The sequence below is a fragment of the Pseudomonas sp. NY8896 genome (assembly GCF_039634505.1).
This window is the reverse complement of the sequence record NZ_CP132350.1, coordinates 1288868-1346538: the sequence shown is the minus strand read 5'-3', so window position 1 is coordinate 1346538 and position 57671 is coordinate 1288868. Positions and strand designations below refer to the sequence as shown.

The 57671-nt window shown below is 57.8% G+C and carries 37 protein-coding genes and 3 pseudogenes (2 of these 40 running past the window's edge); 13 read left to right on the top strand and 27 right to left on the bottom strand.

What is annotated here, in order from left to right:
• From Q9451_RS05960 to Q9451_RS05940, 5 genes are all read right to left on the bottom strand, one after another.
• A protein-coding gene (locus Q9451_RS05960; RefSeq protein ID WP_181126762.1) for a DEAD/DEAH box helicase family protein crosses the window boundary here: on the bottom strand, positions 1–1120 show its 5' portion. It extends 1649 nt beyond the left edge of the window; 1120 of the gene's 2769 nt are visible here — the first part of the coding sequence; the start codon lies at positions 1118–1120; its stop codon lies beyond the left edge, outside the window.
• A 52-nt stretch (positions 1121–1172) separates the two neighbouring features.
• Entirely contained in the window at positions 1173–2864 is a 1692-nt protein-coding gene (locus Q9451_RS05955) for a site-specific DNA-methyltransferase (protein ID WP_181126763.1), read from the bottom strand.
• Positions 2865–2876: 12 nt separating this feature from the next.
• Positions 2877–4874, bottom strand: a complete 1998-nt coding sequence (locus Q9451_RS05950; protein ID WP_181126764.1) for an ATP-binding protein — start codon at positions 4872–4874, stop codon at positions 2877–2879.
• 78 nt (positions 4875–4952) lie between these two features.
• Positions 4953–8036: a TrlF family AAA-like ATPase gene (locus tag Q9451_RS05945; RefSeq protein WP_181126765.1), complete on the bottom strand. Its 3084-nt coding sequence runs from the start codon at positions 8034–8036 to the stop codon at positions 4953–4955.
• A complete protein-coding gene (locus tag Q9451_RS05940) occupies positions 8036–10918 on the bottom strand; it encodes an SNF2-related protein (protein ID WP_181126766.1) in 2883 nt (960 codons plus the stop codon). The genes Q9451_RS05945 and Q9451_RS05940 overlap by 1 nt, the downstream gene beginning before the upstream one ends.
• Positions 10919–11170: 252 nt before the next feature.
• Between Q9451_RS05940 and Q9451_RS05935 the strand changes: the two are divergent.
• From Q9451_RS05935 to Q9451_RS05920, 4 genes and pseudogenes are all read left to right on the top strand, one after another.
• Positions 11171–11332 (top strand): annotated as a pseudogene (locus Q9451_RS05935) (WYL domain-containing protein); the annotation flags it as partial.
• A gap of 666 nt (positions 11333–11998) precedes the next feature.
• On the top strand, positions 11999–13705 hold the full coding sequence (locus Q9451_RS05930) for a dynamin family protein (RefSeq protein WP_181126767.1): 1707 nt from the start codon (positions 11999–12001) through the stop codon (positions 13703–13705).
• 13 nt (positions 13706–13718) lie between these two features.
• Positions 13719–15962, top strand: a complete 2244-nt coding sequence (locus tag Q9451_RS05925; RefSeq protein WP_034100779.1) for a dynamin family protein — start codon at positions 13719–13721, stop codon at positions 15960–15962.
• On the top strand, positions 15959–18304 hold the full coding sequence (locus tag Q9451_RS05920; RefSeq protein WP_181126768.1) for a dynamin family protein: 2346 nt from the start codon (positions 15959–15961) through the stop codon (positions 18302–18304). The genes Q9451_RS05925 and Q9451_RS05920 overlap by 4 nt, the downstream gene beginning before the upstream one ends.
• Positions 18305–18636: 332 nt before the next feature.
• Here Q9451_RS05920 and Q9451_RS05915 read toward each other — a convergent pair whose 3' ends face one another.
• On the bottom strand, positions 18637–19689 hold the full coding sequence (locus Q9451_RS05915; protein WP_181126769.1) for an ADP-ribosylglycohydrolase family protein: 1053 nt from the start codon (positions 19687–19689) through the stop codon (positions 18637–18639).
• A 9-nt stretch (positions 19690–19698) separates the two neighbouring features.
• A complete protein-coding gene (locus Q9451_RS05910) occupies positions 19699–19956 on the bottom strand; it encodes a hypothetical protein (RefSeq protein ID WP_024947250.1) in 258 nt (85 codons plus the stop codon).
• A gap of 119 nt (positions 19957–20075) precedes the next feature.
• Here Q9451_RS05910 and Q9451_RS05905 point away from each other — a divergent pair, with 119 nt between their 5' ends.
• Entirely contained in the window at positions 20076–20951 is an 876-nt protein-coding gene (locus tag Q9451_RS05905; RefSeq protein ID WP_024947249.1) for a WYL domain-containing protein, read from the top strand.
• A 195-nt stretch (positions 20952–21146) separates the two neighbouring features.
• Here Q9451_RS05905 and Q9451_RS05900 read toward each other — a convergent pair whose 3' ends face one another.
• The 3 genes from Q9451_RS05900 to Q9451_RS05890 all read right to left on the bottom strand — a co-directional run bounded on the left by Q9451_RS05900 (position 21147) and on the right by Q9451_RS05890 (position 26720).
• A complete protein-coding gene (locus Q9451_RS05900; protein WP_024947248.1) occupies positions 21147–21359 on the bottom strand; it encodes a hypothetical protein in 213 nt (70 codons plus the stop codon).
• 229 nt (positions 21360–21588) lie between these two features.
• Positions 21589–24999 carry a TM0106 family RecB-like putative nuclease gene (locus Q9451_RS05895; RefSeq protein WP_181126770.1) on the bottom strand — a complete coding sequence of 1137 codons (3411 nt, stop codon included), beginning with the start codon at positions 24997–24999 and terminating at the stop codon, positions 21589–21591.
• A 65-nt stretch (positions 25000–25064) separates the two neighbouring features.
• Positions 25065–26720, bottom strand: coding sequence for a hypothetical protein (locus tag Q9451_RS05890; protein ID WP_308811987.1), 1656 nt, complete (start codon positions 26718–26720; stop codon positions 25065–25067).
• A 45-nt stretch (positions 26721–26765) separates the two neighbouring features.
• On the opposite strand from Q9451_RS05890, the gene Q9451_RS05885 reads away from it, so the two are divergent.
• The gene (locus tag Q9451_RS05885; protein WP_033968774.1) at positions 26766–27413 is read left to right on the top strand and encodes a HEPN domain-containing protein; all 648 of its coding nucleotides are present in this window, start codon (positions 26766–26768) and stop codon (positions 27411–27413) included.
• Positions 27414–27652: 239 nt separating this feature from the next.
• On the opposite strand, the gene Q9451_RS05880 is transcribed toward Q9451_RS05885, so the two are convergent.
• Together Q9451_RS05880 and Q9451_RS05875 are read right to left on the bottom strand one after the other, a co-directional pair.
• Positions 27653–28321, bottom strand: a complete 669-nt coding sequence (locus Q9451_RS05880) for an inovirus Gp2 family protein (protein WP_024947928.1) — start codon at positions 28319–28321, stop codon at positions 27653–27655.
• A 489-nt stretch (positions 28322–28810) separates the two neighbouring features.
• Entirely contained in the window at positions 28811–28990 is a 180-nt protein-coding gene (locus tag Q9451_RS05875) for an AlpA family transcriptional regulator (RefSeq protein WP_023442851.1), read from the bottom strand.
• Positions 28991–29090: 100 nt separating this feature from the next.
• On the opposite strand from Q9451_RS05875, the gene Q9451_RS05870 reads away from it, so the two are divergent.
• On the top strand, positions 29091–30071 hold the full coding sequence (locus Q9451_RS05870; protein ID WP_024086516.1) for an IS5-like element ISPa26 family transposase: 981 nt from the start codon (positions 29091–29093) through the stop codon (positions 30069–30071).
• A 174-nt stretch (positions 30072–30245) separates the two neighbouring features.
• On the opposite strand, the gene Q9451_RS05865 is transcribed toward Q9451_RS05870, so the two are convergent.
• Positions 30246–31127 (bottom strand): hypothetical protein, encoded by an 882-nt coding sequence (locus tag Q9451_RS05865; protein ID WP_181126771.1) that lies wholly within the window; start codon positions 31125–31127, stop codon positions 30246–30248.
• 661 nt (positions 31128–31788) lie between these two features.
• Between Q9451_RS05865 and Q9451_RS05860 the strand changes: the two genes are divergently transcribed.
• On the top strand, positions 31789–32469 hold the full coding sequence (locus Q9451_RS05860; protein WP_181126772.1) for a hypothetical protein: 681 nt from the start codon (positions 31789–31791) through the stop codon (positions 32467–32469).
• A gap of 1498 nt (positions 32470–33967) precedes the next feature.
• Here Q9451_RS05860 and Q9451_RS05855 read toward each other — a convergent pair.
• Positions 33968–34368: pseudogene (locus Q9451_RS05855) on the bottom strand (transposase); the annotation flags it as partial.
• Between the two features lie 490 nt (positions 34369–34858).
• Between Q9451_RS05855 and Q9451_RS05850 the strand changes: the two are divergent.
• Complete coding sequence (locus tag Q9451_RS05850; RefSeq protein WP_012274284.1) at positions 34859–38104, top strand: DUF726 domain-containing protein; 3246 nt, start codon at positions 34859–34861, stop codon at positions 38102–38104.
• The gene (locus Q9451_RS05845) at positions 38104–39807 is read left to right on the top strand and encodes a LeoA/HP0731 family dynamin-like GTPase (RefSeq protein WP_012274285.1); all 1704 of its coding nucleotides are present in this window, start codon (positions 38104–38106) and stop codon (positions 39805–39807) included. Before Q9451_RS05850 ends, Q9451_RS05845 begins: the two co-directional genes overlap by 1 nt.
• Before the next feature lie 59 nt (positions 39808–39866).
• On the opposite strand, the gene Q9451_RS05840 is transcribed toward Q9451_RS05845, so the two are convergent.
• Positions 39867–40124, bottom strand: coding sequence for a hypothetical protein (locus tag Q9451_RS05840; protein ID WP_012274286.1), 258 nt, complete (start codon positions 40122–40124; stop codon positions 39867–39869).
• A 119-nt stretch (positions 40125–40243) separates the two neighbouring features.
• Here Q9451_RS05840 and Q9451_RS05835 point away from each other — a divergent pair, with 119 nt between their 5' ends.
• Positions 40244–41119: a WYL domain-containing protein gene (locus Q9451_RS05835; protein WP_012274287.1), complete on the top strand. Its 876-nt coding sequence runs from the start codon at positions 40244–40246 to the stop codon at positions 41117–41119.
• Positions 41120–41217: 98 nt separating this feature from the next.
• Here the strand turns inward: Q9451_RS05835 and Q9451_RS05830 are convergent, their stop codons facing one another.
• Complete coding sequence (locus Q9451_RS05830) at positions 41218–43611, bottom strand: TonB-dependent siderophore receptor (RefSeq protein ID WP_012274288.1); 2394 nt, start codon at positions 43609–43611, stop codon at positions 41218–41220.
• Positions 43612–43730: 119 nt separating this feature from the next.
• On the bottom strand, positions 43731–45275 hold the full coding sequence (locus Q9451_RS05825) for an MFS transporter (protein ID WP_012274289.1): 1545 nt from the start codon (positions 45273–45275) through the stop codon (positions 43731–43733).
• 126 nt (positions 45276–45401) lie between these two features.
• Here Q9451_RS05825 and Q9451_RS05820 point away from each other — a divergent pair, with 126 nt between their 5' ends.
• On the top strand, positions 45402–46271 hold the full coding sequence (locus Q9451_RS05820; RefSeq protein ID WP_012274290.1) for a LysR family transcriptional regulator: 870 nt from the start codon (positions 45402–45404) through the stop codon (positions 46269–46271).
• 7 nt (positions 46272–46278) lie between these two features.
• On the opposite strand, the pseudogene Q9451_RS05815 reads toward Q9451_RS05820, so the two are convergent.
• From Q9451_RS05815 to Q9451_RS05800, 4 genes and pseudogenes are all read right to left on the bottom strand, one after another.
• Positions 46279–46890 (bottom strand): annotated as a pseudogene (locus tag Q9451_RS05815) (PDDEXK nuclease domain-containing protein); the annotation flags it as partial.
• A gap of 110 nt (positions 46891–47000) precedes the next feature.
• The gene (locus Q9451_RS05810; RefSeq protein ID WP_012274292.1) at positions 47001–48392 is read right to left on the bottom strand and encodes an amino acid permease; all 1392 of its coding nucleotides are present in this window, start codon (positions 48390–48392) and stop codon (positions 47001–47003) included.
• A gap of 387 nt (positions 48393–48779) precedes the next feature.
• A complete protein-coding gene (gene gudD, locus Q9451_RS05805) occupies positions 48780–50135 on the bottom strand; it encodes a glucarate dehydratase (protein WP_012274293.1) in 1356 nt (451 codons plus the stop codon).
• 19 nt (positions 50136–50154) lie between these two features.
• Positions 50155–51507: an MFS transporter gene (locus Q9451_RS05800; RefSeq protein ID WP_012274294.1), complete on the bottom strand. Its 1353-nt coding sequence runs from the start codon at positions 51505–51507 to the stop codon at positions 50155–50157.
• Positions 51508–51767: 260 nt separating this feature from the next.
• Between Q9451_RS05800 and Q9451_RS05795 the strand changes: the two genes are divergently transcribed.
• Positions 51768–52469 (top strand): FadR/GntR family transcriptional regulator, encoded by a 702-nt coding sequence (locus Q9451_RS05795; RefSeq protein ID WP_012274295.1) that lies wholly within the window; start codon positions 51768–51770, stop codon positions 52467–52469.
• 166 nt (positions 52470–52635) lie between these two features.
• Here Q9451_RS05795 and Q9451_RS05790 read toward each other — a convergent pair whose 3' ends face one another.
• The 6 genes from Q9451_RS05790 to tesB all read right to left on the bottom strand — a co-directional run.
• On the bottom strand, positions 52636–53397 hold the full coding sequence (locus Q9451_RS05790) for an ABC transporter ATP-binding protein (RefSeq protein WP_012274296.1): 762 nt from the start codon (positions 53395–53397) through the stop codon (positions 52636–52638).
• Positions 53394–54455, bottom strand: a complete 1062-nt coding sequence (locus Q9451_RS05785; RefSeq protein ID WP_012274297.1) for an iron ABC transporter permease — start codon at positions 54453–54455, stop codon at positions 53394–53396. The genes Q9451_RS05790 and Q9451_RS05785 overlap by 4 nt, the downstream gene beginning before the upstream one ends.
• Positions 54452–55564, bottom strand: coding sequence for an ABC transporter substrate-binding protein (locus Q9451_RS05780; RefSeq protein WP_012274298.1), 1113 nt, complete (start codon positions 55562–55564; stop codon positions 54452–54454). The genes Q9451_RS05785 and Q9451_RS05780 overlap by 4 nt, the downstream gene beginning before the upstream one ends.
• A 130-nt stretch (positions 55565–55694) precedes the next feature.
• Positions 55695–56705, bottom strand: coding sequence for an NAD(P)-dependent alcohol dehydrogenase (locus tag Q9451_RS05775; protein WP_012274299.1), 1011 nt, complete (start codon positions 56703–56705; stop codon positions 55695–55697).
• Between the two features lie 102 nt (positions 56706–56807).
• Positions 56808–57401: an HAD family hydrolase gene (locus Q9451_RS05770; protein WP_012274300.1), complete on the bottom strand. Its 594-nt coding sequence runs from the start codon at positions 57399–57401 to the stop codon at positions 56808–56810.
• A protein-coding gene (tesB, locus tag Q9451_RS05765; RefSeq protein ID WP_012274301.1) for an acyl-CoA thioesterase II crosses the window boundary here: on the bottom strand, positions 57398–57671 show its end. 596 nt of this gene lie beyond the right edge of the window; only the last 274 of its 870 coding nucleotides appear in the window; its start codon lies beyond the right edge, outside the window; the stop codon is at positions 57398–57400. Before tesB ends, Q9451_RS05770 begins: the two co-directional genes overlap by 4 nt.

Here is a 57671-nt window from a genome sequence, read left to right as displayed (position 1 = left end):
TCTCCACGGCCAGCAGGCGGGTGATCATTTCCTCTTCATCCTTACCGCTCTTGCTGGAGTCGACCTGGATGGCCTTGCCGCGATAGCGCCCCTCGAAGAAGACATCCGATTCCAACAACGCCAGCAGTTGTCCGGCATGGGCGGTGTCGCGAGCGATCACCAGCATGAAGGGCTTCACCACCCTGGCGTCGTTTTCGCGGGCGTAGGTCAGCAGCTCGGCCTTGGTCGCCTCGTGCAGGCGCACGCCGTCCTCCAGCTTGACCCGCTCCACTTCTTCCGGCGTATGCTGCCTGGCGTTGAAATCGCGTTGAGTGACCACGGCCGGTTCCTTGACGAAGCCGTCTTCGATGGCACGAGCCAGCGGGTAGTCCATCACGACGTTCTTGAACGGCACCGGCCCCTTGCTCGACTCCGTGAAGGGAGTAGCGGTCACTTCCAGGCCGAACAGCGGCTTGAGCTCGTTTATCGCCCGCATCCCGGCCTGGGCGCGGTAGCGGTGCGACTCATCCATCAGCAGCACCAGATCCTCCAGGTCGGACAGATGGTTGAAGTAGCTATCACCCAGCACCTCGCGCATCCGTTTGATCCGCGGCTCCTTACCTCCGCGCACCTCAGAGCTGATCTTGGCGATGTTGAAGATATTAATGCGAACCTCGCCGAACAACTCACCACCGAGGATGTTCTGCTGGTCGTAATTGTCGCCAGTGATGACCCGCGGCACATTGATCGAGAACTCGCCGATGCCCTTGAATACGTACTTGGGCGTGTTCGGGGTGAAGTCGTTGATCAGCTTGTTGTAGATGGTCAGGTTCGGCGCGAGCACGAAGAAGTTGTTGATCTGGTGCTCAAGGTGCAGATAAGCAATGAAGGCGCCCATCAGCCGGGTCTTACCCACACCGGTGGCCAGCGAGAAGCACAGTGACGGGAAGTCGCGCTCGAAGTCCTCCAGGGTCGGGAACTGTGCCTTCAGGGTATCGAGGATCGCCCGCACGCTCTGCTGATGTTCCAGCATCTCCGGCGCAGAGCCCAACGCCTGCACCAGCTTGCTCAGCGACTCGGCCTGCGGCGGGCGCAGCGACAGGCGCCCGGAAACGTGATGTTGAATACGCGAACTGCTCATACTGTCTTCCTTTGTTCCTTGTAGCCGGCAGGCTTTGCGCGGCTTTCAGGCATCACGCCTCGTCTTCACCAAATAGCGCGGCTTGTGCCGGCTCAGCGACCTTGCTCTTTTTGCCTTCTTTCACTGGCTCGGGCGCTACAACGGGTTGCTCAGCCAGCGGCAGGTTGGCTACGTTCAGGCTGTAGTCGTCGTGGCCCCACTCACAGCGCGTCAGCACCATCTTGGGGATCTTTTTCAGCGTCAGGTTCGGCCAGCGTGCTTCGGCCTGAGCAGCGTTCACGCCGTGGAAGGCGGCACAGCAAACCAGCAGGCTCTGCTCGGCCCCCACGTCATCGGCCAGTGCCTGTAACTGTTCGGTGGACAGGTTCTGGGTGGTGACGTAGATGAAATCGCGCTCGCTGGAATGACCGTGCAGCCACCAGTGGGCTTCCGAGGGCCCATAGGTGAAGCCTTCCAGCTTAGCCAGTGCCTCGGCCAGCATGGCGGCGTTGTACTCCGGATTGATCACCGAATTGCCCCAGCGGTCATTGACGATCAGTGTGGGGGCCAGCTTGTAGTAGCGGAAGCCACCGCCGCCCTGCCAGTTGACCACCTTGCTGATACCTCCTTGGTCGGTTCCGTCGATAACCTTCTGCATACGCGGGGTAATGCAAGTATCACAGTGCTCACCCAACTCGACCATGATCCAGCGGCGCCCCATCTTGTGCGCAACTGCGCCAGTGGTACCAGAGCCAGCGAAAGAGTCGAGTACAACATCTCCTGGGTTGGTCGCAATCGTTATAATTTGTGCAAGCAAACGCTCCGGCTTGGGAGTATCAAAAGGGATCTCTCCCGGGAAAAGGGCTTGAATCTCTCGCTTAGCCTCTTGAGAGTGCCCTACATCAGTGTGTGGCCACCAAGTCCTGGGCACCAATCCCTCTTGGACTTCACTCAAAAACAACTTCACGGCCGGATTATTGTCGCCACTCTCACCAAAAACGATCCTACCCTCATCAACCATTCGCCAAAATTGGTCCTCTAGCATGCGCCAATGGCTTCCCTTCGGAGGGCGCACCTCTCTCCCTGACGGAGTTTTAATTGTGTACATAAGCCCATCATGACGTTCACCACCTGCGAATATTGGCCCCAGACGCCAAGCCCCCCGTGGATCACCATCAAGATTCTTATATTTACCGGCACTTTCCTCTCCCCGAGGAAGAAGGTTTCGGACCTTCTTCCAATCCTGACCCATCGGGGAATACAAGAGAACATAGTTATGCGCAGGAGAAATTGCCGCAGCATTACTCCGACCATAAAAATTCTCCCAGACCATTGATGTAATAAATGCCTGACGTCCAAAAATCTCGTCACACAAGACCTTTAAGTAATGCCCTTCATTATCATCAATAGCGATCCATAAAGACCCATCCTCCGACAACAATCGTTGAATGATCTCCAGTCGATCCCGCATCAAGCCTAGCCAAATCGAATGCTCCAGCCCGTCGTCGTAATGGGTGAAGGCACTGCCGGTGTTGTACGGCGGATCGATGAACACACACTTCACCTTGCCGGAAAACTCCTGCTCCAGCGCCTTCAGAGCCAGGAGATTGTCACCGAATATCAACCGGTTATCAAAGATATCGTTTTCCGTCATGCGATGACTGGAGTGATACGACTTCGCCGGATCTTCCAGCAGAATGCGCGGTTCCAGCTTGGGACGCTTGTCCTTGCCGATCCAGGTGAGTTCGAGTTTTTGCTTGCTCATTGTGGTGACACCTTAGTTCTTGTGCAGACCAAGCCTCTCGAAGAGCACGCGATTTCTCCGCGCTGCGTCCTTTATAAGCTTGTCATAGGAAATTATTTCAACGTATCCGTTGCCGCCCGTGAGCGTCTTAAAATAGCCTTCGCCGTCAATCGACTCGTGATAGTTCATGCGCATCTCTCGCTTGAGAGAAGGCGTTAAATCTGCAATCAAATAGCCAAAAAACCGAATACCGCGTGCGTTGATGGGTCTTCCATCCACGTCGTCTAGTTTGCTCTCTTGAATCTCGACAAACCTCTTGATGATCTGCTGGGCGGGATCCGTCTGATAGTCGTCACGACCGGGGCGTTTGAACTCAATTACAACAATCGCCCCCGTGGAGTCCTCTTCTTCCCGTACACCGATGGGGGTGTCGTAGAAGAAGGCGCAGATGTCGGGCTCCTTGCCGGACGTGTCTTCAAGGCCCTCGATCGATTTCAGTTTCTTATCTGAGGTGAGCAGCGTGTGATAACAAAGCCGTTCGTCAATCACCCAAAGGTTTTGCTGCTCAAAGAAAATATCCTTCGAAGTTGCACCCATGGGGAAAAGCATCTTGTGCAAAACCCGTTCAAGGGGGTATTTGTTGTCCGAGCGTCGCTTCTTGAGGCTCAGTGACACCAGGTCAAGAATCGTCCGACGATGAGTGATGTACTTCGCAAGCTCAGCCTTGCCTAGCTCGTTAGCCTGTTCGGCGAGCGTTTGGAAGCGTTCGGCGTACTGTTCAAACGACTCACTCTCAAAGTAGGTGGCCGCATGACGCAGATCCTTGCGAACACTGTCTTCAACGTCCCGTTTGACATGCAGGAGCGCTTCATCCAGCTTCTCGTCTGACAAGCCAGGTTGAATCCTCTGCTCAATGATTTCTCGGTAGCGTGGATGAGTCAGCGCCCTGTACTCGGGCGCCTGTTCGACGAATTTTTCGATCTGGACGCGCTTTTCTTCATTGGTTGACTTCAGGTCGCCAGTGAGCAAGGGTCGCAATGCGCCGGTGATGCCCTGGTTCAAGGCGCGACGAGAGACAAGCGTCTGCTCCAGCTCGGGCTCTTCATCGCTCTGGAACGCGATCCGCGTGCGCTCCTGGTTGGCGTGGTCGTCCAGATACTCCCCGGTCACCAGCACAATGAGGGTGTACGGCGACTGCTCGTCATCCAGAAACTTCTCTGGCAGCTCCGGCAGCAGATCACGCAGCTTGGTGGTGGTGACTTCGCGCCCGTTGGCGCACAGGTTCAGCTCATGACGCGAACGGCCATCACGGTGTCGATAGGCCTGCAAGGCGAACGTGTGGCCGGACACATCGAAGAACTGCTCTTCAATGTGGGCCAGCACCGTGGACTGAAACAGTGCGTGCAGGTCAATCGGCGCGTGACCAGGTAATTCCAGCGTCATCGGCGGGCAGGAGCGGGCCGCAAAACGGATCAAGAAATGCGTGATCACGCGCTCGGCAATCATCTCGGGCTGTGTGGGCCACCCAGCGCGATACTTCTCGTTCATGCCCCGCAGAGAAGTCGTCGTGCCTGGGGTCAGTTCGACCTCGGTCGTGACATCCGCGCCCTTAAGCTCATCTTCGATGCTAAAGTCGAACTCACGCAGCAAGGCTTGCCGCTCGCGCTTGAAGACGCTGCGAATGCGGACGGATGAGAACACTTTCAGAAAGGTAAAACGGCCAACACCTCGCCCACCAAGCTTCACCTTTGACAGCGTGTGGGCCTCTTTAAAAGAGGCCAGATTTTTGTCATTGAAGCCGACGCCGTCGTCAATGACATCGAAGCCGTCTACGATCAGCGTCCCGTCTCCGGCCTGGTGGGCGAGATCATGGGAAGCAACCAGACGAATACGAATCGAGTGGTTGCTAAAGCCGTCTTGATGCTCTTCGATAGCATCGACGGCGTTAGAAATGGCCTCATAGAGAGGCATCATGGCCTTGGCCTGGGAAAGCTCCAGCCGGTCTACCAGACCTTTAATGTTAGCTTGCACTACTGATTTTCTCCCTGGCGTGACGCCTCACTATCAGCACTCAGCATGAAAATATGCGCAGGCCCATATAAGAGCATGTTAGTGGTATTTCCCAGAGCGATTATTGAATGCAGGCTTGGTGCCTTCCAGTACGGTCACAACCGCACTATTCAGTAGTGGGTTTTCCAATGAGCCAGACACATAGTTGATGCTGCAGCTTGAGGCTCGGTCAAAGGATGCATGAATAATCTGCTCTGCATCACAGACCACCGCCAGGTTCGGGTTATGGGTAACCATGATGATCTGTCGTTTCTTTTTGGCCTCGGTTAGCACCGGAACCAAGAGACGGAACACGGTTTCGTTGTCAAGATTTTCTTCGGGCTGGTCCAAGATGATGGGCGTCTTGCCGTTGTCCACCAGCAAATAGAAGATCAGCAAAAGCGCGCCGCGCTGGCCAGGAGACAGCTGCTCAATCTGCGTATCTTGGAAGAGCAGTGAATACCTTGGCTCGAGAAAATCGAGCCCGAAAATCAAGTCGTAGACCGAAATGGCCGATTGGTCCTTCTTCAGTAGGCTGGCAATACCGACCCCAGCACCAGGTCCCTTGGCCGCCTCTTCAAGGGTTTCATGTAAGGCCTTCGCAAAGGCCAGGGCGCCCTCCTTGGTGTTCAAGTCGTGACTATCAAAGAGCTTCGTGACTGTTAACAGCGCCTCGTCTTGGCCACGCAGCACACCTGACGTCTGCTTGATCAAGGCGAAGAGGCGCTCCGCGATGGCCTCTGCCGAAGCGGCCAGCGTCGCCTGAAACTGAAGCCGGTAATCCTCGCGGATCAAGTCATTCGCCTTGATCAAGTCTTGCACTGGCTTGAAGAGTTCTTCTCGCGCCTTCCGCTGCGCATCCAAGGAGTCGAATATCTCGGCCGTCAGCTGAAGTCGTGCAGCTTGCAGTTCCTCACGCTTGGCAGGCAGCTTCTTGATCTGGGCCAGTCTGGTTTCCAAGCCCACCTTAGTGTCTGGATCCGTCGGCGTGCCGGCCAGGGCATCCAGCATCTTAGTCCACTCAGCGAGCTGGTGCTGGTATGTTTCGAACTGCTGCTGACGGGCGTTGAGCTTGGTAGCGTGGGCCTTCTTCTCTTCCCCGAGGGTCTCGAGGGCGCCGGCCAAAGTGCCCGCCTCGGCCTGAAGAGTCGACTGCTGTTCTGTGAGGACAGAGGACCGTTCATCGAGCAAGTTAGTCTTGATATCCAACTTCGCGACGTCGCTCCAGTTCAAGCCCGCGAGCTCGAGGTCTTGGGCAACTTGCTGCTGGGTTTGATCGAAGGAGCGCTGAAGTAGTCGCAATTGCTCTTTCGCGTTGGCGAGAGCCTTCTGTTTCTTGGCGATCGACGTGAGTTCCGCCTGAATATCCTGCGTGCGCTTGGTGGAGGCGTCGATCTTCTGAGCCGTGGCCGCAAGCGCATCAGCTGCTTGCTTCTGCTCCGGCTCCATCGTTTCAGGCGGTGCTGCAACCTCCGCGGGTTTGATCTTCTGGTGTTCCTCGATCTCCCGCATCTTGACCAGCAGCTGGTCCGTCAACTTCTTCTCCTCAATCGGCTGCAGCTGATCTTCAATCCGCGCGATGGTGGCATTGACGATCCTCAGCTCCTTGCGGTATTCACCAAGTCGATTTCTCAGCGCTTGCTCCTGCTGCTCAGTCAGCTGATCGAAATCGAGGGCGCCAAGACGCATCTCCTCACTGGTGTGAGAGAAGATGACGGCCCGCAGCTCCTGCTCAAAGGCGTCCGATTTGCCAGAGACGTGATCGTTGCAAAGCTCCTCAAAGTAGTTCTGAGGGATGTATCGAACCAGCTCTTGTTTGTCTTCTGTCGGAGGCTCGTCAAGTGGACGAGCCTCGATACTCTCATCTCGCCAGGTCAGAGTGCCCGTAAATTGACGTGCGGGATCTCCACTCTTGCCCAGAAAGCGATCACGCTTGAGAAAACTGAAGTGCTTTGCTTGCCGCGAATGTCCAAGGGTCGCGATGACATCGGCCAAAGCGCTCTTGCCGCTGCCCTTGTTGCCGATGATGGCGACAAGGTCCGGATTGATCGGCAGATCGCAACCGTGCAGCCAGTTGCCGATACCAGCCTTAGTGCCTGTCTTGGCGACTTCGATTGACTCAATGAAGTGAGTTTTGCTCGTCTCCACGGCATGGAGCTTAGGGGGCTTCTCCCCAATAAACGACCGCTTGGCCGGCTCCAGGATTGCCTGCTTGAGTCCGTGGAAAGACAGGTCTGCCTTGATCCAGGTCTTTTTACCTGATGGGAAGTCGCCGTACCCGCGGCGGTCGTTGTCACCTGCCACGCCGACGAAACAGTGCGCATCGCTGCCGGAGACGACGAGCCTCGGGATGTTCTTGAGGCCATGCTTGAAGTTGCCGATCCAAGCTTTGTTCTTCGGCGTTTCCTCGCAGAGGAACGCAGCTCTGAGGTCGGCATTCCGTGACTCAAAGATGGGAGACGACTCAAGGAGACCGAGGAAGTAGGCGTAGTGGTCCTCCCACTTCACCTCCGTCAGGCCATCACTCGTATCGAACGGCATGAAGCCAATGGCCTGTCCGTCAGGAACCTTCTTGATGGCGGCCTTGTAGCTATCGGCCTTCACTTCCGCCAGCTTGTACCCTGCCATCAGGGCTTCTTGAGCATCGCTATCAACAGCAACCTTCTTGTGGCCCTTCTTCATGAGCATGTCGTCGGCGGTGCCGCGCGCTAGGTCGATCAGAGACTCCTTGGACACGGACCTGTCCGTACGCTCAAGCTTCAGGTCAGACAAGAACTCGCGCAGATGGTGGTCGGGAATAGTCTCCGCGAAAATGACATGTGCGTTGAGGCGCTTAGTTGTCGGGGCGGAAAGTCGCAGCTCGATTCCCGGAAAGACCGTCTTCTTCAGCACAGGCGCGCCAGCTTCGGCCAGCCGGTTCTTGAGCGCGAACCATCCGTCAAACGTCCAGTAGTCCATGATTGCGAATGCGGCAGGTTCGGCAGCATTCATCGCATTGATCATTTCATCGATCAGCGCCCGATTTTCCGGTGATGACAGATCGCCCTCGAACTTCTTGCCCGTCCAGTGGAAGGAGGCCGGCGTGTGTACGTGCAGATCCCACTGGCGCCAAGCCGAACCACGAGCCATTTCCCTATTTGACATCAAAGTAACTCCCATTCCACAGTAAACAGCGTCTGCTCCACCACATGGTGCTGAAGTTGAGCCTCCAACTGATCTATCAGCGCGTTGCGTTCTTCTTCGATCTCATCTTGGCGGGCATACAGCTCACGGCGCAATTTACTGCGCCTGCCTTCCAGCTCACGTTGCTGCTTCTGGTAGCCGAGCTTCTCTTCCAGCGTCGCCGCGGTTGCCGCTGTACGACGCAATTCCTTAATCTCACTATCTATTGACTTAATTTCCTGCTCCAAGCCCAGCTTGAGATCGTCGGCCCAGGCATCGAGCTTGGCGACTTCCTGCTCAAAGTAACCCATATTGCGCTGGTTGATCTCGCCCAACAGCTGATGCTTGCGCTGCTCCAGGTCGTTGGCCAACTGTGCCGCTCCGGCTGCTGCATCACCATGTTCCAGACGTGCCGGCAGGCGCAGCAGCTTGCCCGGATCATCCTCGGGCAAGGCATGACCGTCAGCCGTGACGGCTGAAACCACCAGATGCTGCTCCAGGCTCCCCAGCGCCTCGACGGAAAACAGTTTCAAAGTCAGCCAGCCGTGCTGGCCACGCAGGGGCTCCAGGGTGCTGATCCGAGTACCATAGGCGGCGTAGTCGAGTACCAGTCTGGCCGCTGGTTGCTGATCGAGCTGACGGTTCTTGGCCTGATCGATCACCCAGACTGCCAGTGGGTGGCCGAGACGGTACAAATGCGACTCACCGCCACGGCGCGGCAGTTCATAACGCCCTAAGGAAATGCTGGAACCACTGCCGGCCGGCAGCCTGTGAAGCTCGAAGCTGTCACCTTCAAAGTGGGCGTAGTCGTCAAGTTCGGCGCGGGTCAGGTCGAGCAGCAGGCGTTCGAAACGGTTGCGAGTGGAATTGCTGTCTTCGGCACGGATGCGTAGCTTGTCCTGCACCTCTTCGTCGAAGTTTTCCAGCAGCACCTGACGGGTCTTGAGCATGGCTTCGCTGATTTCCCCGGAAAGTTGCAACTGTAACTGCTCGAAGCTGCGGCGGATTTCCTCTGGGTCTCGGCAGTTCTGATAAATGTCAGCAATGCGGCGCTCGAAGTCGACACCGGAACCGATGGAGCCAAGCACCTCGTCGCTTGCGCCGAAAACGCCCTCGAACAACTGAAACTTCTCGGCCAGCAGTTCGTAGACTCGTGCATCCGCCTCGTTGCTGCGGTCGACAAAGTTCACCACCACCACGTCATGCTTCTGGCCGTAGCGGTGGCTGCGTCCGATACGCTGCTCAATGCGCTGTGGGTTCCAGGGCAGGTCGTAGTTGATCACCAGCGAGCAAAACTGCAGGTTGATGCCTTCAGCCCCCGCCTCGGTGGCAATCATGATGGTGCCGCGCTCCTTGAAGTACTCGACAAGTGCGGCACGAGTATCGGCAGTCTTGGAGCCGGTGATTCGATCACTGCCAGCATGGCGCTGCAGCCAGTCCTTATAAATGCGCTGGGCCGTGACATCGGTATTGGTTCCATTAAACAGAACGATGCCATCGCCATAAGCTGTATCGGCCAGCAGCGACAGAAGGTAGTCCTGGGTGCGCCGCGACTCGGTGAAGATGATAGCCTTGCGAGCGGCTCCAAGCCGGTCGAGTTCCGCAAAGGCACGCTCTAGTGCGACCAGCAGCGCCTTGCCCTTGGCGTTCTCACGGATGCTGGTGGCCAGGTTCTTGAAATGCTGCAGCTCAGCGATTTCAGCCGCGATGGCGTCCCGCTCACTAGCCGAAAGGGCCACTGCCTCATGGTTATCCAGCTCTTTTTCGCTCTCGTCGGCCAACTCATCGAGGCCTTCGTAGTCTTCGTCCAGCGTTTGCGTAAGGTCGATGACTTCAGCCGCCTTATCGAGATTACCCTGCAGGCGTCTGGCCATGGTATCCAGCGCACCGGCGATCGCGTGAGTCGAAGACGCCAACAGTTTCCAGAGCACCAGAGAAATCAGTTGCCGCTGACCTTCGGGTAGGGCGTTGAGGTTCGGCCGGCGCAGGTAGTCGGCCACCAAACCAGACAGCTCGCGCTCTTCCTGACTGGGGGCGAACTCCTGAACAATCGCCCGTCTTGCTGTGTAGGGAACGTACTGCTGCACTTGACGACGTAGAGTGCGCTTGCAGATGCTGCCCAGGCGCTGACGCAAACCGCCAAAGGCCTGCGCCCTGTCGGTATTGACGAACTGGGCGCGGAAGCTGTCGACATCACCGAAAACCCGATCATCGATCATACTCACCAGCCCGTACAGTTCGAGCAACGAGTTCTGCAGTGGAGTTGCGGTCAGTAGCACCTTGGAATGCACATGGGCTAATGCGTCCTTCAGTGTCTTGCCAATGACGTTGTTGCTCTTGTAGACGTTGCGCAGACGGTGCGCTTCATCCAGCACAACCAGATCCCAGGCAATGGCCTTGACGTCCTTCGCCTTGGCTTTGGCGAACTGATAAGAGCAGAGCACCGGGCCGTTGGCGAACACGAAAGGGTTTCCGACGCCTTGCTTGCGAAGCGCGTTGTAGCTCTTGGCTTCCAGAATCAGACCTTGCAGATTGAACTTGTCCTGCAACTCTTGGTGCCACTGCTTGCGCAGATTAGCGGGAGCAATGATCAAGATGCGCCGTCTCCGTTCGGCCCAGCGCTGCGAGATCACCAGTCCGGCCTCGATGGTTTTGCCCAGGCCCACCTCGTCAGCTAGGATCACCCCGCGTGACAGGGGATTGCGACAGGCAAAAAGCGCTGCATCGACCTGATGTGGATTGAGATCCACCTGAGAGTCGACTAACGTCGAGGCAAGCGACTCAACCGAATCGCCAGCCGCTCGTCGGGTGAGAAGCCATGCGTAGTACTGACATTGGTGCTCAGTAAGGCGGACTGAAGCCATCTTATCCCTTCAAACACAACTCAAATAACGTGAATCATCGCACGAACTGTAAGCACACGGGCAAACCATCTTGCACAGCTGCGCCAGATTGCCCCTATCAACAGCAAGGCCCCTATAAAAACCGCATCCCACGCAACCATGCCCCCTCCATAAGCTCAACACCCCGAAGACAGCAAGACGATATGTAGCAAAAAAAGACACGTCTATAATGTAGGCTTATACAGGTAAAGAAATCGAGCATATGGAGAGGGCATGAAACGCAAGCAATCCATCGAACAGGTTCGCTGGGACCTAGCCCTTCGCTATCGCCTGATTGAAACCGTAGCCTGGTGGGGAGGCCGGCTGACCACGGGACACCTGATCCAGAGCTTTGGCATCAGTCGGCAGCAGGCATCGAAAGACATCAATACCTACCGGTTCGCTGGATAACCAAGCGAGGCGCATCACCAAAAAATGCGATACGCCATCACTAAAAATAAAGCCTTCGCCAAATGCTTATTGGCGAGAAAATAGCTTGGCCGGCTTTCGTTCTATCCCTACCGCTTGCAGTCACACGTGCAGCGCCTGAATACTGGTTAAGCATACAGGTAAATATTTCAATCATGCACCTCCGCGCAAGGCCCTGAAATGAGCACTGCATCTGAAGAAAACCCCGGGATATGGGCGTTTTGTTGACAGTTTACCATGCCAAATCAAAGTGCCATCATACAGACAGAACAGATAGCGCCGATCTATTGGTCACCCAACGCAATCTCATCCGGGAAGCGATATGCCATCAGTTATTGGGCATGCGCGATCAACACCCTACAGACAAGGACGTGTGCATGCCTTTGCCCTCCCCTTCCATTGCACTCAATGCTTCTGTAACAAGACCACGAGCCAAGCAGTGACGCACTGACCTCGTGAACGGCCCTGAACGCGACCCGAATGCGGCAACTGCGGTTGTAACCTTCTCGGGCCGGCCCCCTTCTCGCACGACGAGAAAAGACCAGCGATTACTTGAATATCCCAGCGCATAAGCCTCTGTGTACCCTATGCCATGCCTTCGCGCAGACCATCAACACTTAAAGGAATATCACCATGCTCGAAAGCCAGAAAGAGTTCGCCACTTACTTGAAGAAAATGCAGGTGCTGCTCAATGACCAAGCGTTTTCATTCGATCAGTCATTGCTTCCAAAAGTGATGGAGACCGAGCTTGTGGTGCCCGTAATCGGGGCCTTCAGCGCCGGTAAAAGCTCGCTGTTGAACGCGCTGATGGGCCAGGACATTTTGCCAGTTGGAATTGCGCCGGAAACTGAACTGGCGACCGAACTGCGTTATTCATCTGAGCCCTATCTGCTGGCAATCAAACCCGACGGTGTGCAGGAACGTTTGCCTGTTGAAGCGCTGAGTACCATCAATCGTCGTTCCAGCGAGTTTTCACACTTGCGCCTGTACCTCGACAGCGAGGCGTTGAAAGCCATTGCGCCCCTGGTGCTGGTCGACATGCCGGGCTTCGGCTCATCGCTGGAAAACCACAATAAGGCCATTGCTTACTACCTGCCGCGCGGTGTGCACTTCGTGGTGCTGACCAGCATCGAGGACGGCAACATTACGCAGTCGATGCTGCGCAAACTCGACGAGCTAAAAACCTACAACACCGATTTCACCTTCCTGCTGAGCAAATGCAACCTGCGCGCCGCCGACCAGGTTGAAGACGTGCAGGCCTACATTGACGACCAGCTCGGGGTGTATTTCGGCGAGCACTACCGCAGCATCACTATCGGTAACCGTGGTGGTGAGGAACTGACAAATGCACTGACCGCATTGCAGCCTGACGTGCTGTTCTCGCGCCTGTTCATCGACATCCTCAAGGACCAGAACTTCGAAGTACTGGCGCAGATCAACCTGGCGCTGAGCATGCTGAAAAAGGACAAGGCCGAGAGCGAGCAAACCGCACGCGCACTCGAGCAGGCCTTGGCAAAGCTGCTGGAGCAACGCAAAGACGTCGAGTCGGACCTGAAAGATCGCTACTCGGGAAAAATGCTCGACCGTAGCCTGCGCGGCCTGGATAACGCGCTTAATGACTCCCTCGACGAGCTGGTCACCTTGGGCAGCAGCAAGAACCCGAGTGCCCTGTCGAATGCACTCTCCGACATCATCCGCAGCAGCCTGTCCAGCACGATCAAATCTGAAGTGCAGGACATCTCCACCAACATGGTCGACCGGATTGCCAGCAACCTCAGTGCCACCAGCAGCCAGATGTCCGTACTGGACATCAGCGGCAACTGGAGCGAGGAGCTTTCCCGCAAAGTCAAGTTTTCGCTGGAGCGCACCACGGAAATGCTCAGCGACTGGTCGACACGCCTGAGCAATCGTGCCGAGGAAGACAAGAACAGCGGCGTCATGCTCTACCGCAGCCTATCTACCGTGCTCGCTGTCACCACCACCGTGGTCAATCCGCTGGTAGAGCTGGTGATCATCTTCTTGCCCGAAATTCTCAAGATGTTTAACGGTGGCGGTAACGAGCGCGAGAAGTTTCGCCAGAAACTGACCGGCGAAGTGTTCCCCAACATCAAGGCGGAACTGCGCGGAAAAATTCCTGCAGTCATCGACGAGCAGCTCAACGCCATGCTGAAGAAGATCAGCGACGGTTTCGAAGAGCAGATCACCAAGCAAAAGCATGTGATCGACTCAATTGCACAGGAAAGCCTGCAGCTTGAAGCACAGATCAGCGAGAAGACTGCTGTGCTGGAAAACCTTGCCACCGCAGTAAAAGCCGCTGCAAACGAACACCTCTACAAGTAAGGCGAACGACCTAATGGATTACCAATCACTCGTCGCTTTTAGCGAAAGCCTGCACACGCTGGCAGCAAGCAACCAGGACCTGTTTGAGCGCGAAATCGAGCAGTTCAAGCGGCTGAACGGCATCGACCAACCGCAACAGCTCGCGCAAGCGTGCCAGACGTTGCAGGACCAGAACCGGCTGATGAACATCGGTATTGTTGGTCGTGTGAAAGCCGGAAAGTCATCGCTGCTCAATGCGCTGATTTTTAATGGCGAACCGATCCTGCCCAAGGCCGCAACACCCATGACCGCTGCACTGACCACCATTACCTGGGGCGAAGTGTTCCAGGCCAAGGTTGAGTTCTACAGCGAAACGGACATCGCCGCGATCCGCTTCAAATCGGACCAGTTCGAGCAACGCCTTGCCACGCGCAAGCGCGAATGCCTGGAAGAGCTGGTGAAGCGTCGTAACGCCCAAGCCAATAGCGCGCCCCTCGATATGGCGCAGCTGACGATCATGGCCGATAAAAAAGCCTTGAGCGAACTGCAACGCGAAGAAGGCTTGTTCGCGGCATACGACCAGTTCCAGCGCATGAAGAGGTCAGGGCTCGATGCGGCCATCCTGCACTTGCACAGCGAGATTCAGGCAGGTAACCCGAAAGAGCTGGCGGCTCGTCTGCACAACTATGTCGGTGCCGACGGCACGTACATGCCGTTCACCAAGACGGTTCATGTCGCCATGCCGCTGGAGGCACTACGCGATATCTGCATCATCGATACCCCCGGCATGAACGATCCGGTCCAGTCGCGCGAAGAGCGCACGGTCGAATTGCTGAAAACCTGCGACGTGGTGTTCATCGTCAGCCCGGCCGGCCAGTTCCTCAATGAGCAAGACCTTGAGGTGATGGGGCGTATTACCCAGAAGGAAGGCATTCAGGAACTGGTACTGGTGGCCAGCCAGATCGACACACAACTGTACGGCAGCGAAAAACGCGCGCGCTTGAGCGATGCCGTGGAAGCCATCCGAGCCCAGCTGTCGGCACGGGCACAGAGCACCCTTGCAGACCTCAAGATGAGCAGCCCGGAAGTGGGCTCGGTGTTCGACAACCTGATCGGATCGGTACACCGTAACCTGCTGCATAGCTCCGGCTTGTGCCACAGCCTCAACCGCCGCTTCGAAACGCCCGAAACCTGGGACTCGAACGAGCAGGTGACCTGGGACAACCTGTCCACCGATTACCCGGATTACTTCACTCGTGACAACCAGGCACTGTCGTTGAGCAGCCTGGACAGCTTGGCAAACATTGACGCGATCAACGCCATGCTTGCCCAGGTGCGCGAGAAGAAAACGGAGATCACACGGGAAAAAATCGCCAACCTGATGGTTCGCAAACAAAAGAACCTTGAGGCATTCAAGGCGCTGATCATCACCCTGGCACGCAACCAGGTCATCCAGATCAAGAACGCCAACGTCGATCAGCTGGACGAACAACTGGCTTCGCTGGAGTCGAAGCGACTGGATCTCTCGCTGGAACTGGATGTCAGCTTCAAATACACCATGGCCGACTACCGCCAGAAGTTGCGTGACGACATGCGCAAGACAGCTGCGCAATTGCTTCGCGAGACGCAGTCCACTGTCAAAGACGCGGAAGGCTCTTTCAGTGAAACCATTGTCGTCGACAACCCTGGGGTTGGCAGCTGGTTTGCCCGCAAGCTTTGGGGCGGCGGCACTACCGAGAAAACGGTCGTCCGCGCCAAGATCATCAGTAGCCAGGTCATCTCCACCATCAACGAGTTCATGAACGACATCCAGGATGAGCTGGGCGCCAAGGTGGAGAGCTCTCATCGCGGGTTGAACGAAGAACTGGCCCGGACCCTCACGCCCAAGATCCGTGAGGTGCTTGAACAGGATGCCAATGCGCAAATGATCAAGCTCGCGATTCTTTCGATCATTCAATCGATTCCTGACGATGACTTTGATTTGGGCATTCCGTTGCCTGACTCCCTGAAAAGCAACGGCACGCTCAAGGGCTACGAGGCCGAACGTTTCAAGGATGCCGCCGATGACTTCATCGGCTCGTTGGGTAGCAAGGTCAAAAGCAAGATCAGTTCGTTCATCAACGATGTTGAACGCAATGCACCTTCCACCATCTCCAACTCCTTCGTCGATGAGATTCAACGCCGGATCAATGTGCTCAAGGATCAGGTCGACAACGCGGCTCAAACCATTGACCGGCTTGAACGTCTGGCACGCAAGGCCGAAGAGGTCACCCTGTGAGCAACCCGCCAGCCATTCATAAACAGGCACGCTCGACGCTGGAGTCGCTGTCCCGCTTCTGGCAGTTCAAACGCAAGAAGCTGGCAGCTGAACTTCAGGGCCACCTGGATGATGCCCAGTGCCAGCTCGACACGTTTTTCAGCACCAATCAGCAATTGTCCGCGCTGTGCGCGGGCCAGAACGACGAAATCGGCGAGCTAAAATCGCGCAACGGCTCGCTAGTCGATGCGTTGCAGCTTCAAACAACCAATTTGGCCTCGACCTCCGAAGCGTTAGCGCAGGAGAAGGGCAAGCTCCAGAAGGCTATGCTCGCACTGGCCCAGGCCAAGGTGTACGCCAAGGATCTGGAAGAGCGGCAGGCTCAGGCCATGACCCAGATCGCAGGGCTCGAAGAGCACCTTGCCGATCACAAGCAGGAGCTTGTCGACAAAGAGCGGTGCATTCAGGAACTCCAGCACACCCTGGCCGATACTCGACAGCAGATCGAAGCGCTGAACAACGTCAAACAGCGGTTGACCGAGCAGTGCGCCGAGCAGACTGAGCAGATCCGCACCCTGGAGTCGAGCAATGAGACGCTCAGCGACCAGTTGCAGGCAGAACAGGCCAATACGGCAGAGCTGGAAGCACGCAAGGACCAGGCGCTTGCCGAGATCGCCACCCTTCAACAGCAGCTAGCAGATCGCAAGCAGGCGCTGGTGGAAAAAGAACAGCGTATCGCTGAACTTGGACACACCCTCTCGGACGCGCAACAGCAGATCGAAGCACTGAACGACGCCAAACAGCAGTTGGCCGAACAGTGCACCGGGCAGGCTGTACAGATCGACTCGCTGGAGTCGGACAATGAAGCGCTAACAACCCAGTTGCAGGCAGAACGAGCCAACGCGGCCGAGCTGGAGGAACGCAAGGCACAGGCGCTGGCACAAATTGCCGAGCTGGAGACGTACCTGGAGGAACATAAGAACCAGTTGCTTTCCACGGAGCAGAACGTCGACCTACTGGAAAGCCTGACCGAACAACTGAAGGCCTCCCAGCAGCACCTGGAAGACAACTACGCCGACATCAACAAGCAGCACCTGTCGCTAACCGAGAAATTTTCCCTGGTGAGCAAAGTCCTGGCCCAGCAACCGCCCGGTAATGAAGAGCTGGCCAAATTCGCCGACCTGATCAACCACGACTACATGGAGTTCGCCAGCCGAGAATCGTCGTTGGCCGGTGAAGCCCAAGCAGTGCTCGACATGCAGGCGATCCTCGCCGAGATGCAGATGCTGAACAACTTCCCGAGCATTGCCGGCAAAACCATCCTGAGCATTGCGGGTGGTTTCAGCAGCGGAAAGTCGGCGTTCGTCAACAGCTTCATCCGTAACCCGAGCGTGAAGTTGGCGACCGGCATCAACCCGGTGACCGTGGTCCCCAGCTACGTGGTGTGCTCCGAAGAAACCCGGATCAAGGGTTATTCGTATAACGGTGGGGCCATCGACCTGGAGCCCAGCCTGTACGCGTCGATGTGCCACGAATATGTTCAGGCCTTCGGCTTCGACCTGCGGCGCATCCTGCCCTTCATCAGCGTCAAGGTTCCCATGGACCCGGAGCTGTTCGGCAACCTGTGCATCATCGATACGCCCGGCTACAACCCGGGTACCACGGGTGGGGCCGCGGCCTCCGACCGTAGCACTGCAGCCTCCCTGGTCAATCAGGCCTCGGCGCTGGTCTGGGTCATCGGCCTTGACCCAGCCGGGACCATCGACCAGTCTGACATCGAGTTCATCGAATCCACGCCGTTCCGCGCAGAGTCGCTGTATATCGTGTTGAACAAGGCGGATGTGAAGTCTCAGGACGATATTCTTGAGATCATGGAGCAAGTAGCCGACGACCTGAGTTTCGCGGGTATCGAGTATGCCGGCATGTGCGCCTATTCGTCCACGCGCAAGAAAGACTACCCCTCCAGCGGCCTGACGTTCGAGCAGTTCCTGCGCTCGATCAACCGTAAAGTGGATGTAGTCGGCAAGGTTAACAGCAAGCTCGATACTGTATTCGATGCCTACAAGCAGGCCATCCAGGCCGATATTGCGCAACTGGAAGGCCGCAAGGGCGAGTTCAATGCGTTCAAGCTCGATGCGCTGGAAATAGGCGGAACGGCGCTGTTTGACAGAATTGATCAAGCATTCCCCATCTCTGAGCAAATGTTCGATTCTTCCGGGCTGGAAAAACTCGTTGATGAATGCGAAGGCCTTCGTCGAACGCTCAAGCTGGCCGCTCGAAAAGCCCTGGAGGTTTGCGAACTCGTTCGCACCAGAACCTCTGTCGAGTCTGATGACTTTCTTCGCACTCGAATACGCCGCTAAACGCCGGCACACAGCGTGTTACTAACCCAGGCCTGCCTGCTGGCAGGCCGTTGCTGGCCAGGGCGCTGAGCCCTGGCCTGTGCGCTCAAAATCGCCGCCGCGCCAGCAACTCCGCCAACGCCCCTTCAAGCCACCCTGCGGTGCGCATCTTCAGTGCCTTGCTCCCGCACCTCGGGCACTGGTCAAACCACTCGCCGGGCATCAGCACATCACTTTGCGGTGCCACTGTCTTTGTCCAACCGCATCCTTCACATTCAAAGGTTAAGGGCCTGGGTTTGATGGGCATTCTAAAGCTCCTTGGTCTCTTCGCTGATGTATTGCCATCGGTGCATTCAACTGCCCGGATAAGCCAATTCGATCTGCTCGTCGAACGCACCACCAACCCCGCAGTAATCACGTGGAACACGCTCAAGATCCTCGGCTACCTGCACGATCACCTGGCGCAGTTCCAGGCGTTCGAACCAGCGGGCAGGAATGGCAGCAGCACCATACTGGGCACCCAACAAGTGCCCGGCGACAAGCCCTGTGCTGTTGCTATCGCCACTGTGATTCACCGCCGTGATCACCCCTTCTTCGAGTGATCGTGCTGTCAGCGCACACCACAGTCCAATCGCCAGCGCCTGCTCGGCAACCCACCCACCCCCAAGGTCGCCAATGCGTTGCGGGGTGGGTGTATAGCCCTCGTAGTAGAAAAACAGCACGCGCTCGATGAGGCTGCGCGTTTCTTCCATACCAGGTACTTGCCCATATTTGGCCAAGCTTTGAGTTACCGCGTGTTCCAGGCTGTCTTGTCTTTCGACAACACGCTGAAGAATGTCGGCGAATAGCCCTGCCGCCAGGTAGCCCGTCGGATGCCCGTGCGTCAGGCGTCCAGACTGCGCCGCGTAGTCAAATGCATTGGCAAAGAACGCACAGGGTGCAACACGTACCAAGGCGCCGCAGCCCTTGCTGTTGTTTTCGGCAACCGCTCCCAACCGCGCGCTGGCCTTTAGTGCATTCAGGCAAGTTGTGCCTGGGGAGCGACGAGACCAGAGTTCGACTTGCTTGATCAGCCAGCCATCTGTGACGATCGGTATCGCAGAGGGGTAATCCTGGGTCATCAGCCAGCGCAGCAACGCTTGGTGAACAATGCTCGGGACATGGCACGCCTGCCGTAAACTGCCAAGCACAAAAGCGCGCAGCAAACCTTCCGCGGTGAACAGCATCATCTGCGTTTCGTCGCTGATGGCGCCGGTGTTGCCGTAAGCCGGGGCAAAATCAATGATGCCCTGCGGACCGAACTTGGCTTCGATGGCAGGCCACTCAAGAAACTCCACGGGGGCGCCAAGCGCGTCTCCGACAGCACCACCCAGCAGGCAGCCTTTGATCCGTTCAAGTCTGTTCATGCACTTCCCTTATCGCTCTGCAGAGATCAAGTTCTGCAAAATCACCAGCTTGCTTTGCAACTGCTCGATGTGCGCTTTCTCAGCACGCAGTGCCGAACGTAGCTCCCGGTTTTCCATCTCCCAGATCCGCGCCCAACGTGCGTCCTGGCGGCAGGCAAGCGCCACGTGCCAGATTTCTCGCAACCTCAGGTACTGCATCAGGAGCACCGTCAGGATCACCCCGATCAACACCAACGCCCCTGTCGAAACCGCTTCAGACATAGTCATGTCCACATCCTTTCGTGACTTCAATTTATTTCGAAGACAGACACACGATATGTAGTGATCAACGACAGGTCTAGAATGTAGACTTATACAGGTAAAGTATTCGCGCACATGGAGAGGGTATGAAACGCAAGCAATCTGTTGAACAGGTACGCTGGGACCTGGCACTTCGCTATCGTTTGATCGAGACCGTTGCCTGGTGGGAAGGCAGGCTGACCACGGGGCACTTGATGCAGAGCTTTGGCATCAGCCGCCAGCAGGCATCCAAGGACATCAATACCTACATCACCGAGCATGCGCCCAAAAACTTGACATATGACAAGCAGCTCAAGGGGTATGTGCCGAGCAAGCAGTTCAAACCCCTGTTCATCGACGACAGTGCCAGCGCCTATTTGCACCTGCTCTATCAGAACAATGAGCGTGCCCCGCACATTGATGGATTGGCACTGGCCTATGCGCACACCAAGGTGTTGGAAGTGCCCGATCGCCCCATTCGACCGGAGATTCTGCGCCCCTTGCTCAAGGCCTGCCGCGAAGGCCTGCGCCTGGAAACCGAGTACGTGTCGTTCAATACCCCGAACGTAGAGGTTCGCCTCATCGCCCCTCACACGCTGGTGTACACCGGCATGCGCTGGCATGTGCGGGCCTACTGCGAAAAGAATGGCCAGTACCGCGACTTCGTGCTAAGCCGTCTGCGCGGGCAGCCGGACCTGCTAGACGAATCGCCGAATACACGGGAGCTGGATGAAGACTGGAATGTCGAGATTCCGGTTATCTTCGAGCCCGATGGGCGATTGAACGAGGCGCAGAAGGCAATCATCGAAACCGACTTCGGGATGACGCAAGGACAATTGGTGGTGCCCAGCCGCAGGGCCTTGGTGAAGTATGTGTTGCAGCGTTATCAGATCGACCCGCGCAACCTGGCGACGAGCCCTGAAGCCCAGCAAGTTGTAGTGAGCAACCTCAAGGAATTGAGGCCGTGGCTGATGAATGACTGACGCTCAAATCTCCGAGACGAGGGGCATGACGCCCCTCGTCGATGGCCGGCTCGTGCTCGTTCAGCCGCAGGTGTATCTGCTCAACCCTATTCGGAGAACGACTCACTAGCGGCCAGCCAAGAAGAGATCCAGCCGTCGAGGATTTCAGCCAAACCGGCTGACGACATCTGTATCAACAGTCAGGTTTGTCCCCAGTCACTGTAGTTTCCGCCCCACGCCTTGGGCCTCGATGATCATGCGGTCGAGCAGAGCGAGCATGTCATCGACATCAATTTCCTGAAAGCAGCCCTTCGCCTCCTGCTCCAGGATCATGGCGGCGAATTCCTCGCTGTATTCGACCTCATCCTCGGTTCTAACTTGCGCGGGACCTGGGTCATCCGAGTGACCATCCCCTTGGTCATTACACATCACGAACCTCGCATTGAAATGGGACCTTAGCTGAACGGTCGCGCCAACTTGGCCCAAGCAGACACCCGTTGGAAGCAGAAAAAGGACGGAGTTGTCGACGTTATCGGCGTTTGTCAGGCCGAATCGGAAGCACGTCGGTCCAGCTCCTGTTTCATCTCCATGTATTCACGGACAAACTCGTAGCCCTTCTTGGCAACGACGATAACACCGATAATTGCGAACAGATTTTTCATAGCAAAACCTCTTGGGATTGACGGGTTTCGTCGAGCGTTCCGTACCTGACCGCCATGCACAAGCCGTTGACCAAGTTCATGTCTTGCGGCGTCTGGCAACGAATGGCCGTCAGATCAGGACTGGCGACAATACAAGCTAGCGACTTCGCCCGGCTGACCGCTACATTCAAACGGTTTTTCGAGTACAGGAAGCCGATGTCCCTGGGCAGGTAGTCTTCATTCGACGTCGCCATCGAGACGATGACAATCTCTGCCTCTTGCCCCTGAAACTTATCCACAGTGCCGACGCGCGCACCCGCCGGCAGCACCTGCTTCAACAGCTGTACCTGCAAATTATAGGGCGCCACGACCAGGATGTTTTCGAGAGACACAGCGTGCTCCTCGCCGGTGTTATCCACATAGCGCTGCTGCAGAAAGTACGTGTACAGCGCTTTGATGTACGCGGCTTCTTCATCGGAACTCTGGCCGTTGCCGTCGTGCTCCACAGAGCAAAACATCAGTCCGCTGCCCGGTACATCTGGCCGCTGGCCATCCAGTCGCAACACCTGCCGCTCGGTTCCTGGTGCCGACGACAGTTGACCTTCGTACACCGCATGAGAAATGAATGAGCAAACGTGCGGATGCATCCGCCAGGTTTGCGCCAGAAACACCCCACGATCAGGCGCAATGGTGGGCGTGCCATCCAGCAGATAATCGAGGATAGAGTCACCGGAACGGCCAGGGTGCACGCCTTGCACTGGTTGCGACAATTGCATCTGGTCGCCCATCAAGACGATGTTGCGTGCCGCAATGCCCATGGTAACCAGGTTCGCCACGCTCACTTGACCGGCCTCGTCGATGAAGAGGTAATCCAACGCCTCGGTGAAGGTCTCGTCGGCAAATAGCCAGGCAGTACCCGCAGTCAGGTCAATTCCCGGCCCCCAGGCATCAAGGAAATCCTTTTTGTCTTCGATGGAGCGAATGCAGCAACCAGTGAACTCAGTGCCCTCTCCCTCCGATGACTTTTTCAACCCCTTGAATGCAACGCCCTCTGCTTGTGCACGAGACTCAACAGCAGACAACAGGTTGTTGATGGCATAGTGCGAATTGGAGGTCACACCGATGCGCTTGCCTGCTTTGAGCAGGTCAACAATCACGTGCGAGCCCGTGTAGGTCTTGCCGGCACCCGGCGGCCCTTGAATAAACAGCACGCTGTTCTCAAGATTGCGTACCACCTGCTTGATGGCATCCGTCGTCGTCAGGCGTGGATCCAGTAGTGGCGCACCCGGCTGGACGTCTTTCACCCGCGGAGCGCATCGATGGAGAAAGTCCGACACCGCCTGGAAGCGCTGCTCACCGGCCAGGACGCTGTCGGCATAGCGAAACAGTGCCTCGCGCAGCGAAGTCGATGGAATCGGCCTGCCGGGAATCATGTCGAAGTCATCCGGTGGCGCTTTGTTCGCGGTGGCTTTGAACATCGCCAGACACGCGTTACTGTCCAGGTTAACCAACTGCACATTGGCCAGGGACTCGGTGATGACGCCTTGGGAACCCGTGCGCATCTTGCTTTCTTGAGGTTCGAAACTGTATTCAAACAGAAATGATTTCTTGATCGGTTCGGGCGGCGTTTTTGTACGCCGCAAACCGGCCAGGCTCTCGATATCCTCCAGCAGCTCCTCAGTGGTCATGTCCTGACGGCTGAACAACTGCCACCATGTCGGCTTGTCTGCCCGACGGTGGAAGTCGAGCAGCTGGAAGGTGAGCAACCTGACTTGATCCGCTTCGCTCAGGGCACATTCGGCGGCGGGCAAGCCAGCGAGCAAACGATCGCGATAGCTTTCCAGACGAACCTCAATCTCCTTTTGTTCCGCTACAGCTTTCTCGCTTTCTGTTTCAGGCTCGGAGAGAGCGCTCGCATCCGACGGTTTAATGCTCAAAAGCCAGTTGCGCAGAAGATAGGTGGATAGCACGTCGTCTTCGTTGTACCGCTCGATCTGCTTGAGCAACGCCGACTCGCCAGTCTCTTTCCAACGCTCATAAAACACGATGCTCGCACCGGCATTGGTAACGTCGCCGTCTCGCTGCCCCATGTAAAAATGCTCGATGTTCTTGATCGAGTAGCTGGGCTCAGACACCCGGATCGCTTCGCGCACAACCTTGTAGAGGTCGATCAGCTTGCCGTTGCGCAGCAACCAGTCCACTTGTGCCTCGCGTGTACCGTGCTGGCTCATCAGGCGCTTGATGGCCGTCTCTTCATAGCTGGCATAGTGGTAGATATGTGCGCTGGGGTAACGCTTGAGGTGAGCGATGACCCAGTCGATGAACTGCTCGAACGCGATCTTTTCTGCCTCTCGGCTATGGGCCCAGAAAGGTTTGAAGGATTGCTGGCCACCTTCGTCGATATACAGACCGAAGAGATATTCCAGGCCGCCCTCCTCCAGCGGATTGCCCTCCATGTCGAAGAACAGATCGCCCTCAACCGCCGTGGGCATTCGGTTAAAACCACGCCTCTTCCCCACGACCGGCAGAAACTCGAACAACGGGCCATCGCTGGAGCGCCCCTGGAACTGCAAACGTGCCTGATGGCGCAACTTGCCCAGCGACTCCACTTGCAACTTGGGGATGCGCAAGTCATCGGTACTGTTCGCCAACTGCTGCAATGTGGTCACACCACCAGCCTGCAATTTCTTGATTTGCGATCGGCTGATGCCGGCGACTGCCGAGAGGTGATCGTCTTGCAGCCGTTGTTCGTCACAGCGATCGCGCCACACACAAAACCCGCAATGCCCGCATGGCTCCGGGTACGTCACAGGTTGTCCGTGACTGTTCACGAACGCCGTGAAACGCTGCAGCACTTGCTCCAGATAATCGGCGTAGTCAGCGACCCGAAACGCCTGCTCCGTACGCGCAGAATCACCCAGTACGACATACATGAACTGCGGCTGTATGCCCTGGATCGCAATCAGCATTCGCGAGTAAAGCGCAACCTGTACAAGGAACTTGGCCTTTGCAGACTTGGCCAGCTTGGTGTCGATCACCTCATAGCTATGATCGCCCAGCGTCGACGCCCGCGGCACCTTACGCAGGAAGTCGGCATGCCCAATAAAGGCACCTTCCTGGAGCGAAGCCTGGAAGATGATGTCCGCACCAGCCTTCATGGCCTCAATGGTCAGTTCCACCCGCCGCGCGAAACTCGGATTGCCCTCGGCAATGTCGACTACGTGAGCATTTTCGCGTTTGAGTCGTTCAAGAAACGTCGCTTCATGAGCGAGCCCCTTGCCCTGGATCAGGCGGTTCTGCTCGCTTGCCGGCGCTTTTTCCATAGGGGCAACAAGATGCTGAAGGTCCAGTGCCGTTAGGTGCTGGCACTCCAGAAAACCACAGATGTCTGAGGCGGAATACAACTGAACGCCGTTCCGGGTTTGCATGGTTGTATTCCACCCTGTGAAAGGCCAAGGGGCACATGGTGCTGCGCAAATGTTGCGTGTGTTGCTCAGGCGTCGAGCGAGCAGTCCTGGTAAAACTGCTCGAACAGACTCGTTGGCGAGTGCTGCGCATCAAGCAGGCCGAAGTGCTTGCCCACGTTACGCCCCAGGGCCATGAGTGTCCTTGCAGAGTTCTCGGTACCGGCATAGCCGGCACTCACGATGTAGTCGACACGATCCTTGTCGGTCGTCGCTCGCGCATACGCGTTGCCCGTGATCAACACATCCACCAAGCAGACACTGACGCGCTCATCACCGACTGTGAACGGCTCGAGGGCCTCGGTAGCCAGGGCCGCACGCAATCCGTCCTCACCACCGGCAACGATGCGCTCAAGCTGTGCAAGCGGTCGGCCGAACAAGTCGAACTCTTCAATGGAAAACGGGAAACAGTAGCCCTGTGCAGTGGTACGCGTGAGCGGCTTCTCGTCACGCGGCTGGGCCACCAGCCATTCAACAAACGAGGTTTTGTTATCGAGAGCACCGCTGTAGCGGAAGGCCAGATAATCCTTGAGAACCTGGCTGAAAGGATGCCCCGTGGGCACCCAATTATTGCCTCCACGCTCGCAGTCCTGCGCCTCGACTTCTGGCTTACCCGCTATGGAATTAGACGCCAGCGCCAGACCAAAGCAGCGAAGGTCATAGCCAAGCATGAACAGGCTGGCCTCGAAGGCATGGTAACGCGCGGGGAGAGTCCCTTGCCCAGCAAACCAATTGGTACGCTCGAGCAGCGCTCGAATAATCCAGCCCAAGCGCACTTGCCAACGCGCCCACTCGGCATAGTCGATCGTCGAAAACTGCGGCGCCGCCACGCTGTTCAAGAACGCTCCCGGGTTGCGGATCTGGCTGCCTCGCGCGCCGCCGGACGGGAACATCAGCAAGGGTTTACCACGCCCCGCCCACTGCTGGCGAAACAGCGAATACAACATGGCAATCGCAGCGCCCACACGGCTGTCATAGATTGGAGAACCAGACAAATCGAGCAAGGCGTGAATCTTGGTCAGGCCAGAATCGAAACGCTCGACACTGCTAGCGTCGAGGTCATCCAGGTCATTGTCACCGTCGAGCGTCATGAGTCCGGCCATCTTTTTCAGGTAGCCCGACAACTCGGCTTTGGCCTCCAACCGGTGCAAGAACGGAATGGCGCCCCGCACGCCGCCCCAACGAAGAATCTGCAAACACGCCTGAAGCGCTTGTTGCTCATCACCAGCGTTGACCGCACTCGTCAGCCACTCACGCAGTTGCCCCAAAGAGCGTTGGGTTTCAGCCCAGGTTTCAGACTCAACCACACTCTGGTTGGAGTCGTGCCAGCTTGCCTTCCAGCGATAGTGCTCAAGTACCCGCTCAATCCCCTGGACTTCAACCGTCAAACCGCCAGGTACAAACTTGCTGGACTTGAAGCGCAGCTTGAACGTGAGCGCCGGCAAGTTGGCTGCCAGCCATGCAACGAAAGATTCCACTTCGGGTTGTGCCAGGAACTGTTCACGCTTCATGCAGGCCGCCTTGCGGGCAATGTCGAATGGCCATACCCTAAGCAAAATGGCAGGCCACGTCCACGTTGTCTGTTCATACAGGTAAACAAATTGAGCAGGTTCTAATGCCCTGAATAGACGCTTTTCAACGCCAGCGGCGATTGGCCCGGCCACCTGTAAAGTTTTCAGGCACACGCTACCTCTTTACCGACCGCCCACGACTTCAAGGATCGGCACTTAATGGACCATCAAGCACTCAAAGCCCGTCACCGCCAGGAACGTGAAGGCCACCATCCCAACCTCACCTTGCGCGTTCATCGCGCATTAAGCTGGCTGAATCGCGCCGAGCAGGCGGATGATCTTGATGGGCGCTTTATCTTTCTGTGGATCGCCTTCAACTCTGCCTATGCCACGGACATTGATGAGCAGTTCCGACTTTCCGAGCAGTCCACGTTCAAGGCGTTCCTGGACAAACTCTGTGCGCTAGACACAGCCAACCTGATCGAGAACCTGGTCTGGTCCGAGTTCTCAGGCAGTATCCGCGCATTGCTGGACAACCCCTACGTATTTCAGAGTTTCTGGGACAACCAGAACGGCAAGATCAGCGAGCAACAGTGGACCGAGCGGTTTGCCAGCGGTCGACGAGCAGCGCAGCAAGCGTTAGCCAACCGCAATACCCCAGCAGTACTCGGTGTTCTGTTCAATCGAATCTATACATTGCGTAACCAGGTAATGCATGGGGGCGCAACCTGGAACAGCAGTGTGAACCGGGATCAACTGCGCGACTGCTCGAACCTCCTCGGCAAGCTGGTGCCTGTGATTATTTTGCTGATGTTGGATAACCCGGAAACGCTATGGGGTGATGCTTGTTATCCGGTTGTTGCTTAGGCAGACCACATTCCAATCCCGCGATGACCGGTGACAAACCAAGTGATTCCGCTTGCTGCTTACACTGAGTGGAAGGCGTTCACACGCGTTTGAATATGCGCGAATGCTTTGCCTGTAGGAAGTCAACGCAACAAGAATTTGAATTCAGGGCTCGAATTTGTCCTCAGTGACAAAGCCCTCCAAGCCCTCAGGTCAGTTTGCCTTCCTGAGGGCTGGACTGGGAACAAGCTACTTACCCTCTATCCTCGGCTGAATCCGAAGCCATGAGCGCCCTCCCCATAACGCTTCGTCGCAGCTTTACAAAGGTAGCTGGCACGATGAAACAGATCAGGTAAGTAATCCACATTCCCTGGCCGGACCTCCCGGTCTACTCGGTATTCCGCATTAGACGGGATATGTACCAAGCCCCTCACTTGCTCAACCTCGCACTTCAACGCACTGGCCCAAGCCTCCTGCATGCGGCTGATCATGTTCGGCCTCTGTGGCTGCAACCGCCCGATTGTGTAGTAGGCGTCCCTGTTGAGCAGGATCAGCAGGTGGTAATGCTGTCGCCCTGCCTCGCTCCTCTCTCTCGCCCATACGTAACGTACCCTGCAGTCATGGGCGTACTTGTTCTGCTCACGTGCTTTCTCACGATTGTGCTCAATTTTTGCTTTGAACGACTCGATGAACCTACTAATCACACGGTTTGACAACGCATCATCCGGAATACCCCCAAAACGCGGAAGACGCAGGTCCACCCTGAACGCAATCACCCTAGGATACTGATCAAGTGCAAGTTTGATGGTGCGACTCAGGGCTTCAAGGTATCCAAGGATAAAAGGGCCTTTTTCACCCATTATCGGCAGGCCCTGAAAAGTATCTGCTGAGTACAAACGAAGATTACGGTTCTCTGAAAAACGACGCATGGTTACTACCTACTCTACTGAAGTTCATATCTTCAGTCGGCTTGATAGTTATTTACACGTTCACCGCAACCCATTGAGCTAGACCTCAACGAGCTCATCACGCAGATACCAAAGTTCAATATCGATCACCTAAACCATACTGCCAACCGCAAGGTATAAAGTAGACATTCATGATAGATACCAGTTAGAGGGACATCTATGACCTTAACCTAATGATTCAATATCAGGCCCTGCATGAGTGATAGGCAGGAGTTATTAAACAGTAGTGCTTAGAACACTAAAGCATACTACCCGCACCGAAAGCTCCAAAAGCATAAACCCTAGAGAAAGTTAAAGCATTCCTGTTCAGAGCCAGAAAAACAACGCCACCAAAAGGTCCGGCAAAAAAACATCATGTCCGGGAGTCAACCGGACATGATGTTTTCATTGAAAGAAAACAAAGCAAACAAGAAGCAGACCAGCTGCCAAGAACAAGCCCATCAAGACCTACTAATTTCGCTCAACTAGCCTAGACTGAATCCAGGAATGAACCTCTGACTCCAACCAGCCAACAGAGCGCCCGCCTAACGAAATAGGCTTCGGAAATATCCCTTCAGCAACGTACTTATACACCGTAGATCGGGCCAGACCAGTAATTTCAATAACCGTTTTCATTCGAAGTATGCGCATGACCAACTCCTCAAATCCGTACACAGGATCTAGGGAAATCCTGAAAAAGACTTCCTGATTTGGCAAAATCCCCGGACACCAATCGCCGAGCTTTTCGATGATGAAACAAATGACCTTCGCCGATGCCGAGTACGCCGGTAAGCGCAAGCAGACCCGCAAGGAGCTGTTCCTGATAGAGATGGATCGGGTCGTACCCTGGGAGGGTTTGATTGCTCTGATCAAACCTCATTACCCAAAGGGCGAAGGGGGCCGTCCAGCCTATCCGCTGATGGCGATGCTGCGGATTCATCTAATGCAGAACTGGTTCGGTTACAGCGATCCGGCGATGGAAGAGGCGCTGTACGAGACGACGATCCTGCGCCAGTTTTCCGGTCTGAGCCTGGAGCGAATCCCGGATGAAACCACCATCCTCAACTTCCGTCGCCTGCTGGAAAAGCATGAGTTGGCCACCGGTATTCTCGGCGTGATCAATGGCTATTTGGGCGACCGTGGCTTGTCACTGCGACAAGGCACCATCGTCGATGCCACTCTGATTCATGCGCCCAGTTCGACCAAGAACAAGGACGGCAAACGCGACCCGGAAATGCATCAGACCAAGAAGGGCAACCAGTATTACTTCGGTGCCAAAGCTCACATTGGTGTCGACGATGAGTCCGGGCTTGTGCACAGCGTGGTGGTCACTGCGGCCAACGTCGCGGACGTAACCCAAGTCGACAAACTGCTGCACGGTGGTGAGAACGTGGTCTGCGCTGATGCGGGCTATACCGGTGTAGAGAAGCGTGAAGAGCATGAGGGGCGCCAAGTCATCTGGCAGATTGCAGCCCGGCGCAGCACTTACAAAAAGCACGGTAACCGCAGCGCGTTATACAAAGCGATACGTAAGATCGAAAGAGCCAAGGCCCAGGTTCGCTCCAAGGTTGAGCATCCATTTCGGGTGATCAAGCGCCAGTTTGGTTATACGAAAGTGCGCTTCCGAGGCTTGGTGAAAAACACTGCTCAGATGGTGACGCTGTTCGCCCTGTCGAACATTTGGATGGCGCGTCGACATTTGCTCTCCAATGCAGGAGAGGTGCGTCCGTGAAGAGTGAAGTGACTGCTGCGAGGTGCTTGCAGCGGCAAAAAAGGCTGAAATAGACGGCAGGTTTGACCGGGATTTGAGCGGCTACCGTTTTTTGAAAGTGTCGATGGCGAAGTAGCCGGAAAACAGGGGCTACTTCAGACCATCCCTAGGAGGCCGGTAAAGAGTTACTGACCATTACTGGCATACAGAGCGATTTACCCCCCGATACCGATAGCGCGTGGGAGTATGAACCTGAAAAAGAAGGCCAAAACGATAACGGTCAATCTCAGGCATCTCCTCCTCACTTGAAAACCTCTCACACGTAGGCTCGCCAAGATTGCTCTCATTCATGACATAGCACTCTCCTGCTCGAAAACTATTACCAGGAACAATCAACAAAGACCGGCCAACAGCAAACCGCCCAAAGTATGTACCGGGCTCAAAACTCGGCAGGATCTGCAACCCGGCAATTTCGTACGCAAAACCCTTAGCACTTAAAACCAAACTCTGCACACGCCGAGCCATCAAAACAGCGACTACATAAACAAACTCAAAAAACAGCTCGCTTCGAAAGCCATCATCCTTGAAATCTCGCCCTGTGCCCGTTCCTTTACTGAAATCTTTCTTGATTCGCAGCTGCAATTCATCATCAGAATTAAACTGACCTAGCTCCAAGGCTTTCCAATGCTTGGACAGTAGCCCTGACGCGTACTCCTCCAATCTAACCTGAAGCGCCCTCGACGAGCTTCTATCCTTGGCTAAAGAAGAAAACAACCCCGCCAGCGCATTAAATCTATCGCTATCAGGCAGTATTCCAGAAAACTTTTTATGCCTCTCGAATTCCAGCCCTTTGCCAAGCCCCGCAGAGCCAATGATGGCTGCAACCTCACTCATCTCCCCCGAATCCCCACTGGATTTCGAGACGAAAGTTAGCACGATCGCTCCCGAACTACCTTTTTGAAAAAACCCATGATGAAAATTAATAAAGTAAACTGACTTTGAAACGCCCAATACAACAGATGTTGCAACCCCCGGAATCACCCCTCTCATGACCCTCAGAGCGATCAGCTTGTGCACCTGGGCCTTTATTCGATCTCGATTCAGACCAGTAGCCTGGGACAGCCTGGATACTCCGATTCCCCGTACAATCCCAAATTGATCGGCGTATAGAAGCAGAGTGGACAGTAGCAACCGATTACAAACACTCAAGCCACCCTTACAATTTTCCGCAGAAGGGTTCAGTACGTGATCAATTCTCGGTCTATTTATCACATTGAGCTTTTTGTTTTCGTCTTCTAACAACCTAGACAACTTACTTGACGCCCGATACCCACTCTTGGGGCGTCCCCGCCCGCAGACGATAGGTGTGCGTATCAAAAGATCTTCGGCCACCAATTCAGCCAGAGCGCTAGATACCACACGATCCGTAGCACCTGAGGCCTTGGCTAACTCCTTAACCCCGATTGTGATCGACTCCCACAACCCGTACAGCTGCACGAACCTTACAAGGACAAACTTCGCCTCAGGGCTGACCCCAGCCAATCCAAGACCCAACAGAACGCAGTGCATCACCCACCCTCACCTCTTAAGGAAGGCAGCCATTAAATCGTAGAATAACACCCTGTTTCAAGCACATGGAGAATAGTCTATGCTACTACGTAACGTCACTCCGTAACGACGCATTAAAAATTACTCTATATAACCTTTAATTTTAATAAGCGCATTAGCGAGGGATTCCTTGGAAAAGGCACAAAATAGACTTGGATGGATAAAAAAAGACAACCAAGACATGCTGAAGTGGGCCATTCGATATTTAAACAATCACAGAGCAAGTATTCCCGAGCAAATCACCTACGACGGGCTTATAAGGGAATCTGAGAAATGGCCTGAAGGCAGTGAGATACGAGAGCTCTTAAAAAAGATGAAAGGCGCCTGGCGCCAAAAGAAACTGAGAGAAAGCCTAAATGGGAAAAAGCCCAGCAACTTTATACTTTCGACTTCAGCAAAGAAATGTCTGGAAAATTTAGCCAAATCAAGACGCAGCACCATAACCGAAACACTGGAGTGGTTAATTAAAAATGGAGTTGAAATAAAAAATCAATACCGCGACCAACTCAACGAGCTAAACAAGTCCCACCGCAAACAACTCGGCGATTATCAAATAGCGGCTATCACTCTCACTGAAAAACTAAGCGAATCTCTAACCGAAAACTGCAAATTAACCCTTCAAATTGAAGCATTAACCCCCACCCCGAAAAGTCTTCCAACCCCACATAAGGACCAGATCGAAAATCTTTTCAGAAAGAAAAAATCAACACTCTTGAAATCAAGTTCAATCATCAAAAGAGACGCCATACGAATACACGAAAGGCAGATACAACCAACAATCCACTACCTTGAGCAGGAGCTGGAGCAATGAATAGCTCCTAAAAATCACCCAATCAGTACTGCAACCGAAAAATCATCGGAAGATAGACCGCGTCCTGCGCTCAGTATTTTATTTCCGTTTGATAGCTAACTGGTTAAGAATTTTAGTTTCGGCATAACAATGCAATTACACCAGCAATCTTAGATATTCTTTACTTACTAAACCGAGGTTTCATACGTCTGAAGATACGACTTGGAGAATCACTAAGACCAAACTTTAGCGTGTCATCCAGCACCTTCTGACGGACTTTTCTAGCCTGGCCACTGGTACCAAATCACCCCCATACTTGGAAAGCACCTCTGCCACAACCAAGTTTTCAGAAGTATTACGTCAGGTCTGTTACGGGAGATACTGCACCGTCACTTTAGGTAGTCTTGGAGAAAGCTCCGCGAGTTCGGCAACACTACTTAGACCCGACTTTTATTCCGTTCAAAACCCTCAAAGACTATCTTTCTATAGACAACCAAGAATACTTAAAAGCTAAAACTCGGTCAAAGCTTTCCAAACCTGCTCTTGATTGATTGGCCACTTCAGCCAAAAAAGATCCAGCACCTGGCCGGCTGGACCGGCGAAAACATCACCAGGTAGCAGCTAGTGAAAGATACAAATTCTTAATACCTCGCAAAGTAAGTACCCTCAGGGTAGCAACTGACCCATCAACATATGCTCGTAAGCGTCAAGAAATTTCATACTAATTGCATGACCAGCTCATTACAGTCGGGCGAAAGCCAACTTGCCGCTACGGATTTAGTTGTCAACCACCAAGGAAATCCTTATGAAACCAAAATAAAAAATCAATAACGCTTTATAACTCATGATCATAGCGTCGGCCATGTAAGCCCAAGACTGCATCACCTGACAAAACTAGGCGAGATATCTAGCCTGATTATAACTTGTCCGGATTTTGCTCCTCTCGGCATGCGCCAATTCACGCTCGATCACGTCCGAGCGAGATTCCATCTAGTTGAGCATGGTCCAGGCTCTGGCGCGAATGTCATGGGCTGAAAAGCCGATGCGGTCCTTACCCATGCGTTCGGGTCCTCGACTCAATGTCGTTGCTGTCATGCACTCATCCGACTTGCGATAATAAGGAAATAGCAACCGATGCGCTCCGTATAGGTGAGAAGCTCACGTAGAAACTCGACCGCCGGAAGACGCAATTCGACAGGATCCAGATCAAATCCCACCACTCCGCCCTGCAGAGTTCTACTGTGCGAACAAAGATGAAAGCATCATATGCAGCACAATCCACGTAGTCTTGTACAAGCCGTTCGGCCTGTCTGCTGTGTGACGGACGGACACCCCAGAAAATCAGTGACCTAGTATTTCTCGCTCATTGCGCACATCAGCCAGTCCGATCTCTCGGGATGCCTCGATCAACTTGCTGCGCAGTGACGGCAAGTCGTAATCTGCTCGGCACGCAGCGCTATTTGCTGAAAACAGCCTGACGCAGCGTGCGTCGAGGGCGTTTTCTGCCCGGTTCTCCGTATTAAGCGCGTGACTCGCCCATACTCATCAGGTGTTTTCGAGCCATCCGCAGGTTCGACAGAGCGAACAGGGTGGTCAACTGAGCCGTGTTTTTCATCAGCCCGCGAAAGCGTACTTTCACGTATCCAAACTGGCGCTTGATCATCCGAAACGGGTGCTCGACCTTGGCGCGCGTTTGGGCTTTGAGATACTCGATTTTACGCTTGGCCTTGTAGATCAGACCGCGCTTGTTGAGCTTGGAATAGGTGCCGCGCCGGGCAGCGATCTGCCAGATCACCTTACGACTTTTGTGCTCCTCGCGCTTCTCGACTCCGGTATATCCGGCGTCCGCGTACACCGCGTTTTCGTCGCATGCAGCAGCTCTGCGACCTGGGTGACGTCAGCTACATTCGCGGACGTACCCTAGGTAAGCGGTTGTGAAGGAACGATCTAGCAATAGCACCGTGTCAGCCCCCCAAGGACCAAGCAAATCCTATCGGCATTCCAAATGGCATTCCAACAAAAAAATCAAACCGATATTTTGTTTTATAATCAATAGCTTATGACTTCTGTTCAGATTACCCCGGCCCAGCGAATAATCCTGGCCCCCGCCTTCAACGTAAACCACACGCAACAACATCCCTAACCCCCCGCCACCATCCCCCCTGCCGCGTCGCCCCCTTACAAACACCCTCCACCACAATGGCAATCAGCCATCAAAACAAGGTAAATTCGCCACATAAATGACGTCAACAATCGCCCGTCCCACGCCCACAAGGAAGTAGCGATGCCCAATCCCAGGGAGTCTCTCCTCAAACACCTCCCCCAGCCGTATCCAACTGCGAGGCCCCCATCCCCCTGCCCTCCAAGCCCGCTGCTCAAAACGCAGCCCGTCCACGGATAGGAAGCCCTCATGCCCCACCCCTTCCATTTCCAGAGTGCGCGGTCTGCCGGCGCCACCGCCACAGAAGCCAACATCTTCATCCACGGCTACAGCGCGGGCCACAGCGATGAAGACAAGCAGTTCTTGCTCGACCGAATCCCCGAGCAACTGAAGCACTACACCAATATCTTCGCGTTCTGGCCTTCGAACCACATCTTTCGGTTCGACAAGTCCTCAGCCTGGAAACTTGCTACGGCAGGCCTGAGCGCCGGCGCAGCGTTCACCGGCGCTCCCATGGGGTCGCTGAGCCTTGTGGGCTCGCTGGCCAAGGACCGGATGGGCAACTTCACCCAGGCCCGCGCACGTGCCGAAAGCATGGGCGCGGTTTTGCTCGACCAGCTTCAGGCGTACCTGCTAAACAACCATCCACAGATCAAGACCATCAACCTGATCGGCCACTCGCTCGGCGGCCGACTGGTCATCAGCAGCCTTAAACACTTTTCGAACAGGCAACAACTGGCCATCAACGATGTGCTGCTGATGGCCGCGGCCGTTGAGGTCACAGCCCTCGAGGCCCGCGAGATGCGGGGGCTGCTCCAGGGGCGACTGATCAATGCCTATTCGAAGGCGGACAAGACTCTGCTGCTGAACGTGGGGGAAACCTGCCTGGGGCGGAACGAGGTCGAACACTTCGAGAGCATCGAGATGGACGACTTCGGCCATACCGATTACTGGGAGCGGCTGCCCGAGGTGCTGACTAAATCACGCTTCAAAACGTGCTTACCGCCCTCACCCGAGCCTGCTCAACCCACCGCTCAACCCAAAAAACCAACCCGCGCCCCCACGCAACCCGCCGAAGCAAAGTCGATGAAACTTGAACTGAACAGCCCACGTGACGTTTATCAGCAAATCAACGATGAACTGTCACTGATCATCGCAGAGCTGAGAAACCCCGCAGACGACGAAACGTTGAACCTGGCTCGCGAAGAGGCACTCCAGCGCCTCAGTGAGCACCGCACAGCCCTGTACATGCGCCTCGCCGAACTGGAGAAGAACGCCGAGTGGAACACATTCACCATTGCCTTCTATGGTGAAACCGGCGCGGGCAAATCCACGCTTATCGAAACCTTGCGCATTCTGCTTCAGGAGCCCGGTAAACGGGCCAGCCAACAAGCTTTTCGCAAACTGCGCGAACAATATGGGGTGACTGAAGATAATCTGCAGCGGCTGCAGCAGGACATCGAGCAAGCCGAAGCGCGCCTTGGCGAATTGACGCAGCAGTTAACTGCCACCCTGCAGCAGTTCGAGCTGCCGTTCAACGAGGCCCGCAGCGCCCTCGACCAGGCCAACACGCAATCCAACGGGCTGTCTCAACGGCTTGGCACTGCACTTGAACAACACGAGCAAGCACACAGGGACGCCCTTGCGGCCGTTACCCGCCTGCATACGCTGCTCGCCACTCGCAAAAACACCGCCTCCCTCTGGCAGACGCTCATGAGCCTGTTCCGGAAATTGCCGGAAGAAGTCGAGCTGAATGCAGCCACCGCGTCGCTGACTGAGACCACTCAAGCACGCGATAGCGCGGCGGCGGCCTTGAACGCCGAACAGCAGAGGTCGAACCATGAGCGCTTGGCCCTGGAGCAGCGGTTAGGCGAGGTGACAACGGCACGCGACCAAGCCTGTTCGGCGCTTGCCAGCCAACAGGCACAGGTCACGCAGCAACAGCAGGCGCTCGTCCAGCAGCGCCTGGAGAATGAAAGCCAGCTGGCAGACCTGGTGGCGCAGCTGCAGCGTCATGCTGATGGTGAAATCATCGGTGACGGGCGGCCCGACCACACACGAGAGACACAGCGCTACGACTTCGAGCTGGACGGCCAGCCATTTGCGCTATTGGATGTACCGGGCATCGAGGGCAAGGAAGGCTTGGTACTCGACCAGATAGAACGTGCCGTGCAAACCGCTCACGCCGTGTTCTATGTCACCAACCAGCCGGCACCACCGCAAACGGGCGATGGGCAGCACCAAGGCACGCTGGAGAAAATCAAACAGCACCTGGGGGCGCAAACCGAAGTCTGGACCATTTTCAACAAGAAGATCTCCAACCCCAAGCACTCTCTGGGTAACCGTCCGCTGACCTCCGACGACGAAAACATCAGCCTTGCCGGGCTGAATGAGAAGATGAGCGAGCAGCTTGGCAAACACTATCAGGAGGTGTTCGCGCTGAGCGCGCTGCCGGCATTCCTCGCCTCGACCGACCACCTTGCACCCGGCTCGCAGAATGCCAAACGTCGCAGCAAAGCACTCGAGGACTTCGGCGCCGACGAGTTGCTGGAAAAATCCCGCCTGCGGGCCTTCCTGCAGATGCTCAGCGATCGGTTGATCCTTAACGGCAAAGCCAAGATCGTGCGGGCCAACTTCAACAAGGCGAACGATGCGCTCAACCAGACCACCACGACGCTCTCAGGCGTGCAGCAAACGTTAAGCGCGCTGTCGAGGAAGCTGTCTCAGGAAGAGCAAAGTGCCAAAAGCCAGCTGAACAGCAGTTTCCAGGCGCTGAAAAAGCGGCTGGAAGCCTGTGGCGAAACCTTGATCGATGACTTCGCCAGCAACGTGCGCAACAGCGTTTACAAACAGATTGAAGCCAATATCAGTAACGACACTTTCAAAAGCACCCTGACCAAGGAGCTTGAAAGCCAGCAAGCACTGCTGGGCAAACAACTGCCCGAGGCGGTGAACGCAGAGGTCGGCAAGTTCCAAAAGGCGGCCGAAGCTATTCTCAAACGCTTTGAAGAGCATGCCCAGGAGCTGACCGCAAGTTACGCGAAGCTCGGCAGCATGCGTTTCAATGAGCATTTCAAGCTCAACATTAAAATCGATAACGGCATCAACGTGATGGGCCTGTTGGCCAGCCTTGCGGGGATCGCCGCTGCACCGTTCACTGGCGGCGCCAGCCTCTGGTTCGTCGGTGCCTCGGTACTGGCCGCACTGGTCTCGGTCAGCAAAGCCCTTATTGGTGCGTTCAGCTCAAGCTACAAAATGTCACAACAACGCCAGGCCCTGGAAAATAACCTGCGCAGCGCTGCCGAGCAATTGCGCGAAACGCTGCATTCCAGCCTGGCGGCTGCCCTTGACGATATGCAGGACACGATCGAACAACTTGACCTTGCCCTGGAGGCACCGGCCAAACAAGCAGCCAACCAGGTAGACACGCTGTCACGTTCGACTAACCGGCTGAAAATCCTCTCCCGCCAAATTGAAATCGCAGGAAACCTGTAATGGAAAACACCCTTAAGACATTCAAGGCCCAACAGGCGAGCGCATTGACGTTGCTTGACCGGCTGCAAGGCTTTCTCGGGCAGGGCGCGCAGGCCGGCATACCGATTGATCCTGCATTGATCGGCAAATTGCAGAATGTGATCAACAGTTTGTCAGGTGAAAAACTCAAGGTCGCGCTGATTGGCGGCTTCTCTGAAGGCAAGACTTCGATCGCGGCGGCCTGGATGGAAAAGCTGGACAGGTCCAGCATGAAGATCAGCCACCAGGAGTCTTCCAATGAGGTGAAGGTCTACGAGGTCGGCGAAGACTTCGTGCTAATCGATACCCCCGGGCTGTTCGGTTTCAAGCAACAGGAAAATACAGAAACGCACACCCTCGAGAAGTACAAGGACATCACCAAGAAGTACGTGAGCGAAGCGCACTTGGTGCTGTACGTGATGAACTCGACCAACCCCATCAAGGAAAGCCACAAGGATGACCTGACCTGGTTGTTCCGCACCCTGGACCTCCTGCCCCGCACCGTGTTCGTCCTCAGCCGCTTCGACGAAGTGGCCGATGTAGAGGACGAACAGGACTACCAATCCAACTTGCAAGTCAAGCGCGACAACGTGGCAGGTCGGCTTCGTGAACAAATCGGGCTGAGCGACCAAGAGGTCGCCGAACTGTCCATCGTCGCCGTGGCCGCAAACCCTTTCGACTTGGGTGTCGAGCACTGGCTAGCCAACCTTGAGCAATTCAAGGCGCTGTCGCACATCGCTACGTTGCAGACGGCTACCACTGGCAAGATCAAGCAGAACGGTGGCAGCGCCGCGCTGGCCAACGAAATGCGCGTCAGCGTCATCCGTGACGTGCTCAACAACCAATTGCCTGTGGCCATCGAGAACGATGAGAAGGTCGCATTGGAGGTTGCCAGGCTTGATGAACTCAACAACCGCTTGGTCAATCAGCTGGCAGTGACCGGGCAGCAAATCGAGGAGGCACGCATCAGCCTGCGCGCCTTCGCCACGCGCTATTTCTCTGACTTGATCATTCAAGCCAAAGGCTCCAGCCTGGAAACCTTCGGTGACTTTTTCGAGCGTGAGGTTGGCGCTGAAGGCATTATCGTCTCCACCCGTCTGCAGAACGAGTTCAGCCGCCAGACCCAGTCGATCACGCTTGAGGTCGAGAAGATGCAAGTGGGCTTCGACAGCGAGGTCAACCACTTCAATACCACCGTCAAGGCACTGGGCAAGCAAGGCATCAACCATCTGCTCAAGGGCAACCTGATCAATAACACCACGGTACTGGCCGCACGCGATGGCCTCACGACGATTGCCAAGACGGTAGGCATGGATATCGGCAAGTATCTGAAGTTCAAGCCATGGGGCGCCGTGAAGTTCGCCAAAGGTGCCAACGGGGCCCTCGCCTTCATCGGCGTGGCGCTTGAAGCCTGGGACAGCTGGGAACAATACAAGCGCGAAGAAGCGTTCAAGAAGTCTGTTGCGGAGATTGTCAGCAACTTCGAACAGCAGCGTCAGGACTTCCTGGACCTGGTGAACTCCGAAACCTTCAAAGAAAAGTTCTTCCCCGACTACCTGCAGCTCAATACTCGTCGACAAGAACTTCAGGCCAACGTGGATGAAAGCCGCGTGCGTCAGCAGCGCTTCCAGGCATGGCGCGACGAAGCTGAAGCCATCGATGCAGAATTCAAAAGGTTGAACTAACCCGGTTCAGGTGCCCGCTGCGCAAGGCAGCGGGCGCTTGGCGAGAGCGTTGCCAAGCACTAATCCACAACCGGCACCACCCCCTGCAACAACTCCACCTTGCGCCGCAACTGCCCCACATGTTCCCGCTCCGCCCGCAACGCCGCCCTCAGCTCGCGGTTCTCCATCTCCCAAATCTGCAACCAGCGCAAATCCTTCTGGCAGTGCTCCACCTTCTTGCCCAGCTCGCCCAGCCTCAACCCCTGCTGAATCAGCACCAGCAAGATGATCCCCATCGCCACCAAGGCACCCGTCGCAACCACTTCCGGCATCGTCATGCTCATGTCCTTTGCTACCTTCGGAGCGTTCCGAAGACGAACCAAAGATATGTAATGCAAAACTACACGTCTAGAATGTAGACTTATACAGGTAAAGTAATCGCGCACATGGAGAGGGTATGAAACGCAAGCAATCCATCGAGCAGGTACGCTGGGACCTGGCACTTCGCTATCGTTTGATCGAAACCGTTGCCTGGTGGGAAGGCCGGCTGACCACGGGCCACCTGATGCAGAGCTTTGGCATCAGCCGCCAGCAGGCGTCGAAGGACATCAATACCTACATCACCGAACATGCGCCCGAAAACTTGACGTATGACAAGCAGATCAAGGGCTATGTACCGAGCGAGCAGTTCGAGCCGCTGTTCATCGATAACAGCGCCAGCGCCTATCTGCACCTGCTCTACCAGAACAACGAACGGGCGCCGCACATCGACGGGTTGGCACTGGCCTACGCGCACACCCGTGTACTGGAGGTGCCTGACCGCCCCATTCGGCCAGAGGTGCTGCGCCCATTGCTCAAGGCTTGCCGTGAAGGCCTGCGCCTGGAAACCGAATACGTGTCCTTCAACACCCCCAACGTCGAGGTGCGCCTGATCGCCCCGCACACGCTGGTGTACACCGGCATGCGCTGGCACGTGCGGGCCTACTGCGAAAAGAACGGCCAATACCGCGACTTCGTCCTCAGCCGCCTGCGTGGGCAGCCAGACTTGCTCGACGCGTCGCCGAACACGCGTGAGCAGGATGAAGACTGGAATGTCGAGGTGCCGGTCATCTTCGCGCCTGATGGGCGGTTGAACACGGCGCAGCAGGCAATCATCGAAACCGACTTCGGCATGACCGATGGCCAATTGGTGGTGCCTAGCCGCAGGGCATTGGTGAAGTATGTGTTGCAGCGGTATCAAATCGACCACCGCAACATGGCGATACTGCCCGAGGCCCAGCAACTGGTGGTGAGCAACCTCCAGGAACTGCAACCGTGGTTGATGAAGTACTGACGCAGGGCGCTTGCTCTAGCTGCAACGCGTCATGTGTTGTTCTGTGGGAGCGGGCTTGCCCGCGAACACGGGCGAAGCCCGTGCCAGCCCGCCCCACCTCACCAGCTGTAACTCAACTTGGCCGTCACTTCGCGCCCCGGGTTGTAGTAGTTCGCCGTCCCCGACCCAACCACATGTTGCTCGTCGAACAGGTTGCTGACATTCAGCGCCAGGTCGGTCCCCTTGGCGATCTTGTAGTTCAGCGCCGCGTCGAACAGTGTTGTGCCGTCGCTCTTCTTGGTGTTGGCAGCATCCATGTAGTAGGCACCCACGTACCGCGCGCCCAGACCCACGCTCACATCCGTGCCCGGTACGTCGTAATAGCTCCACAGCGATGCGGTGTGCTTCGGTGCAGTGGCAAATTCATTGCCCTTGAGCGAGTCGCCGTTCCACAACGACCCGCGCAGCACCTCGGACTCCATGTAGGAGTAAGCACCGATCACGCTGATGTCTTGCGTGACTTGCGCCTTGGCTTCCAGATCCAGACCGCGCACGCGTGACTCGCCCACTGTCTGCTGCTCGATGATGCCGCTTGGCAGCACCACGGCAATGGTCACGTTCTCCTGGGTCAGGTCGTAAACGGCAGCCGAGAACAGTGCGTCCATGCCCAAGGGCGAATACTTCACGCCCACTTCATACTGCCTGCCCGTTTGCGGCGTAACGCCAACTTGCGGGGGTGATACGGACTCCACCATGCTCACATAGGTAGAGACTTCATCGTTGACGATATAGGTCAGTGCCGCGCGATAAGAGGTTTCGGAGAAGTTGTCCTTTTCCGTCTGCTCGCCACCGATGTACTCCTTGCTGGACAGGTCCATCGAGTCATTACGCACGCCTGCGGTGGCGATGACGCGGTCAAAGAACGACAGGTTCTGCTGCAGGAACACCGCCTTGGTGGTGGCATCATTCTTCTTGCGGGTATAGGGCGTGATGCCGCCTGGCACGCCGGTGAATACCGGGTTGGCGATGTCGATGGAAGGCGCCAAGCCGTAGACCGAACTCTGCTTGGTCGTCGAGTCGAGGTACTCCACGCCCACCAGGGTGCTGCTGTCGATATGCTCGAATTGGGCATCGTACTGCAGCATCAGGTTGCCATTGAGCTGATCGGCATCACTGTCGGTGCCGAAGATGTAGCGTGGAATCGTAGTGCCGACACGCGAGGTGCTGTCGCTCAGGTACGCGTAGCCAAAGTCATCGCTCAGCTCGCTGTAACGCAGGTTGCTGCGCAATACGAAGCCATTGTCGAAGTCGTGGGTGATGTTGCCGCTGAGGCTGGTGCGCTCCACATTGTGGAAGTTGTAGCTGGGCTCGCCATAGAAATCGCTGCGGTCGTATTCCTTGTCCAGCGGGTAGCCGCCACTGTTCGGCGAGCTATCGGTTTTCAGGTAGTCGAGCACCATGGTGGCCGAGGTGAAGTCGGTGGGCGCCCAGGTCAGGCCGCCCATCACGAACCGGTTGTCGTCCTGGGAGTGGTCGTACTCGCGGTCGCTGTTCTGCATCTTGGCCGTGAAGCGGCCGGCCAGGGTTTGTTCGTCGTTCAGGGCATCGCCTACATCGATACCGGTTTCGGCATGGTTGTAGGAGCCGTAGGTCACGTAGCCCTGGCCAAACTTCTCGAAGCGCGGTTGCTTGGTCACGAAGTTGACCGAGCCACCTGGGTCTGCCGGGCCGAACAGCGTGGAGTTGGCACCACGCAGAATTTCTATGCGCTCGTAGGCGTAAGGGTCTTCACGCACACCGCGCATCGAACTGAGGGTCAGGCCGTCACGGTAGGTGGTGGCCTGAAAGCCGCGGATCAGGAAGTAATCGTTGCGGTCGTCCGAACCGTAGTAGTCGCTGACCACGCCGGGGGTGTACTGCAGCGCCTCTTCGGTTGTGCTGACGCTGCGCTGCTGCATTTCCTTGTTGGTCACCACAGACACGGAGGCTGGCGTGTTGAGGATGCTGGTCGCCACCTTGCCGCCTACCCACAGCTCCTTGGCAACCACCGAGTTGCTGTCTTCGTCGGCGCTGGCTTTGACCTTGGCATTGATGATGACGGGCGCCAGGCGGTAGTCCTCGGTCGCCCCCAGCTCCAGCGGGCCGGCAGGCTTGGGCTGCGGTACCACCAGATAAGCACTGGGGCCTTGCTGCTGCGCCTGAAGCTCGGTCCCCTGCAACAACTGCGAGAGTGCCGCCGACATGCCCAGCGTACCTTGCACACCTGCCGTGTTGCGGTCGGCTATGCGCTGCGCGTCGAAGGACAGGCTAATGCCCGCCTGGCGTGCAAAGCGGTCAAGCGCCGGCGCCAGTGGGCCGCCAGGAATGTTCCATTGCTGCGCCTGGTTGCTGTGTTCAGCAGTTGCAGATTGCGCAAGGGCAGGCAGCGCACAGCTACTGACAACCAGGCCCAGGAAAGCACCGTGCACAGCACGACTCAATGGGTGGCGCTGTGGAACCGGGGTCGAACTCATTTTTCTCGCTCCGTAGAGGGGTCGGCGGGCTGGCCTGTATTCCGGCCTTCTCTACAAGCCGAACGAGAATGATAAAACACCTCATTTATTTTTAGATCGTTGCACGGACCCTGGCCGTTTCAAGGTCGCCCTTCGGCCATCAGCCCCTCCTGCATGGCAGGCAGTGGCCGGCTCAGCAACACGCCGACCAGCAGCGCAAACAGCAACGCCGCCACACCCGCGACCTGTAACACAGCCTCGAAACCGCCCATGAATGCCTGGCGGGCCAATGGCGCCACCGCCTCACGCAAGCCTGGCTCAAGCAGGGCCAGCGCCGCCTGCAAGTCGCCCGCTGCAACCCGCCTGGCCATCGCGGCAACCTGGCTCGATTGTGCGGGTGCCACAGTGGCCATGGCCTCCTGCAGCAACTGCCCGCTACGGGCAGCGAGCACACCCCCGAGCACACCAACGGCCAGCACGATCGCACCAAACCGCGTGGTGGTGCTCAGGCCCGAGGCCATACCGGTACGCTCACGCGGTACGCAGGCCATGATGTTTTTCTGCGTATCGCCATTGAGCAGCCCGGCGCCCGCCCCCAACACCACGCTGGCCAGGGCGAATGCCCCATAACCGCCGTGGCGCGTGGCCCAGGCACACAGCAAGTTGCCCGTGCCCACCAGCACCAGGCCCAGCGCAAACACCTGCGCCGGGCTGCAGTGGGCAGCCAGGCGCATGCCCAGGCGCGGCGTCAGCAGCATGGCAACGGCGAACGGCAACATACCCGCCCCCGCGGCCAGGGCCGACAGTTGCAGGCCGTTCTGCAAATACAGCGGCAGCAGGGTCATCATCACCTGGGCGCAGGCGGCGTAGGCAAACATGCCCAGCAGAGCCCCTACAAAACGCCCGCTACGCATCAGTTGCAAGTCGATCATCGGCCGCTGCTGGCTGCGCTCGACCATGATGAACAGGCTGAACAGAAAGGCGCTGATCACCAACCGGCCAAGGGTTTGCGCGCTGCCCCAGCCCACCTGGTTGGCATCGATCATCGCCCAGATCAGGTAGCCCAGGCTGCCGGCGAAGGTCAGGCTGCCCCAGGGGTCCAGGCGTGCCGCCGCACTGTCGCGAGACTCTTCGATACTGCGCATGACCATTACCGCCAGCAGTGCCACCAGCGGCAGGTTGATGTAGAAGATCCAGCGCCAGCCCAAGGTACTGGCAATCACCCCGCCCAGCAGCGGCGCGAAGGTGATGGTGGCGCCCATGCAGGCGCCCCAGAAGGCCCAGGCACGCATGCGTTCTTGTGGCTGATGGTACCGGTTGCCAATCGCCGCCAGGGCCGAGGTAAGCAGCAACGCAGCGCCTACCCCCTTGGCGGCTCTGGCCAGGTCGAGAAACAGCAGGCTGGGCGCCGCACCGCAGGCCAGCGAAGCCACGCCGAACAGCACCAGGCCGAGCAGCAGCATGCGCCGCCGGCCGAAGCGGTCGGCCAGGCTACCGGCGGGCAACAGGCAAGCGGCGAAGGCCAGCAGGTAGGCGCTGACTACCCATTCGATGTCGGCGAACGAGCCGGACAGGTCTCGCGCGATACTGGGCAGGCTGACCGCGACAATGTTGGTGTCGAGGATGATCAGGGCGCAGACCAGGGAAGCGGTAAGCAAGGTAAAGCGTGCTGAAGGGGCAGGCATGGCAGGCTCCAGAAGCAGGCTGGTCGTATCAGCGCCAGCCTTGTAGTGTTGACCCCACCATAACGCCGCCAACACCAAGCCTTGTTAGCCCCGGCGGCCTGCGTCATTACCCTGTAGGTAACACCCATGGAAATCCGCCATTTCCGCTACTTCCTCTGCGTCGCCCGCCACGGCCATTTCACCCGGGCCGCCGAGCAACTGGGCATCGCCCCGCCCACCCTCAGCCGGCAGATCCAGGACATGGAGCGCGAGCTGGGCGTGCGCCTGTTCGAGCGTAACCAGCGCGAGGTCAACCTTACCGCCGCCGGCCAGGCGCTGTTGATCGAGGCTGAACAGGCCGTGCGCCAGTTCGACGCCGCACAACTGGGCGCGCAGCGCGCCGCCCGTGGCGAAAGCGGGCGCATCGAGCTGGGCTACGTGGCCTCGGCCGCCTACTCGGGCATGCTTCAGCAGCAAGTCAGCCACTACAGCGAAACCTGCCCCGGCGTGCGCCTGAATATCCGCGAACTGCCCATGGCCGATCTGCCCGGCATGGTTCGCGATGGCCTGCTTGACCTGGCCTATGTGCGCTCGCCCATGGAGCTGCCGGAAGCACTCGAAGCCATTGCCTTGCGCCAGGAAGGCTTCGTGCTCGCCCTGCCGGCCAGCTCGCGCATCAATGAAGTGCCACAGATCCCGGCCGCGCGCCTGGCCAATGAAACCTTCATCCTGCCCGAGCAGATCTCCGGCACGCTGGAGGTGGCCGCGCAAGGTGGTTTCGTGCCACGGCTCGGCCCGCAACCTGGCAGCCTGGTGGCGGTGATTACCCTGGTGTCCCTTGGCCAAGGCATTGCCGTGGTCCCGGAATCGGTCGTGCAGCGCATTAGCTTGCCGCAGGTGAACTACCGGCAAATAGTCGACTGCCAGGCCAGCTCGTGGCTGAGCCTGATCCATCGACGCTTCGAAAAAGCGCCGGCAGTGATGCGGTATGTGCAAAGCGTGATGGGCGGCACTTGATGGCTGCTCAAGCGCTCGGATCGTCTGCAGTACCCAAGGCATAGAACTCATGCAGCTTGGCTTGCAGCAGTGCCTTGTCTGGCAAGCGCGTTTGATACTCGGCAATCAGCGCGGGGGACAAACTGCGATTGAGTGCGTACTCAACCACCTCGTCGTCTCTGCTGGCGCATAGCAACACGCCGATGGCCGGGTTTTCATGACGCTTACGCTCATTGCGGTCCAGTGCTTCGAGATAGAAATCCAGCTTGCCCAGGTACTCTGGCTCGAAGCGACCGACTTTCAGTTCGATCGCTACCAGGCAGTTGAGGCCACGGTAGAAGAACAGCAAGTCGAGTGCGAAGTCACGGCCGCCGACCTGAAGCGGGTATTGTGAGCCGACGAAGCAGAAATCCCGGCCCAGCTCGATCAGGAACTGTTTGAGCCGGTCCATCAATGCGCAATGCAGGTCTGATTCGGCATGCACACCAGGCAGACCAAGAAATTCGACCATGTAGGCATCCCGAAAAACGTCCATGGCCGCAGGATAGTTCTGCCTCAGCGCTGCCGAAACTTTTGCCGGGTTAGCAACGCAGCGCTCATACAGAGCAGCTTTAAGTTGACGCTCAAGCTCACGCCGCGTCTACGCCTGGCAAGCCCCACGCCGACCGCTCGTGCTGCCAAACAAGTGTTTCAAAAAACAAAGGGCACCCATCCACGAGTGCCCTTTGCCCTACCACCCGGTGAACTCAATCACCCCATCGACCGCGCCCCCACCGGTTGCGCATGGCCCCGCGAGGTCACGATCCCCAGGAAGGAAATCACGATCGCCAGGCCCAACGTGGAACTCACTTCCGCCCGGTGCTCAGGCGTGTACATCATCACCGCCAGCGCCCCGGCAATGAAGATGATCACCGCCCAGGTCAGGTACGGGAACAGCCACATGCGGAACTTCAGCTCGGTGTTTTCCCGCTCCAGGCGGCGGCGCATGCGCAGCTGCGAGATGGCGATGACCATGTACACCAGCAAGGCAATGGCGCCGGAGCTTGCCAGCAGGAACTCGAACACACCCTTCGGCGCGAAGTAGTTGAGCACAGCGATGGCCGCACCGATCAGCGTGCTGCCGAACACCGCGGCACGCGGTACACCGACCTTGGAGGTCTTGTTGAGGAAGGCCGGGGCGTCACCGCGCTTGGCCAGCGAGTACATCATCCGCGAAGCGATGTAGATCGACGAGTTCATGCAACTGGTCACGGCCACCAGCACCACCAGGTCGACCATGAACGCCGCGTTGGGGATGTTCATGATTTCCAGCGCACGCTGGTACGAACCCACCACCGCCAGCTGCGGGTCGTTCCACGGCACCACCGAGATGATCACGAAGATCGACAGGATGTAGAAGGTGCTGATACGCCAGATCACCGAGCGGGTGGCCTTGGCGATGTTGCGCGATGGGTCGCTGGACTCGGAGGCCGCGATGGTCACCGCCTCGGTGCCGATGAAGCTGAACATCACGGTAATGAACGCACCGACCACGGCCGACCAGCCCTTCGGCGCAAAGCCGCCGTACTCGGCCATCAACCCGCTCAGCCCGCTGACCTCACGGTTGGGCAGCCAACCCATCAGCGCGGCGAAACCCAGGCCGATGAAACCCAGAATGGCGGTGACCTTGAGGATGGCGAACCAGAACTCGAACTCGCCGTACTTGGCCACACTGAACAGGTTGGTACCGGCCAGCAACAGCACCGAAGCCAAGGCGAAGATCCAGCTGTCCACCTGCGGGAACCAGGCGTTCAGCACATGCCCGGCGGCCAGCGCTTCGATAGGGATGACCAGCACCCAGAACCACCAGTACAACCAGCCGATGGTGTACCCGGCCCAGCGGCCAATGGCCTGGTCGGCATAGGTGGAAAACGATCCGGTGTCAGGGTGTGCCACGGCCATTTCGCCGAGCATGCGCATGACCAGTACCACCAGGGTCCCGGCCACGAAATAGGAAATTATGGTTGCTGGCCCGGCTGCCGCGATGGCATGGCCGGAGCCTACGAAAAGTCCGGCGCCGATGATGCCGGCGATGGACAGCATCGTTACATGACGTGGCTTGAAACCTTGTGCAAGGTTGCCATCAGATCCCACGGTGTTCATTGATGTTGTTCTCTTTTTGCTGACACAAGGATGGACGGGCAGGCGTAGGCGAAAATATCTCCTTTGAATTCAATTAGTCGACAGCTTACTCGCGTTCTGTTGTTGATCTTTGGCACGCATCACAGAGCAGCTGTCAGTGCAGGACGGGCTTCATTTAAGCCCCGCATGGCTGTGGGTAATTACACGAGAACGCCCCGGAACTGTTCGATCACGACAGGGCGTTTCCATTAACGCCAGATGTCGCGAATGGCATGCCCGATCGCGTCACCGGGCCGTTTGGCGCTTTTGTTTTTCATTTGGATGTGTGTTGCCTGCACTGGCCCTATCGGTCAGATACAAAAAAGCCCCGGTTTCCCGAGGCCTTCCTTGCAAAGTCTTGAACCCGCCTTAACGCACCAGGCAAGGCCGCTTGTTATCGAAGCACCACCCCGGTATCAGGTACTGCATCGCCACGCTGTCATCCCGCGCGCCAAGGCCCATGTTGCGGTAGCACTCATGCGCCTTGGCCAGTTGGTCTTCATCCAACTCCACCCCCAGCCCTGGCCGCGCCGGCACCCGCACATGCCCGTCGACAATACGCAGCGGCTCGCGGGTCAGGCGTTGGCCGTCCTGCCAGATCCAATGGGTGTCGATGGCGGTGATCTCACCCGGCGCCGCAGCCGCCACCTGAGTGAACATCGCCAGCGAAATGTCGAAGTGGTTGTTGGAGTGGGAACCCCAGGTCAGCCCCCAGTCGTTGCACATCTGCGCCACCCGCACCGAACCCTGCAAAGTCCAGAAGTGCGGGTCGGCCAGCGGGATGTCTACCGACTGCAACTGGATGGCATGGCCCATCTGTCGCCAGTCGGTGGCGATCATGTTGGTGGCGGTGGGCAGACCAGTGGCGCGGCGGAACTCGGCCATCACTTCACGGCCCGAGTAACCGTTCTCGGCACCGCACGGGTCTTCGGCGTAGGCCAGCACGCCGTGCTTGTCGCGACACAGGGCAATGGCCTCTTGCAATGACCAGGCGCCGTTCGGGTCAAGAGTGATGCGCGCTTCGGGGAAGCGCTCGGCCAAGGCCGTTACCGCTTCCATCTCTTCTTCGCCGCGCAATACCCCGCCCTTGAGCTTGAAGTCGCTGAAGCCATAACGCGCCTTGGCGGCCTCGGCCAGACGTACCACCGTCTCTGTGGTCAGCGCCTTTTCGTGACGCAGGCGGAACCAGTCTTCATCGCTATCGGTTTCGTTGCGGTAAGCCAGGTCGGTCTGCTGACGGTCGCCGATATAGAATAGGTAACCGAGCATCTTCACTGCATCGCGTTGCTGCCCCTCGCCCAGCAGTGCCGCCATCGGCACGTTCAGATGCTGGCCGAGCAGGTCGAGCAGCGCCGACTCGATGGCGGTCACCGCGTGCACGGTGATGCGCAGGTCGAAGGTTTGCAGGCCACGGCCGGCCGAGTCGCGGTTGGCGAAGGTCTGGCGCATGGCATTGAGCACACGCTGGTAATGGCCGATTGGCTGGCCGACCACCAGGCTGCGGGCGTCCTCCAAGGTTTGGCGAATCTTCTCGCCGCCGGGCACTTCGCCAAGGCCGGTGTTGCCGGCGCTGTCGCGCAGCACCACCACGTTGCGGGTGAAGTACGGGCCATGGGCGCCACTGAGGTTGAGCAGCATGCTGTCATGGCCGGCGACGGGGATCACGCGCAGGTCGGTGACCACCGGGGTGCTGGTGTGAACGGCTGGGTTGGTCTGCATGTTCATGGTTGTTGTCTCGCAGTCATCAGTGGGTCTGGCCCAGGGCCGAAGGGGCCTTGAGGTCATCGGAAGGGGCGCCTTTGGGGCGCATGCGTACGAAGAAGATGGCGATGGCTGCAAGCACCGAGGTTACCGCCAGGCCGTACAGCCCACCCTGGATCGAGCCGGTTTGCTGCTCCAGCAGGCCAAAGGTGGTGGGGGCGACGAAGCCACCGAGGTTGCCGACCGAGTTGATCAGGGCAATGACCGCTGCCGCGATACGGGCATCCAGGTAGCCCTGGGGGATTGGCCAGAACAGCGACGACGCCGACTTGAAGCCAATCGCGGCGAAGCACACCGCGACGAAGGCGAACACCGGCCCACCGGTAGTGGACATGAACATGCCGATGGCGGCGACCAGCAGGGCTCCCGCCACCCAGGCCTGCTGGAATTTCCAGCGTGTGGAACCGGCGGCGAAGGCGTACATGGCCAGGATCGAGATCAGCCACGGGATCGAGTTGAAGAACCCGACCTGCATGTCACTCAGATCGCCCATGCGCTTGATGATGCTCGGCAGCCAGAACGTGGCGGCATAGATGGTCAACTGGATGCAGAAGTAGATCAGGCAGAACAGCACGATCTGGCGGTCCTTGAGCAGGCTCCAGGCCGACGGTTTGACAGCGCCAACGGCCTCGCGTGCTTGCTGCTCGCGGTCGATGGTGGCGACCAGTGCGTCCTGTTCGGCCTTGCTCAGCCACTTGGCATCTTGCGGCTTGGAGTCGAGCCAGAAGAACACGAAGAAGCACAGCACCACCGAGGCCATGCCTTCGATGAACAGCATCCACTGCCAGCCATGCAGGCCCAAGCCCTGAAGCTGCATCAGCGCCCCGGCCAGCGGCCCGGAAATCAACGAAGCCAGTGCCGAACCGCTGAGGAAGATGGCAATGGCCTTGCCGCGCTCGGCAGCCGGCAACCAACGGGTGAAGTAGTAGATCACCCCTGGGAAGAACCCCGCTTCGGCCACACCCAGTAGAAAGCGCAGCACATAGAACTGGGTTTCGTTCTGCACAAAGGCCATGGCCGTGGCCACCAGCCCCCAGGTGAACATGATGCGGGTCAGCCACAGGCGGGCACCGACCTTTTGCAGCAGCATGTTGGAGGGCACTTCGAACAGCGCGTAGCCGATGAAGAACAAGCCGGCGCCAAAGCCGAAGGCCGCAGCGCTGATGCCCAGGTCACTTTCCAGGTGCGGGCGGACAAAGCCGATGTTGACGCGGTCGAGGTAGTTGACGATGAACATGATGACGAACAGCGGCAGTACGTGGCGCTTGACCTTGGCCACGGCGCTGGCCAACGCGTCGCCGTCATGCCGGGCAGACGGAGCGAGGGTGTCGTTCACTTGCGGATCTCCCACTAATTGTTTTTGTGCGGGTCGAGGTTGTCTGACATGGCAGTGGGGGTGAGCATATGCGCCGCGCAGTTGTACGACAAGCTTACTAACGTCGGTAAATCCTCAAAATACAAGCCATCACAATGGCAATCTGCTTCGATTATGCAAAAACACTTAACCTACGCGTTGACTTGATCACGTGAAAAACCAGCAAAAAATATTTCTATCGATTAACTTGTCATACAAGTACAACAATCAGCGGATGGCACATGGAACCCGAACACGCCCGTAAACGCGGCCACAGCCGCGCTCATGACCTGGTTTCCAGCCTGACCCAGCACATTTTGCTGGGCACCTTCAAACCGGGCGACAAGTTGCCCTCGGAAAACACCCTGGTGCGCGAGCACGGAGTCAGCCGCACGGTGGTGCGCGAAGCCTTGTCCAAGTTGCAAGCTTCGGGGCTGGTGGAGCCGCGCCACGGTATCGGTACGTTCGTGATGGAGCGCCAGGCCCAGGCCGGCCTGCGCGTGGCGGCGGAAAGCGCGGCGAATGTGCGTGATCTGCTGGAACTGCGTATTGGCCTGGAGGGTCAGGCCGCCGCATTGGCCGCGCTGCGCCGTGACGAGGGGCAGCTGGCACGCATGCGCCAGGCGCTGGATGACTACCAGGACCTGGCCGCAGCTGGCGACAGTTGCATCGAAGCCGACCGGCGCTTTCACCTGCTGATTGCCGAGGCCACTGGCAACCTGTATTTCACCGAGATGCTGCTGCAGCTAGGCAACGGCCTGATCCCGCGTAACCGCATGGCCCTGGCCGAACGCTCCGGGGCCAAGCTGGCGCGGCAAGCCTACCTGGCCAACCTGGAGCACGAGGCGATCCTCAATGCCATCCGCCGACAAGACCCGGATGCGGCGCGGGCGGCGGTGTGCCTGCACCTGTCCAACAGCCGCGACCGGTTGCTGCCAGGTTGATAATCATCCGACTGGCGCATCCCCCCTGTGTAGGAGCGGCCTTGTGTCGCGAAAGGGCCGCGAAGCGCCCCCCGGTCATCAGCTATATCGCATAAATCGGGGGGCTGCTTCGCAGCCCTTTCGCGACACAAGGCCGCTCCTACAAGGGACCGCATCTGGCCGGTTTTCAAGCCAACGCCCGGTCCACCAGCACCTGCAGGCGCCCCTGCGAACAGCGCTCCACCCGGGCCACCACGCCATACACCTCAGCCAACAGCCCCGGCTGCAGCACATCCCCCGGCGCCCCGCAGGCCACCACCCTGCCCTCACGCAACACCACCAGCCAATCTGCGTGGCTGGCTGCCAGGTTGATGTCATGCAGCACCGCCACCGCCAGCAACCGATGCGCCTGCACGCGTTCGCGCACAGCGCCCATCACCCGCAACTGGTAATGCAGGTCCAGCGCACTGGTCGGCTCGTCCAGCAACAGCACCTGTGGGTTGCGTGCCAGCAACTGGGCCAAGGCCACCAGCTGCCGTTGCCCGCCAGACAAACTGTCCAGCGAGCGCTCGGCCAAACCCTCGATGCCCAACTGGCGCAACGCATCGAAGGCGCTGCCCAGCAGATCGCTGCCAGCGCTCACGCGCAAGGCCGCAACAATGCTTTCCAATACGCCCAAGGCGATACCCGGCGGTAGCTGCTGGGGCATATAGGCCAGGCGACGTGAGCGCTCGGCAAAGCCCAGGCGCGTCACATCCTGCCCATCCAGGCGCAAACCACCGCGCATCCGCTCCAGCCCTGCCAAGGCACGCAACAACGTGGATTTGCCCGCACCATTTGGCCCGACCAGCGCTACCAGGCTGCCGGCCGGCAACGCCGGCAGGCTCACCCCCTGCAGGATCTGCCGCGCGCCGTAGGCCACCGAAACACCCTCGATCAACAGGCTCACAACCTTCTCCCCCGGCGGAACACCAGCACCACGAATACCGGCACGCCCACCAGCGCGGTAACGATGCCCACCGGCACGATCACCCCCGGCAAGATCGCCTTGCTGACAAGCGACGACAGCGACAGCATCAACGCCCCCACCAGCGCACTGGCGGGCAGCAGGAAGCGTTGGTCCTCACCGACCAGCAGCCGGGCGATGTGCGGCCCGACCAGGCCGACAAAACCGATGGTGCCGACGAATGCCACCGCCGTTGCCGACAACAGGCTGATGCGCAGCAGCGAGGCAAAACGCAGGCGCCGGGTATCGACGCCAAAACTGCGCGCACGGTCCTCGCCCATGCGCAGCAAGGTCATGGCCGGTGCCGCCCGTAGCGAAAACGGCAACAGCAACCCCAGCACCAGGGCCAGCATGCCAAGCTTGTGCCAGTCGGCGCGGGCCAGGCTACCCAAGGTCCAGAACACCAGTTGCTGCAGCACATCCTCGGTGGCCAGCAATTGCAGCAACGAGACCAACGCATTGCAGCTGAACACCAAGGCGATGCCAAACAGCACCAGGCTCTCGACCCCGGCGCCACGCAACCGCGACATGGCCTGCAACAGCACCACCGACAGGCAGGCGAAGATGAACGCCATCACCGTCACCTGGGCGCTCGGCGCCAGCCAGGCAATGCCCAGTGGGTAGGCAATCGCCAGCGAGGCGCCGAGTGCCGCCGATGACGACACACCCAAGGTGAAGGGGCTGGCCAGCGGGTTGTCTAGAATCGCCTGCATCTCGGCACCGGCAAGCGCCAAGGCCGCCCCCACCAGCACCGCCATCAGCGAGTACGGCAGGCGCACGTTCCAGATGATCACCCGCTCGGTGGCACTCAACGTCGCCGGGTCGAAGACGCCATGCAGCAATTGCCCCAGGCCCATGCCCGAGGCACCGCTGGCCAGGTCGCCCAGTACCGACAACAACAGCAACAACGCCAGCGTGAAGACCAGCAAGGCCCGCCGCCACAACAGGCGACGATAATGCCAGGCTGCCAACGCCGCGCCTTCGTGGGCCAGCGCGGTCACCTGGCATCGACCCAGTACTGGCCGTCCAGGCCGACCTTGAGCATGCGGTTGATTTCACCCATGGTTGCCTGCGGGTCGAGCGCCTTGAAACGCTCCGGGTGTACCCATCGGGCCATGGCCTCGACCGCCAGGATGTTGAACGGCGAGTTGTAGAAGTCATGCCACAAGCCATGGGCCTGGCCAGCCTGGATCGGCCGCAGCGGGGCGAACTCGGGGCGCGCGGTGATCTTCGCCAGGCTCTGGCGTGCCGTATCGGTGGAGACGCCAGCCCCCAGCAGCACCCCGGGCGCGCGGTTGCCGGTGGCGATGTACACGTCCGGGTCGGCTTGCAACACGTACTCGACACTCACATCACCCAGCGCCCCAGGCACCACATCGGCACCAATGTTGTGCCCGCCTACGGCTTCGACCACGCTGCCCAATCCGCTCTTGCCAGTGGTGTGCCCCGGTGCCTGCCACACGCCAGCCAACAGTTCGAGAAACACCTTGGGCCGCTCGCTTTCCTTGATCCTGGCCACGCCGTCGGTTACCCGCTTCAGGTGACGGTCGTACAGGTTCAGGTACTCCGCCGCCTGCGGCTCACGCCCCAGCAGCGTGCCCAGTGCCTGCATGCTCACCCGGGTATTGCGGATCGGGTGCACGCGAAAGTCGATGAACAGCACCGGCACCCCGGCCTTTTCCAGTAGATCGGCCACCGGGCTGTGCTGGGTCGGGCCCTCACCGGCGATGCTGAAAATGGCCAGGTCGGGCTTGAGCGCCAGTATCTGCTCAGCGCTCACGCTCTGCTCGGACGCCTGGCCGATCAGCGGCAACTTGGCCACTTGTGGGTACTGCTGCGCATACACCTCATAGGTATGCGGGTCGAGCAGGCGCATGTCGTTCTGCCAGCCGACCACCCGCTGGAATGGGTTGTCACGGTCAAGCAAAGCCAGCGCGAAAAACAGCCGCCCTTCGCCAAGCACGATGCGCTGAGGCGGGTGGTCAACCTCGACCTTGCGCCCGAGCACGTCGGTCACTTGCACGGCGCTGGCAGGTTGGATGAAGCCGAGGCAGGTAGCCAACAGCAAGACAGGCAGCAAACGCTGCCAGAAAAGGGGAGTCGGGCACATCAGGGCATCCTCTTGAAGAGAATCAATCGCAACAGAGCGGGGCATTCTAGCCAGCCGCCCTGTGCTGCCGATGTGCGCGAATGTATTGGCTTGTAGGGTGGCCGTTACATCCAGCCGCCCTCACCTATCCTCACCAAGTCAGGCAGATCTTGCCGAAATGCCGGTTGCTCTCCTGGTAACGGAACGCCTCGACGATCTGCTCCAACTCGAAATGCTTGTCCACCACCGGGCGCAGGCCGTTGGCATCGATCGCCCGCACCATCGCCTGCTGCTGCGCACGGCTGCCTACCAGCACCCCTTGCAGGCGAATCTGCCGCACCAGCGCCTGCACCAGCGGCAACTGCCCAGCCACCCCGGTGAGGATACCGATCAGCGAAACATGCCCACCGATGCGCGCGGCAATCATCGACTGCTCCAGCGTCGCCGGGCCACCCACTTCGATCACATGATCAACCCCGCGGTTGCCCGTCAGCTCACGCACTTTCTCACCCCAGGCCGGGGTGCTCTTGTAATTGATCAGGTGGTCGGCACCCAACGCTTTCAGGCGCTCCAACTTGGCATCGCTGGACGAGGTGGCGATCACTGTGGCGCCGGCCAGCTTGGCGAACTGCAAGGCGAAAATCGACACACCGCCAGTGCCCTGCACCAGCACCGTGTCGCCGGGCTTGAGGTGATCATCACTCATCAGCGCGCGCCAGGCGGTAAGCCCGGCGGTGGTCAGGGTGGCCGCTTCGGCATGGCTGAAACCCTTGGGCGCCAGGGTGAACGCAGTGGCACGGGCGGTGACCTGCTCTCGGGCGTAGCCATCGAGGCCGTCGCCAGGCACCTGGGCAAAGCCCTCGACATTGGCCTGGCCATCGAGCCAATCGGGGAAGAAGGTGCTGACCACGCTGTCGCCGACCTGGAACTCGGTAACGCCAGCCCCCACCGCGACCACCTCACCGGCGCCATCGGCCATGGGGATGCGCCGCTCGCTCGGGCCCCACATGCCGCTGACCACGGCGAAATCGTGGTAGTTGAGGGAGCTGGCGTGCAGGCGCACGGTGATCTCGCCGGCCTTGGGGGCCAGGGCCTCGCTGGTGCCGACCTCGACCTTGTCGTAGCCGCCGCCGGGTTGTACGTAGATGGCCTTGCTGGTCATGGGTAGGTCTCCGTATCAGAAGAAAGAATGGGGTTCAGCATAGACAGGTCCGGCCCTTTCGCGGGCATGCCCGCGAACAGGCCCGCATTGCCAACACAAGAATCAGCCCAGCATCACCTTCAATGCCTGGCAATCGGCCGCATGCCAATCCACCAGCTCCGGCCACGGGTTATCCGGCAGGTTCACCAGCACCGTGCGCGCCCCCGCCGCCCGTCCACAGTCCAGGTCAAAGCGGTAATCCCCCACCATCACCAGCTCACTGGGCGCCACGCCCCAGGCACTGGCAATTTTCAGTAACCCATCCGGGCTCGGCTTGGGCGCCGCTTCGTCACGCCCGAGAATGTGCTCCACCGCGAAGCAGTCCGCCAGGCCGATGGCCTCCAGCGTCACATGCGCAAGCTCACGCGCATTGCGGGTAAGAATACCCAGCCGGCAACCGCGCTCGGCCAGTTCGCGCACCAGTTCCACCGCCCCGGTGGCCGCCGTGGAGGCAACCGCCAGGTCCCGCTCGTGCTCCAGCAACCAGGCATGCTTGGCTGCCGCCTCATCAGCCGGCAGCGCCGCCAGGTGGGTGAGGATGTCGTGCTCGGCCGGGATGTCCAACGCCACGCGAATGGCGGCAAAGTCGTGCACCGCCACGGTCAAGGTGCCGTCCATGTCGAACACCCAGTTGCGCACCTCGCCAAGGAGGCTCATGCCCAATCCTTGCGATGACGAATCAGGCCTTCCTGGCTGGACGATGCCACCAGTTGCCCGGCCTGGTTGAAGATGCTGCCGCGGCAGAAACCACGGGAATTACCGGCCCAGGGGCTATCGGTTGCGTACAGCAGCCATTCGTCAGCGCGCAGGTTGCCATGGAACCACAACGAATGGTCGAGGCTGGCGATCTGCATGTCGCGCTGCCACACCGACTTGCCATGGGGCAGCAGCGCAGTGGTCAGCAGGCCGAAGTCCGAGGCGTAGGCC

Bases quoted from the DNA above. Each gene is read 5' to 3' on its own strand.
- Q9451_RS05955 (WP_181126763.1), bottom strand. From the start codon at position 2,864: ATGAGCAAGCAAAAACTCGAACTCACCTGGATCGGCAAGGACAAGCGT.
- Q9451_RS05945 (WP_181126765.1), bottom strand. From the start codon at position 8,036: ATGTCAAATAGGGAAATGGCTCGTGGTTCGGCTTGGCGCCAGTGGGAT.
- Q9451_RS05940 (WP_181126766.1), bottom strand. From the start codon at position 10,918: ATGGCTTCAGTCCGCCTTACTGAGCACCAATGTCAGTACTACGCATGG.
- Q9451_RS05930 (WP_181126767.1), top strand. From the start codon at position 11,999: ATGCTCGAAAGCCAGAAAGAGTTCGCCACTTACTTGAAGAAAATGCAG.
- Q9451_RS05925 (WP_034100779.1), top strand. From the start codon at position 13,719: ATGGATTACCAATCACTCGTCGCTTTTAGCGAAAGCCTGCACACGCTG.
- Q9451_RS05915 (WP_181126769.1), bottom strand. From the start codon at position 19,689: ATGAACAGACTTGAACGGATCAAAGGCTGCCTGCTGGGTGGTGCTGTC.
- Q9451_RS05910 (WP_024947250.1), bottom strand. From the start codon at position 19,956: ATGACTATGTCTGAAGCGGTTTCGACAGGGGCGTTGGTGTTGATCGGG.
- Q9451_RS05905 (WP_024947249.1), top strand. From the start codon at position 20,076: ATGAAACGCAAGCAATCTGTTGAACAGGTACGCTGGGACCTGGCACTT.
- Q9451_RS05900 (WP_024947248.1), bottom strand. From the start codon at position 21,359: ATGTGTAATGACCAAGGGGATGGTCACTCGGATGACCCAGGTCCCGCG.
- Q9451_RS05895 (WP_181126770.1), bottom strand. From the start codon at position 24,999: ATGCAAACCCGGAACGGCGTTCAGTTGTATTCCGCCTCAGACATCTGT.
- Q9451_RS05885 (WP_033968774.1), top strand. From the start codon at position 26,766: ATGGACCATCAAGCACTCAAAGCCCGTCACCGCCAGGAACGTGAAGGC.
- Q9451_RS05880 (WP_024947928.1), bottom strand. From the start codon at position 28,321: ATGCGTCGTTTTTCAGAGAACCGTAATCTTCGTTTGTACTCAGCAGAT.
- Q9451_RS05875 (WP_023442851.1), bottom strand. From the start codon at position 28,990: ATGCGCATACTTCGAATGAAAACGGTTATTGAAATTACTGGTCTGGCC.
- Q9451_RS05870 (WP_024086516.1), top strand. From the start codon at position 29,091: ATGAAACAAATGACCTTCGCCGATGCCGAGTACGCCGGTAAGCGCAAG.
- Q9451_RS05850 (WP_012274284.1), top strand. From the start codon at position 34,859: ATGCCCCACCCCTTCCATTTCCAGAGTGCGCGGTCTGCCGGCGCCACC.
- Q9451_RS05845 (WP_012274285.1), top strand. From the start codon at position 38,104: ATGGAAAACACCCTTAAGACATTCAAGGCCCAACAGGCGAGCGCATTG.
- Q9451_RS05840 (WP_012274286.1), bottom strand. From the start codon at position 40,124: ATGACGATGCCGGAAGTGGTTGCGACGGGTGCCTTGGTGGCGATGGGG.
- Q9451_RS05835 (WP_012274287.1), top strand. From the start codon at position 40,244: ATGAAACGCAAGCAATCCATCGAGCAGGTACGCTGGGACCTGGCACTT.
- Q9451_RS05830 (WP_012274288.1), bottom strand. From the start codon at position 43,611: ATGAGTTCGACCCCGGTTCCACAGCGCCACCCATTGAGTCGTGCTGTG.
- Q9451_RS05825 (WP_012274289.1), bottom strand. From the start codon at position 45,275: ATGCCTGCCCCTTCAGCACGCTTTACCTTGCTTACCGCTTCCCTGGTC.
- Q9451_RS05820 (WP_012274290.1), top strand. From the start codon at position 45,402: ATGGAAATCCGCCATTTCCGCTACTTCCTCTGCGTCGCCCGCCACGGC.
- Q9451_RS05810 (WP_012274292.1), bottom strand. From the start codon at position 48,392: ATGAACACCGTGGGATCTGATGGCAACCTTGCACAAGGTTTCAAGCCA.
- gudD (WP_012274293.1), bottom strand. From the start codon at position 50,135: ATGAACATGCAGACCAACCCAGCCGTTCACACCAGCACCCCGGTGGTC.
- Q9451_RS05795 (WP_012274295.1), top strand. From the start codon at position 51,768: ATGGAACCCGAACACGCCCGTAAACGCGGCCACAGCCGCGCTCATGAC.
- Q9451_RS05780 (WP_012274298.1), bottom strand. From the start codon at position 55,564: ATGTGCCCGACTCCCCTTTTCTGGCAGCGTTTGCTGCCTGTCTTGCTG.
- Q9451_RS05775 (WP_012274299.1), bottom strand. From the start codon at position 56,705: ATGACCAGCAAGGCCATCTACGTACAACCCGGCGGCGGCTACGACAAG.
- Q9451_RS05770 (WP_012274300.1), bottom strand. From the start codon at position 57,401: ATGAGCCTCCTTGGCGAGGTGCGCAACTGGGTGTTCGACATGGACGGC.